General features: G+C 60.7%; 53 protein-coding genes (1 of these 53 cut by a window edge). 23 read left to right on the top strand and 30 right to left on the bottom strand.

What is annotated here, in order from left to right; all coding sequences use genetic code 11:
• The 4 genes from H7A77_RS06160 to ychF form a co-directional block, all read right to left on the bottom strand.
• A protein-coding gene (locus H7A77_RS06160) for an efflux RND transporter permease subunit (protein WP_182073947.1) crosses the window boundary here: on the bottom strand, window positions 1-2,175 show its 5' portion. Its footprint begins 1,152 nt before the window's first position; only the first 2,175 of its 3,327 coding nucleotides appear in the window; it begins with the start codon at window positions 2,173-2,175; its stop codon lies off the left edge, out of view.
• A gap of 10 nt (window positions 2,176-2,185) precedes the next feature.
• On the bottom strand, window positions 2,186-3,352 hold the full coding sequence (locus H7A77_RS06155) for an efflux RND transporter periplasmic adaptor subunit (RefSeq protein ID WP_223523977.1): 1,167 nt from the start codon (window positions 3,350-3,352) through the stop codon (window positions 2,186-2,188).
• Between the two features lie 917 nt (window positions 3,353-4,269).
• Window positions 4,270-4,854 carry a TetR/AcrR family transcriptional regulator gene (locus H7A77_RS06150; RefSeq protein ID WP_033642752.1) on the bottom strand — a complete coding sequence of 195 codons (585 nt, stop codon included), beginning with the start codon at window positions 4,852-4,854 and terminating at the stop codon, window positions 4,270-4,272.
• Window positions 4,855-5,152: 298 nt separating this feature from the next.
• On the bottom strand, window positions 5,153-6,244 hold the full coding sequence (gene ychF, locus H7A77_RS06145; RefSeq protein WP_182073946.1) for a redox-regulated ATPase YchF: 1,092 nt from the start codon (window positions 6,242-6,244) through the stop codon (window positions 5,153-5,155).
• A gap of 334 nt (window positions 6,245-6,578) precedes the next feature.
• Between ychF and H7A77_RS06140 the strand changes: the two genes are divergently transcribed.
• Complete coding sequence (locus tag H7A77_RS06140; RefSeq protein ID WP_147837910.1) at window positions 6,579-8,108, top strand: SulP family inorganic anion transporter; 1,530 nt, start codon at window positions 6,579-6,581, stop codon at window positions 8,106-8,108.
• Window positions 8,109-8,145: 37 nt separating this feature from the next.
• Here H7A77_RS06140 and pth read toward each other — a convergent pair whose 3' ends face one another.
• Window positions 8,146-8,736 (bottom strand): aminoacyl-tRNA hydrolase, encoded by a 591-nt coding sequence (gene pth, locus H7A77_RS06135; RefSeq protein WP_033652046.1) that lies wholly within the window; start codon window positions 8,734-8,736, stop codon window positions 8,146-8,148.
• Between the two features lie 301 nt (window positions 8,737-9,037).
• On the opposite strand from pth, the gene ychH reads away from it, so the two are divergent.
• Window positions 9,038-9,316 carry a stress-induced protein YchH gene (gene ychH, locus H7A77_RS06130; protein ID WP_033642754.1) on the top strand — a complete coding sequence of 93 codons (279 nt, stop codon included), beginning with the start codon at window positions 9,038-9,040 and terminating at the stop codon, window positions 9,314-9,316.
• A gap of 185 nt (window positions 9,317-9,501) precedes the next feature.
• Here ychH and prs read toward each other — a convergent pair whose 3' ends face one another.
• From prs to lolB, 3 genes are all read right to left on the bottom strand, one after another.
• The gene (gene prs / locus H7A77_RS06125; protein ID WP_004941061.1) at window positions 9,502-10,449 is read right to left on the bottom strand and encodes a ribose-phosphate diphosphokinase; all 948 of its coding nucleotides are present in this window, start codon (window positions 10,447-10,449) and stop codon (window positions 9,502-9,504) included.
• Window positions 10,450-10,623: 174 nt separating this feature from the next.
• Complete coding sequence (ispE, locus tag H7A77_RS06120) at window positions 10,624-11,490, bottom strand: 4-(cytidine 5'-diphospho)-2-C-methyl-D-erythritol kinase (protein ID WP_047026265.1); 867 nt, start codon at window positions 11,488-11,490, stop codon at window positions 10,624-10,626.
• Entirely contained in the window at window positions 11,487-12,110 is a 624-nt protein-coding gene (gene lolB, locus H7A77_RS06115; protein ID WP_025302493.1) for a lipoprotein insertase outer membrane protein LolB, read from the bottom strand. The genes ispE and lolB overlap by 4 nt, the downstream gene beginning before the upstream one ends.
• A 468-nt stretch (window positions 12,111-12,578) precedes the next feature.
• Here lolB and hemA point away from each other — a divergent pair, with 468 nt between their 5' ends.
• The 6 genes from hemA to kdsA are packed head-to-tail and all read left to right on the top strand — an operon-like array spanning window position 12,579 to window position 17,953.
• Entirely contained in the window at window positions 12,579-13,841 is a 1,263-nt protein-coding gene (gene hemA / locus H7A77_RS06110; RefSeq protein WP_019454778.1) for a glutamyl-tRNA reductase, read from the top strand.
• A 31-nt stretch (window positions 13,842-13,872) separates the two neighbouring features.
• A complete protein-coding gene (gene prfA, locus H7A77_RS06105; RefSeq protein WP_033652048.1) occupies window positions 13,873-14,958 on the top strand; it encodes a peptide chain release factor 1 in 1,086 nt (361 codons plus the stop codon).
• The gene (prmC, locus tag H7A77_RS06100) at window positions 14,958-15,791 is read left to right on the top strand and encodes a peptide chain release factor N(5)-glutamine methyltransferase (RefSeq protein WP_182073945.1); all 834 of its coding nucleotides are present in this window, start codon (window positions 14,958-14,960) and stop codon (window positions 15,789-15,791) included. The genes prfA and prmC overlap by 1 nt, the downstream gene beginning before the upstream one ends.
• Window positions 15,792-15,835: 44 nt before the next feature.
• Window positions 15,836-16,234, top strand: a complete 399-nt coding sequence (locus tag H7A77_RS06095) for a SirB2 family protein (RefSeq protein WP_033642758.1) — start codon at window positions 15,836-15,838, stop codon at window positions 16,232-16,234.
• A complete protein-coding gene (sirB1, locus tag H7A77_RS06090; RefSeq protein WP_033642759.1) occupies window positions 16,231-17,040 on the top strand; it encodes an invasion regulator SirB1 in 810 nt (269 codons plus the stop codon). Before H7A77_RS06095 ends, sirB1 begins: the two co-directional genes overlap by 4 nt.
• Window positions 17,041-17,098: 58 nt before the next feature.
• Window positions 17,099-17,953 carry a 3-deoxy-8-phosphooctulonate synthase gene (gene kdsA / locus H7A77_RS06085; protein ID WP_004941087.1) on the top strand — a complete coding sequence of 285 codons (855 nt, stop codon included), beginning with the start codon at window positions 17,099-17,101 and terminating at the stop codon, window positions 17,951-17,953.
• A 46-nt stretch (window positions 17,954-17,999) separates the two neighbouring features.
• Here kdsA and dauA read toward each other — a convergent pair whose 3' ends face one another.
• A complete protein-coding gene (gene dauA, locus H7A77_RS06080; protein WP_182073944.1) occupies window positions 18,000-19,688 on the bottom strand; it encodes a C4-dicarboxylic acid transporter DauA in 1,689 nt (562 codons plus the stop codon).
• A gap of 232 nt (window positions 19,689-19,920) precedes the next feature.
• The gene (locus H7A77_RS06075; RefSeq protein WP_033652049.1) at window positions 19,921-20,406 is read right to left on the bottom strand and encodes a heme-degrading domain-containing protein; all 486 of its coding nucleotides are present in this window, start codon (window positions 20,404-20,406) and stop codon (window positions 19,921-19,923) included.
• 201 nt (window positions 20,407-20,607) lie between these two features.
• Between H7A77_RS06075 and H7A77_RS06070 the strand changes: the two genes are divergently transcribed.
• Entirely contained in the window at window positions 20,608-21,708 is a 1,101-nt protein-coding gene (locus tag H7A77_RS06070) for a GGDEF domain-containing protein (protein WP_042784263.1), read from the top strand.
• Between the two features lie 32 nt (window positions 21,709-21,740).
• Here the strand turns inward: H7A77_RS06070 and mfd are convergent, their stop codons facing one another.
• Window positions 21,741-25,214: a transcription-repair coupling factor gene (gene mfd, locus H7A77_RS06065; protein ID WP_042784264.1), complete on the bottom strand. Its 3,474-nt coding sequence runs from the start codon at window positions 25,212-25,214 to the stop codon at window positions 21,741-21,743.
• A 192-nt stretch (window positions 25,215-25,406) separates the two neighbouring features.
• Window positions 25,407-26,012 carry a serine O-acetyltransferase gene (locus H7A77_RS06060; protein WP_025302502.1) on the bottom strand — a complete coding sequence of 202 codons (606 nt, stop codon included), beginning with the start codon at window positions 26,010-26,012 and terminating at the stop codon, window positions 25,407-25,409.
• Between the two features lie 136 nt (window positions 26,013-26,148).
• On the opposite strand from H7A77_RS06060, the gene H7A77_RS06055 reads away from it, so the two are divergent.
• The 6 genes from H7A77_RS06055 (at window position 26,149) to cobB (ending at window position 31,479) form a co-directional block, all read left to right on the top strand.
• Window positions 26,149-26,346 carry a hypothetical protein gene (locus H7A77_RS06055; RefSeq protein ID WP_182073943.1) on the top strand — a complete coding sequence of 66 codons (198 nt, stop codon included), beginning with the start codon at window positions 26,149-26,151 and terminating at the stop codon, window positions 26,344-26,346.
• A gap of 87 nt (window positions 26,347-26,433) precedes the next feature.
• Window positions 26,434-27,636 (top strand): lipoprotein-releasing ABC transporter permease subunit LolC, encoded by a 1,203-nt coding sequence (gene lolC / locus H7A77_RS06050; protein WP_004941116.1) that lies wholly within the window; start codon window positions 26,434-26,436, stop codon window positions 27,634-27,636.
• On the top strand, window positions 27,629-28,333 hold the full coding sequence (gene lolD / locus H7A77_RS06045) for a lipoprotein-releasing ABC transporter ATP-binding protein LolD (protein WP_004941120.1): 705 nt from the start codon (window positions 27,629-27,631) through the stop codon (window positions 28,331-28,333). Before lolC ends, lolD begins: the two co-directional genes overlap by 8 nt.
• Window positions 28,333-29,580: a lipoprotein-releasing ABC transporter permease subunit LolE gene (gene lolE / locus H7A77_RS06040; RefSeq protein WP_033642765.1), complete on the top strand. Its 1,248-nt coding sequence runs from the start codon at window positions 28,333-28,335 to the stop codon at window positions 29,578-29,580. The genes lolD and lolE overlap by 1 nt, the downstream gene beginning before the upstream one ends.
• A 53-nt stretch (window positions 29,581-29,633) precedes the next feature.
• Complete coding sequence (nagK, locus tag H7A77_RS06035; RefSeq protein WP_182073942.1) at window positions 29,634-30,551, top strand: N-acetylglucosamine kinase; 918 nt, start codon at window positions 29,634-29,636, stop codon at window positions 30,549-30,551.
• A gap of 91 nt (window positions 30,552-30,642) precedes the next feature.
• The gene (gene cobB, locus H7A77_RS06030; RefSeq protein WP_047026258.1) at window positions 30,643-31,479 is read left to right on the top strand and encodes a Sir2 family NAD+-dependent deacetylase; all 837 of its coding nucleotides are present in this window, start codon (window positions 30,643-30,645) and stop codon (window positions 31,477-31,479) included.
• Window positions 31,480-31,523: 44 nt separating this feature from the next.
• On the opposite strand, the gene potD is transcribed toward cobB, so the two are convergent.
• The 5 genes from potD to H7A77_RS06005 form a co-directional block, all read right to left on the bottom strand.
• Window positions 31,524-32,567 (bottom strand): spermidine/putrescine ABC transporter substrate-binding protein PotD, encoded by a 1,044-nt coding sequence (gene potD / locus H7A77_RS06025; RefSeq protein WP_033642768.1) that lies wholly within the window; start codon window positions 32,565-32,567, stop codon window positions 31,524-31,526.
• 226 nt (window positions 32,568-32,793) lie between these two features.
• Window positions 32,794-33,576 carry a spermidine/putrescine ABC transporter permease PotC gene (gene potC, locus H7A77_RS06020; RefSeq protein ID WP_033642769.1) on the bottom strand — a complete coding sequence of 261 codons (783 nt, stop codon included), beginning with the start codon at window positions 33,574-33,576 and terminating at the stop codon, window positions 32,794-32,796.
• Window positions 33,573-34,433, bottom strand: coding sequence for a spermidine/putrescine ABC transporter permease PotB (gene potB / locus H7A77_RS06015; protein ID WP_033642771.1), 861 nt, complete (start codon window positions 34,431-34,433; stop codon window positions 33,573-33,575). The genes potC and potB overlap by 4 nt, the downstream gene beginning before the upstream one ends.
• Window positions 34,417-35,532: a spermidine/putrescine ABC transporter ATP-binding protein PotA gene (gene potA / locus H7A77_RS06010; RefSeq protein ID WP_033652054.1), complete on the bottom strand. Its 1,116-nt coding sequence runs from the start codon at window positions 35,530-35,532 to the stop codon at window positions 34,417-34,419. Before potA ends, potB begins: the two co-directional genes overlap by 17 nt.
• Window positions 35,533-35,540: 8 nt before the next feature.
• Window positions 35,541-35,831 (bottom strand): hypothetical protein, encoded by a 291-nt coding sequence (locus tag H7A77_RS06005; protein WP_127897190.1) that lies wholly within the window; start codon window positions 35,829-35,831, stop codon window positions 35,541-35,543.
• 57 nt (window positions 35,832-35,888) lie between these two features.
• Between H7A77_RS06005 and pepT the strand changes: the two genes are divergently transcribed.
• Together pepT and H7A77_RS05995 are read left to right on the top strand one after the other, a co-directional pair.
• Entirely contained in the window at window positions 35,889-37,118 is a 1,230-nt protein-coding gene (pepT, locus tag H7A77_RS06000) for a peptidase T (protein WP_033642773.1), read from the top strand.
• A 91-nt stretch (window positions 37,119-37,209) separates the two neighbouring features.
• Entirely contained in the window at window positions 37,210-38,298 is a 1,089-nt protein-coding gene (locus H7A77_RS05995; protein WP_147839165.1) for a malate/lactate/ureidoglycolate dehydrogenase, read from the top strand.
• Window positions 38,299-38,339: 41 nt separating this feature from the next.
• Here H7A77_RS05995 and H7A77_RS05990 read toward each other — a convergent pair whose 3' ends face one another.
• From H7A77_RS05990 to phoP, 3 genes are all read right to left on the bottom strand, one after another.
• A complete protein-coding gene (locus H7A77_RS05990; RefSeq protein WP_004941161.1) occupies window positions 38,340-39,461 on the bottom strand; it encodes a cupin domain-containing protein in 1,122 nt (373 codons plus the stop codon).
• 84 nt (window positions 39,462-39,545) lie between these two features.
• Entirely contained in the window at window positions 39,546-41,003 is a 1,458-nt protein-coding gene (phoQ, locus tag H7A77_RS05985; protein WP_033644257.1) for a two-component system sensor histidine kinase PhoQ, read from the bottom strand.
• Between the two features lie 5 nt (window positions 41,004-41,008).
• Entirely contained in the window at window positions 41,009-41,680 is a 672-nt protein-coding gene (gene phoP, locus H7A77_RS05980) for a two-component system response regulator PhoP (protein WP_004941169.1), read from the bottom strand.
• Window positions 41,681-42,058: 378 nt separating this feature from the next.
• Between phoP and H7A77_RS05975 the strand changes: the two genes are divergently transcribed.
• Window positions 42,059-43,078, top strand: coding sequence for an ADP-ribosylglycohydrolase family protein (locus H7A77_RS05975; RefSeq protein ID WP_072627764.1), 1,020 nt, complete (start codon window positions 42,059-42,061; stop codon window positions 43,076-43,078).
• A 4-nt stretch (window positions 43,079-43,082) separates the two neighbouring features.
• On the opposite strand, the gene H7A77_RS05970 is transcribed toward H7A77_RS05975, so the two are convergent.
• Window positions 43,083-43,847 carry a GntR family transcriptional regulator gene (locus H7A77_RS05970; RefSeq protein ID WP_182073941.1) on the bottom strand — a complete coding sequence of 255 codons (765 nt, stop codon included), beginning with the start codon at window positions 43,845-43,847 and terminating at the stop codon, window positions 43,083-43,085.
• A gap of 139 nt (window positions 43,848-43,986) precedes the next feature.
• On the opposite strand from H7A77_RS05970, the gene H7A77_RS05965 reads away from it, so the two are divergent.
• From H7A77_RS05965 to H7A77_RS05955, 3 genes are all read left to right on the top strand, one after another.
• Entirely contained in the window at window positions 43,987-45,501 is a 1,515-nt protein-coding gene (locus H7A77_RS05965) for a PLP-dependent aminotransferase family protein (protein WP_182073940.1), read from the top strand.
• Window positions 45,502-45,617: 116 nt separating this feature from the next.
• The gene (locus tag H7A77_RS05960; protein ID WP_033652064.1) at window positions 45,618-46,070 is read left to right on the top strand and encodes a GNAT family N-acetyltransferase; all 453 of its coding nucleotides are present in this window, start codon (window positions 45,618-45,620) and stop codon (window positions 46,068-46,070) included.
• Between the two features lie 15 nt (window positions 46,071-46,085).
• Window positions 46,086-46,790 (top strand): GNAT family N-acetyltransferase, encoded by a 705-nt coding sequence (locus tag H7A77_RS05955; RefSeq protein WP_072627762.1) that lies wholly within the window; start codon window positions 46,086-46,088, stop codon window positions 46,788-46,790.
• Between the two features lie 51 nt (window positions 46,791-46,841).
• Here H7A77_RS05955 and purB read toward each other — a convergent pair whose 3' ends face one another.
• Window positions 46,842-48,212 carry an adenylosuccinate lyase gene (purB, locus tag H7A77_RS05950; RefSeq protein ID WP_033652066.1) on the bottom strand — a complete coding sequence of 457 codons (1,371 nt, stop codon included), beginning with the start codon at window positions 48,210-48,212 and terminating at the stop codon, window positions 46,842-46,844.
• Between the two features lie 22 nt (window positions 48,213-48,234).
• On the bottom strand, window positions 48,235-48,861 hold the full coding sequence (hflD, locus tag H7A77_RS05945) for a high frequency lysogenization protein HflD (RefSeq protein WP_033642780.1): 627 nt from the start codon (window positions 48,859-48,861) through the stop codon (window positions 48,235-48,237).
• A gap of 331 nt (window positions 48,862-49,192) precedes the next feature.
• Here hflD and kup point away from each other — a divergent pair, with 331 nt between their 5' ends.
• Window positions 49,193-51,061 (top strand): low affinity potassium transporter Kup, encoded by a 1,869-nt coding sequence (kup, locus tag H7A77_RS05940; RefSeq protein WP_182073939.1) that lies wholly within the window; start codon window positions 49,193-49,195, stop codon window positions 51,059-51,061.
• Between the two features lie 51 nt (window positions 51,062-51,112).
• Here kup and mnmA read toward each other — a convergent pair whose 3' ends face one another.
• From mnmA to rluE, 4 genes are all read right to left on the bottom strand, one after another.
• Window positions 51,113-52,213 (bottom strand): tRNA 2-thiouridine(34) synthase MnmA, encoded by a 1,101-nt coding sequence (gene mnmA, locus H7A77_RS05935; RefSeq protein WP_072627760.1) that lies wholly within the window; start codon window positions 52,211-52,213, stop codon window positions 51,113-51,115.
• Between the two features lie 106 nt (window positions 52,214-52,319).
• Complete coding sequence (locus H7A77_RS05930) at window positions 52,320-52,766, bottom strand: NUDIX hydrolase (RefSeq protein WP_182073938.1); 447 nt, start codon at window positions 52,764-52,766, stop codon at window positions 52,320-52,322.
• Window positions 52,767-52,775: 9 nt separating this feature from the next.
• On the bottom strand, window positions 52,776-53,114 hold the full coding sequence (locus H7A77_RS05925; RefSeq protein ID WP_033652068.1) for a lysozyme inhibitor LprI family protein: 339 nt from the start codon (window positions 53,112-53,114) through the stop codon (window positions 52,776-52,778).
• Window positions 53,115-53,136: 22 nt separating this feature from the next.
• Window positions 53,137-53,763, bottom strand: coding sequence for a 23S rRNA pseudouridine(2457) synthase RluE (gene rluE / locus H7A77_RS05920; RefSeq protein WP_046686908.1), 627 nt, complete (start codon window positions 53,761-53,763; stop codon window positions 53,137-53,139).
• Between the two features lie 131 nt (window positions 53,764-53,894).
• Between rluE and icd the strand changes: the two genes are divergently transcribed.
• Window positions 53,895-55,148 (top strand): NADP-dependent isocitrate dehydrogenase, encoded by a 1,254-nt coding sequence (gene icd, locus H7A77_RS05915; RefSeq protein ID WP_015377612.1) that lies wholly within the window; start codon window positions 53,895-53,897, stop codon window positions 55,146-55,148.
• A gap of 74 nt (window positions 55,149-55,222) precedes the next feature.
• Here the strand turns inward: icd and uspF are convergent, their stop codons facing one another.
• The 3 genes from uspF to H7A77_RS05900 form a co-directional block, all read right to left on the bottom strand.
• Window positions 55,223-55,672 carry a universal stress protein UspF gene (uspF, locus tag H7A77_RS05910; protein WP_042784284.1) on the bottom strand — a complete coding sequence of 150 codons (450 nt, stop codon included), beginning with the start codon at window positions 55,670-55,672 and terminating at the stop codon, window positions 55,223-55,225.
• A gap of 217 nt (window positions 55,673-55,889) precedes the next feature.
• Window positions 55,890-56,117: a YgdI/YgdR family lipoprotein gene (locus tag H7A77_RS05905; RefSeq protein ID WP_019454813.1), complete on the bottom strand. Its 228-nt coding sequence runs from the start codon at window positions 56,115-56,117 to the stop codon at window positions 55,890-55,892.
• A 12-nt stretch (window positions 56,118-56,129) separates the two neighbouring features.
• Complete coding sequence (locus H7A77_RS05900; protein ID WP_033642785.1) at window positions 56,130-56,363, bottom strand: YgdI/YgdR family lipoprotein; 234 nt, start codon at window positions 56,361-56,363, stop codon at window positions 56,130-56,132.
• Window positions 56,364-56,643: the final 280 nt, after the last annotated feature.

Here is a 56,643-nt window from a genome sequence, read left to right as displayed (position 1 = left end):
TACGGTTGCAATACGCAAAGTATCGGCAATCGCGACGCCCGATACCCCCAGATCGGCCGCTTTGGCGAAATTGGGTTGCAGGAGGATTTCGCTGCGCGCCAGCCCGGCACTGGAGGTAATGTTACCGAGGCCGGGGAGCTGCCGCAGGTCACTTAATACGGCATCGGCCGCCTTAGCCAGCAGCTGAGGATCATCACCGGCCAACACCAATTGGTATTTTTCACCTGAGCCGCCAAACCCCACTTTGCTGCGAACCCCCGGAAGTGCTGCCATTGCCGTGCGTATCTCGCCTTCGATGACCTGCTTCTTCGGGCGCGCTTTACGCGCATCCAACAACACCGTCAGCGTTGCCATGCGAACGTCGGTTTTCCCATCGGAAGCCATGACATCGCCGCCCGTTGCACCGCCACCGATGGTGGTATAGATGTTACGGATATGCGGTATGGGCGCCAGGCGATGCCGAGCGAGTTCTGCCATGGCCTGGGTTTGTTCCAGCGTGCTCCCTGGCGGCAGCTCCAACGTCACCTGCGTCTGGGAGTTGTCATCTGCAGGGAAAAAGCCCTGGGGCAGCAGAGGGATAAGCATCAGAGAGCCAATAAAGAACCCGCCGGCCAGCGCCAGGGTGAGCCCGCGGTGCCGCAGCGTCCACCGGCAGGCGCGCAGGTAGATCGCCATCCAGAAAGGATCGCGCTGAGGGCGCACATGCGGTTTCATCAGGTAGGCGGCCATCATCGGCGTCAGCAAACGCGCCACAACCAGCGAGGCAAACACCGCCAGCGCCGCCGTCCATCCAAACTGCGTGAAGAATCTTCCGGCAACGCCGGACATGAAGGCCGTCGGCAGGAAAACGGCGATCAAGGCAAATGTCGTGGCGACGACGGCCAGGCCGATTTCCGATGCGGCATCCATCGCGGCCTGGTACGGCGTTTTACCCATGCCGATGTGGCGTTCGATGTTCTCCACTTCGACGATGGCGTCATCCACCAACAGGCCAATCACCAGCGACAGCGCCAGCAGCGTGACGATACTGAGCGAAAAGCCCATCATGTCCATACCGATGAAGGCCGGTAAAATCGACAGAGGCAACGCCGCCGCCGAGATCAACGTCGCCCGGATATCGCGCAGAAACATGAAGACCACCAGGATGGCGAGAATGGCGCCTTCATAGATCATGTGCATGGAGGCGTCGAACTCCTCTTGCACAGGCCGTACAAAGTCGAAGACCTGCGTGATGTGCAAATCAGGCCGCTCCGTGCGCAATTGCGCCAGAACTTTTTCAACCTTGTTGCCGACCTCGACTTCACCGGCGCCTTTGGCGCGCGTGATCTCAAAGCCAACCACCTTCTTGCCGTTGAGGAGCGCAAGTGCACTGCGTTCCGCAATGGTGTCTTTCAGCGTCGCCACGTCGTCCAGGCGAAAACGTTGCCCGCCGGGCAACGACAGTTCCACCGCGGCTAGTTCATCCACGTTCTTGACGCGGGCGACCAAACGCAGCGGTTGTTTTCCCCGCCCCAGATCGACTCGCCCGCCCGTCGCGTCCATCTGTATATCGCGCAACTGACGGGAAACTTCGGCGGCGGTGGCGCCAATCGCCTCCAGTTTGACCGGATCGAGTTCGACTTGAACCTCACGGTTCACGCCGCCCACACGGGTGACCGACCCTACGCCGGCGACGCCTCTCAGACGCCGCGACAGGGTATTGTCCACGAACCAGGACAGTTCATTCTCATCCATCTTGCTGGCGCTGATGGAAAAGGCCAGGATAGGTTTGCCCGTGATGTTGAGCTTGCGAACGATAGGATCACGTAAATCCGTCGGCAACTCGGTGCGAATGCTTTGCACGGCTGACCGGACTTCATCCACCGCTTCCTGAACGGGTTTTTCCAGACGAAACTCTGCTGAGATATCGACCAGCCCATCCTGGATCGTGGTGCGCAGGTTCTTCAACCCCTGTACCGAAGAGACGGTGTCCTCCAGCTTGCGCGCCACCTCCGTTTCGAGCTGGGGCGGCGCAGCGCCCGGAAGCGAAGCGGACACGGTAACCGTAGGCACATCCATGTCCGGGAAGCTCTGGATCTTCATCAACTTGAAAGAATAAAAGCCGGCAACGCTCAAGATGACAAAGAGCAAGATAGACGGAATGGGGTTGCGAATGGACCAGGTAGAGATATTCATGATGGGCCTCTTAGCGCGGTTCCGATGAATGGGAAGCATCGGTGGTGTTGGCCAACTGGACTTTATCGCCCTCATTGAGGAATACGCCGCCGCTGGCGACGATGCGTTCCGCGCCTTGAAGACCGGACAGGATCTCCTGCTGGTCATTCACCAGACGGCCTATCGCGACTTTAAGCGGATGTGCACGCAGCTCGTCATCTACGGTGAACACCAGGTGAAAACCGTCGCGCGCCACGACGGCGGATTGCGGCACGGTCAGCCCTTGCCGATCGCCGACCGTAATCAGGCCGCTGGCATACGTGCCGGGCCGAATGGGAGAGGCGTTCTTCGCTGTCGATGGGAGGATGTCCACATAGGCAATCCCGCGGCGCGAGGTCGAATTGACCGTCGGTGCGGCCAGGCGCACGACGCCTTCCCAGGTGTTACCGCCAGGTGAGGCGATCTGCGCTTTTTGCCCCGGTTGGATTTGTTCCAGCTGCTGCGCTGACAATTCCGCTCGCCATTCAAATTTTCCCTGGCGGATCAGACGGAACATCTCGGTGCTTTGCATAGGAACTGAACCGATCGTGGCCGATCGCGCGGAGATGATGCCGTCATCGGGGGCGCGCAATATCGTCTGGTCCAGTCGCAACTGCTGGGCCGACATGCGTGCTTTCGCCGATTCCAGACGCGCCTGCGCCGTCTTTTCCTGGGTTAACAGTTTTTGGATATCCTGTTCACTCAGGCTGCCGACACCGCGCAGCAATCGCGCGCGTTTTCCATCCGCTTGCGCATTCAGAGTGACCGCTTTCGCTTCGTTGAGATCGGCTTTCGCCAGCAGCCAGTCATTCATCACGGAGTCGCGTGTAAATTCCGCCAGCGGTTGGCCCTGGCGCACCACATCCCCTTCCTGCACCAACAGTTTTTGCACGCGCAGCCCATTGGCTTCCGGGCTGATGATCGCCTCTTGCCAGGCCGCAACAGCGCCATTGGCCGTGACGGTGCGGGAAAGGGACTGTCTTGCTGGCGTTGTCAGGGTCACTGTCAGCGTCGGTTTATCTGCCGGTGGGGCAACCTTGTCCGCCGGCGTATCGCAGGCCGATAAGGCGGCGGCAATCGGCATCGCCAGCACGGCTGCATGCAGGCTCCGCAAAGACCAAAAGCGGGGACGCGTGTTTTTAGCTATCAGTTGTGTCATCGGGAGAACCCATAAGGTGAATGATTTGTCGAACCTGTCGCCAGCGGTGCGGCGATGTATTGCTCTGTATTGAATTTCAAACGAATACGGCGCTGTCCTGCAGCGGTTCAGCCTGGCGTTGAATCCTTGTTCGCTCTGACGCAGTGAACAGACGCCGTATCCACTTCCGCACTGTCGATCGCACGCGGCTATGATGCTCAGGCGGTTCAGCCTGCCAATCCGCCGCGCTTTCGCCGGGGTCGGTATCCACGCTCGATAGATCCAACGTCCAGGGAACAGAATGCTTGGTTGTGTGGCGGTTGCTCCCGCTTCCATCGGCAGCGGTCTTGCCACGCTCGGCGACTTCCTTCTGAGCAGATTGAGACGCCCGGCGAGGGGGCGTTTGTATCGCCCGTTCGAAGGATTCAGGCAATGGCGCGCTTTGGGTAGAGAACGCGTGTTGTCGCCGGCAGGTACGCGATGCGTAATAGAGGGCCGCAGCCTCTGTCGCAACCAGTTTGCGGGCGTCATTCCATAACGCTTGAACGCACTCCAAATTTGCGCGCGCAACCGACGTTTGTGCTCCGCGCTCATTCTCCAAGTGACTGGGCTTGCCGGCCGGAGCGCGCAAGCGCCGGGCGCCGGATTCATTTCGGGCGGGGGGCCATGCATTCCACACAGACACATGCGCCGAGCCAGGCAGGGAGGCCCGCCATTTTGTTGGAACATGCTGGGTTCCTGACAAACGGTCTGATGCAGGTGCGGTTGCGCAAGCGCAGAGGATCAAAGACACGCTGAGAATAAGAGAAACGAATATGAGTCGGCGGAGCCTTGGATAGGGCCGTGTTCGCAGCATTTTTAGTTTTGAAACGGGTGGCATGATTGTCGTGTCTTTTTAATGCGTGAGTACGCACTCATTATATAATTAAAAAAAGAAGCTAGATGGCTGTATGAGCGTCAGGAAGCTCAATGGCTCGCATCATGGCTTCATAACCTGCGCGTTTGTAAATATCCAGCAGGTGAGGTTTTTGAACGGCCATATCGATAACGCCATTGGCCATTACCGTGCAAATCATGCCCTGAAACTCGCTCGACTGCGGTAAATCCAGCCCCTGGACCAACGGAATACCCAGTTGGGAAATATCACCGAACCGTACGCTTCTTTCCCTCTGTGCGCTGGATAACTTGCCGGAGACCATCAATTTGTTTCCTGTCGCATACGCGGCGGGATTGGCGAGCGCCCAGTCAATGTAGGCATCCCAGGCGGCCTGCATGTTATCTTTACCAGGCGAAACGTCCTGCAAGCTTTGCGTCAGCAGGCACTCCATTTCATCAAGCAGGTAATCGCAGACTGCGCTCAGCAGTACGTCCTTATTTTCAAAGTAGCGGAACAGCGTACCCTCCGAGACGCCAGCCTTCCTGGCGATGGCCGATGTGGGCGCCGCTAATCCTTGTTCGGCAAAAATGTCGGTGGCGGCCTGCAAGAGCGCCTGCTGCTTTTCTTCACTGCGGGGACGGGCCACTTTGCGGCTCCTTTAATAAGTGAGTAAACACTCATTATAAGACTGCAACGGAAGATGACAAGCTTTTTCCTGTAGGACAAAGTATCAACACGAGAGCCATTTTTCGTGCAGCGATGCGGATAATGCCGTCATGAAGGGCGTAATAAAACGTACGGCGAAGATCGTTCAGTGGGAAAGAACCGGGAGGGTGAGACGGCGTCCTGGTTGCCAAAACGCAGGCCCTGGAGACAAAAAAATCCACGCCGAAGCGTGGATTTTTCCGTTTCCGGCAGCGCAGAAAAGCGCTGCGGAGAGAGGCTTAGACGTTGAACAAGAAGTTCATTATGTCGCCGTCTTTGACGATGTAGTCTTTACCTTCGGAGCGCATTTTGCCGGCTTCTTTGGCGCCTTGCTCACCTTTGTAGGTGATGAAGTCGTCATAGGAGATGGTTTGGGCGCGGATAAAGCCTTTCTCGAAGTCGGTGTGGATCTTGCCGGCCGCCTGCGGGGCGGTGGCACCTACCGGGATGGTCCAGGCGCGCACTTCTTTCACGCCGGCGGTGAAGTAGGTTTGCAGGTTCAGCAGTTCATAACCGGCGCGGATCACGCGGTTCAGGCCCGGCTCTTCCAGGCCCAGTTCGGCCATGAACTCGTCGCGCTCTTCATCTTCCAGCTCGGCGATGTCGGATTCCACGGCGGCGCACACGGCAACCACCACGGAGCCTTCGGCGTCGGCGATTTTACGCACGGTGTCCAGGTACGGGTTGTTCTCGAAGCCGTCTTCGTTGACGTTGGCGATGTACATGGTCGGCTTCAGCGTCAGGAAGCTCAGGTATTTGATCGCCGCCTTGTCTTCATCGGTCAGATCCAGTGCGCGCAGCATGCCGGCGTTTTCCAGGTGCGGCAGGCATTTCTCCAGCGCCGCCAGCTCGGCTTTAGCGTCTTTGTCGCCGCCTTTGGCTTTCTTCTGCACGCGGTGGATGGCGCGCTCGCAGGTGTCCAGGTCGGACAGCGCCAGCTCGGTGTTGATCACGTCGATGTCTTCGGCCGGATCGACCTTGTTGTTGACGTGGATGATGTTGTCGTTTTCGAAGCAGCGCACTACGTGGCCGATGGCTTCGGTTTCGCGAATGTTGGTCAGGAACTGGTTGCCCAGGCCTTCACCTTTGGACGCGCCTTTCACCAGGCCGGCGATGTCGACGAATTCCATGGTGGTCGGCAGAATGCGCTGCGGCTTGACGATCTCGGCCAGCTTATCCAGACGCGGATCGGGCATCGGCACCACACCGGTGTTCGGTTCAATGGTGCAGAACGGGAAGTTGGCTGCTTCAATGCCCGCTTTGGTCAACGCGTTGAACAGGGTGGATTTGCCTACGTTAGGCAGGCCGACGATACCGCATTTGAATCCCATGTTGTAATCACCTTAAATATCTTAACTATCAGCTGGTTAGGTTTAACCGACTGCATAAATGGCAAAATAATGCCGCCATTATACACGTAATGGGCGTTTATCTCGATCAGACTTGCTTGGCCGGGGCGAGCGCAACGCGGGCGACCGGTTTTTGATTGAGATTTGGATCACATTTACCCATACTGGCCGTTCCGATTAACCGACAGGAAACGCGCCGGATGTATTTCTTGCCTACGCCACCCTGAGCTGTGCCCGCCTGCAGTCTGCCGCCCCTTGCGGTACCCCATACCCGCTACGCGGGGAGATGATGTCATCTGTCATAAGTGAATAATGCATGTTTAACCTGAGTAACGTCAGGATCGCGGACGTTAAAAATGAAGTCCTGGCGGGCTTTGTGGTGGCGGTTTCGATGATCCCCGAAGCGGTCGGCTTTTCGCTGGTCGCCGGTCTTTCGCCGATCGTCGGTTTGCATACCGCGTTTATTATCGGCCTGGTCACGGCGCTGTTCGGCGGCAAACCGGGCATGGTTTCCGGCGCCGCCGGCTCCATTGTGGTGGTGCTGATGAGCCTGGCGGCGCAGTACGGTATGGGTTACGTGCTGTGGGCCACGCTGTTTGCCGGGGGGATCCAAATCCTGATCGGCGCCTTCCGGCTGGGCAAGTTCATTCGTCTGGTGCCGCTGCCGGCGATCCACGGCTTCGTCAACGGCCTGGCGATCGTCATCATGCTGGCGCAGCTGAAGATGATCGCCGGGCAGGGGCCGCTGATGTACGGCCTGGTGGCGCTGGCGATTGCGGTGGTGGTGGTGTTCCCGCGCCTGACCAAAGCCATTCCGTCTTCGCTGGCGGCGCTGCTGGTGGTCTCGGCGTTGGCGATCGGCCTCAATCTGCATACGCTGCGGGTGGGCGATCTGGCGGACATTTCCGGCGCGCTGCCGCACTTCAGCCTGCCGACGGCGCCGTTTACCCTGGAGATGGTGCGGGTGGTGCTGCCCTATGCGGTGGTGATCGCCTTGGTCGGTTTGATCGAATCGCTGCTGACCATGACGGTGCTGGATGAAATGGGCGGCAAGAAGGGGAACGGTAACCGTGAAAGCATCGCGCAGGGCGCCGGTAACGCGGTATGCGGCCTGTTCGGCTGCTTCGCCGGCTGCGCGATGATCGGCCAGTCGATCATCAACTTCACCTCGGGCGGGCGCGGGCGCCTCTCCGGCACGGTGGGCGCCATCCTGCTGATTTTGTTCGTGGTCAGCCTGTCGCGCTATATCGGTCTGCTGCCGGTGGCGGCGTTGGCCGGGGTGATGCTGGTGGTGTGTTACAACACCTTCGAATGGAGCTCGCTGCGCCGTTTGCGCCGTATGCCGAAGGCAGACGCGCTGGTGATGGTCGCCGTCACGTTGATCACCATCTTTACCGATCTGGCGGTGGCGGTGATCAGCGGGGTGATTATCTCGGCGCTGGTGTTCGCCTGGCAGCAGGCGCGCATCCGCGTGCGCCAGCGGCAGGTGACGGGCGACGTGGCGGTGTATCAGCTCGATGGCCCGCTGTTCTTCGGCTCTGCCGCGGCTTTCGCCGAGCTGTTCGAGCCGCAAAGCGATCCGCAGAACGTGGTGCTGGATTTTGCCGGCACCCGGGTGATGGATTCCAGCGGCGTAGAGGCGATCGATAAGCTGACGGCGCGTTACCTGGCGGCGGGGAAAAGCATTCGGCTGCGCCACCTGAGCGGTGACTGCGTGCGCCTGCTCAAGCGCGCCGGGCCGTTTTGCAGCCATGAGCTGGACGATCCGCAGTATTACGTGGCGGAAGAGGGATTCGCCGCCGATGACCGCCGCGTGGGCGAGGAGACCTTCCACCCGCGTGGCTAAAAGCCGGCAGCGGGCAGGGCGCCCGCTGCGGCAAGGTTCAGGCTTGCGCCTTGAAGCTGTGCAGGCGCTGAACGGTTTTTTCCAGCCCGTCCTTCATCAGCATCTCGGTGCAGCGCAGCGATTCGTCGATCGCTTCGTCGATCATCTTCTGCTCGCCGGCCGGCGGCTTGCCGAGCACGAAGCCCACCACCTTGTTCTTGTCGCCCGGATGGCCGATGCCGATGCGCAGACGATAGAAGTTCGGGTTGTTGCCGAACTTGTTTTGGATGTCTTTCAGGCCGTTGTGGCCGCCGTTGCCGCCGCCGAGCTTGATTTTGGCTACGCCGGGCGGCAGATCCAGCTCGTCGTGCGCCACCAGGATCTCGCTTGGTTCGATGCGGTAGAAGTTGGCCATCGCCAGCACCGCTTTACCGCTCAGGTTCATGAAGGTGGTCGGCACCAGCAGGCGCACGTCGTTGCCCGCCAGGTTCAAACGGGCGGTATAACCGAAGAACTTGCTCTCTTCTTTCAGCTGCTGATTGTGGCGCTGGGCCAGCAGATCGACGTACCAGGCGCCGGCGTTGTGGCGCGTCTGGGCGTATTCCGCGCCCGGGTTAGCCAGGCCGACTATCAATTTAATACTGCTCACTGAGTGATTCGCTATGATCAGGGTAATGGAAAGGGAGTTAGTCTACCTGTCGGGGCGGCGAATGACAAAATCCGATCTCCGCCGCCGTCGCAGGTAACAAAGACGAATGATTCATTAGCTGAATAATTCAATTTGTCCGCTAATTTTCAGCCGTGTGTTAAGAAGTGTCAATAATTCTTTACCATTTGTGATCGCCTCCGCAATCCCCTTGCCGCAGCAAGGGCTATACTTAACTTATCAAAGTGGGTTAACAAGTTGCAGCGTTATCCCGGTTGGCACATGGCAATCATGGAGGTGGCATATGAAACGTAGAAACGCGGACAGAATGGGCAACTTTTTTATGGGGCTGGGCCTGGTCGTGATGATCGGCGGCGTCGGATACTCCATTCTTGCTGAAGTATCGCAGTTCAATTTACCGCAATTTTTCGCCCACGGCGCCATCATGAGCATCTTCGTCGGCGCGCTGTTGTGGCTGGTGGGCGCGCGTATCGGCGGCCGCGAGCAGGTAGCGGATCGCTACTGGTGGGTAAAACACTTTGATAAACGGTGCCGCAACGATCAACATCGTTCGTCGCATTGATTAAAAAAGCAGAAGGGAAGCAAGAGCGGGGCAAGGGAACATCTGCCGTGCATTAAGGTTTGAGGTCATGTCGGACTACAAGTAGAAAACCCGTTGTTGCTCGAGCACCAACGGGTTTTTCTTTTTCTGCTGTCGGGCTCGCTATCTTTCCGGCACGGTGGGCGCCACACCGGGAAGACGACGAATCAATGCTCGAACATCGCAGAGATCGACTCTTCGTTGCTGATGCGGCGGATGGCTTCAGCCAGCATGCCGGACAGGGTCAGAGTGCGAACGTTTTTCAGTGCCTTGATTTCCGGCGACAGCGGAATGGTGTCGCAGACGATCACTTCATCAATCACCGAGTTCTTGATGTTGTCCACGGCGTTGCCGGAGAAGATCGGGTGCGTCGCATAGGCGAATACGCGCTTGGCACCGCGTTCTTTCAACGCTTCAGCCGCTTTACACAAGGTGCCGCCGGTGTCGATCATGTCGTCGACCAGCACGCAATCGCGGCCTGCCACGTCACCGATGATGTGCATCACCTGAGAAACGTTCGCGCGCGGGCGACGTTTGTCGATGATGGCCATGTCGGTGTCGTTCAGCAGTTTGGCGATAGCGCGGGCACGCACCACGCCGCCGATATCCGGAGAAACCACGATCGGGTTTTCCAGATTTTGCTGCAGCATGTCTTCCAGCAGGATCGGGCTGCCGAACACGTTGTCTACCGGTACGTCGAAGAAGCCTTGAATCTGCTCAGCATGCAGATCCACCGTCAGAACGCGGTCAACCCCTACGCTGGAGAGGAAATCGGCGACAACCTTGGCGGTGATTGGCACACGCGCGGAACGCACGCGGCGATCCTGGCGGGCATAGCCGAAGTAAGGGATAACGGCGGTAATACGACCTGCGGAGGCGCGACGCAGGGCGTCGACCATCACAACCAGTTCCATCAGGTTGTCGTTGGTCGGGGCACAGGTGGACTGGATGATGAAAATATCACCGCCGCGTACATTTTCGTTGATTTGCACGCTCACTTCGCCGTCGCTAAAACGACCTACAGCGGCGTCACCAAGGCTGGTGTACAAACGGTTGGCAATACGTTGTGCTAGTTCCGGGGTGGCGTTACCAGCAAAAAGCTTCATATCAGGCACGAGAAGAACCTCAGGCTTGCGTCCAGAGAAGATATTGTCATGCGACATCGCCAAGGGGCAGTCGGCGACGCCGGCGCAATATACATACGGGTATGTAAAACTAAAATTGAGACCGCAGGCAGCGCAGGGATAACAGGGCCAGGTGTGCATGACCCTGCGCAGCGAAACGTTGAGCTACGACTCAAACCGCCCGGAACGGATGCGATGTAGTGGGGAGACGTTAACGCCGCGCGCTACAAAACCACACAACCACTCCGGGGCTTGATTTAACACCTGACGGGCGGCGATTTCTGTGTCGAATTCAGCAAACACACAAGCACCTGTGCCAGTCAGGCGTGACGGGGCGTATTCTAACAGCCATGAAAGAAGCTGTTCAACCTCGCGAAAACGTTTTCTTGCGATCGGTTCGCAATCATTTGCGTACGGCGCCTGCAACAGCTCACTTAAGGAGCGAACCGGGGTGTTTCTTTTCAATTCGGCGTCGCCGAAGATAACCGGCGTCGGGATGCCGACGCCGGGATGCGCCACCAGATACCATTTTTCCTGCGGCTCGGCCGGCTGCAGGCGCTCGCCGATGCCTTCGGCGAAGGCGGCGTGGCCGCGCACGAACACCGGCACGTCAGCGCCGAGGCTGAGCCCCAGCTCTGCCAGTTGGTCGTCGCCAAGACCGCAGCGCCACAATTCGTTCAGCGCCACCAGCACGGTGGCGGCGTTGGAGGAGCCGCCGCCCAAACCGCCGCCCATCGGCAGGCGTTTGTCGATGCTGATATCGGCGCCGCGCGGCGCGGTTTGCAGGCCGCGTTCATCGCAATAGCGTTGCAGCAGGCGGGCGGCGCGCACGATCAGGTTCTGCTCGTCCGGCACGCCCTCAACCGGCGTCAGCAGGTGAATGCGGTCGTCCTGGCGTGGGTCGATGGTCAGGGTGTCGCCGTAGTCCAAAAACTGGAACAGCGTCTGCAGCAGGTGATAGCCGTCTTCACGACGGCCGGTGATGTACAGAAACAGGTTGAGTTTCGCGGGGGAGGGCCACTGGCGGATCATTTGAGTGTCCAGTTATCCATCTTCAGCTTGATGCGCTGGTCGCCCTGCTGCAGCTCCAGACGGTTCGGCAGCGTCGGCTGCACCTCGTTGCTGTAGCCCTGGTAATCCACTTTCCAGGTCTGGCCGCCTTGCTGGTAGGTCAGTTTGCTCAGACGATATTGGTCATCCAGCGCAAAATCGCTGGCTTCGCCCGGCAGGCCGAGCATCCACTGGCGCAGGTTGTTCAGCGGGATCGCCATGCCGGTCAGCTTGCGGATCATCTCTTCCGGGTTGTCGCTGACGTAACGTTTGCCCTGGTTGTCGGTCAGCTGCACCACGTTTTTCTGCACGTTGAGATCCATTTCCGTGCTGCCCAGTGGGTTGGTCAGCAGCAGGCGGTAGCGCTCCGGCGAGAACTGCTGCCAGAAGAAGCGGGCGTAGACTTTTTTCTGATCAGACAAGTAGGCGAAGGAGCCGCGGGTCTGATAGGTGCTGAGCTGTTGCACCGCCTGCTCATGGGCGCGCCACTGCGGTGAGGTTGGGCTGGTGGCCGGGCCGGTCGGCTTGGTGGTGGTACAGGCGGCCAGCACCAGGCTGGCCAGCGGGATCAGACGGAGCAAACTAACTTTGCGTATTGGCATAACTTTCTCTTGTCCTTTTGTCCTTGCGGGCATGCGCGACGAAACCCGGATTCAGCGCTCACGCTAACGGGGCGGCGGCGACGCGTCAATTTTTTGCTGCATCGCGTTGAATCTTGCCGCTTTTGCCGGCGCAATGCCAACCCGGCGCGCGCGTCGGGGTCGCCATTAAGATTAACACAATCGGCCGAAGGCGGGGGAGGCGCGCCCGATAAGCGGTGCCGGAGTTGCGCAAACGCCGCCGCTGCGTACGCCGAATAGCGTGCGCGTTATCGCAAACTGCGCTAAAATTTAAGCAATTAACCTACCCTATGACTATTTATCCTGCTGTATTTATTGCTTATTCATTAATTGATGTCATCTATGACAGCGATTGAACGGAAGATGCGGTTGTTACTTTTATTGATCCCGCGCATCAAGTAGAATGCCGTTCAACGAGAACCCGTACCAAGATAAGTATTACTCGAAGCAATGACCCTGCTGGCGTTAGGTATAAATCACAAAACCGCTCCGGTTTCTCTGCGTGAAAGGGTGACCTTCTCGCCAGAGTCCATCGATGAGGCGCTAACCAGCTTGCTCCAACAACCGTTGGTGCAGGGCGGCGTCGTGTTGTCCACCTGCAACCGCACCGAGCTGTACCTCAGCGTAGAGCAACAGGAACACATGCACGAGCAGCTGGTCGCCTGGCTGTGCGCGTACCACAACCTGCGCCCGGAAGAGGTGAAGAAAAGCCTGTACTGGCATCAGGGCAACGACGCGGTCAGCCATCTGATGCGGGTGGCCAGCGGGTTGGACTCACTGGTGCTGGGCGAACCGCAGATCCTCGGCCAGGTGAAAAAGGCCTTCGCCGAGTCGCAACGCGGCCAGTCGCTGTCCGGCGAGCTGGAGCGGCTGTTCCAGAAATCCTTCTCCGTCGCCAAGCGCGTGCGCACCGAAACCGAAATCGGCGCCAGCGCGGTCTCCGTGGCTTTCGCCGCCTGTACACTGGCGCGGCAGATCTTCGAATCGCTGGCCGATCTCAACGTATTGCTGGTGGGCGCCGGTGAAACCATCGAGCTGGTGGCGCGCCACCTGCGCGAACACAAAGTGCGGCACATGATCATCGCCAACCGCACCCGCGAGCGCGCGCAGCTGCTGGCGGACGAGGTCGGCGCTGAGGTGATCACCCTGCCGGAGATCGACGAACGCCTGGCGGACGCCGACATCATCATCAGTTCCACCGCCAGCCCGCTGCCGATCATCGGCAAGGGGATGGTGGAGCGCGCGCTGAAGGCGCGCCGCAACCAGCCGATGCTGCTTGTGGATATCGCCGTACCGCGCGATATCGAGCCGGAGGTCGGCAAACTGGCCAACGCCTATCTGTACAGCGTGGACGATCTGCACGCCATCATCCAAAGCAACCTGGCGCAGCGCAAAGCGGCGGCGGTGCAGGCGGAGTCGATCGTGCAGCAGGAAAGCACCAACTTCATGGCCTGGCTGCGTTCGCAGGGCGCGGTGGAAACCATCCGCGACTACCGTTCGCAGGCCGACCAGATCCGCGCAGAAATGGAGGCCAAAGCGCTGGCCGCCATCGCGCAGGGCGCCAACGTGGAGCAGGTTATTCACGAGCTGGCCCATAAACTGACCAATCGTCTTATTCATGCCCCCACCAAATCCCTCCAGCAGGCCGCCGGCGACGGCGACGTGGAGCGGTTGCAGTTATTACGCGACAGCCTCGGGCTGGATCAGCATTAGTTTTCTCTATTAACAGGGTTTATTACCACGCATGAAGCCTTCTATTGTTGCCAAACTGGAAGCGTTACAAGAGCGCCATGAAGAAGTGCAGGCGCTGCTCGGCGATGCCGGCGTCATCGCCGACCAAGACCGGTTCCGCGCGCTGTCGCGAGAATACGCGCAGCTGACCGATGTCAGCCGCTGCTTCCTGGAATGGCGTCAGGTGCAGGAGGATCTGGAGACGGCGGAAATGATGCTGGACGATCCGGAGATGCGCGAGATGGCGCAGGAAGAGCTGAAACAGGCGCGGGCGAGCAGCGAAGAGCTGGAACAGCAGCTGCAGGTGTTGCTGCTGCCGAAAGATCCGGATGATGAGCGCAGCTGCTTCCTCGAAGTGCGCGCTGGCACCGGCGGCGATGAGGCGGCGATCTTCGCCGGCGATCTGTTCCGCATGTACAGCCGTTACGCCGAAGGCCGCCGCTGGCGCGTCGAGGTGATGAGCGCCAACGAAGGCGAGCACGGCGGCTTCAAAGAAGTGATCGCCAAAGTTTCCGGCGACGGCGTGTACGGCCAGCTGAAGTTTGAATCCGGCGGCCATCGCGTGCAGCGCGTGCCGGAAACCGAATCCCAGGGGCGCATCCACACCTCCGCCTGCACCGTGGCGGTGATGCCGGAAGTGCCGGAAGCCGAGCTGCCGGACATCAACCCGGGCGATCTGAAAATCGACACCTTCCGCTCCTCCGGCGCCGGCGGCCAGCACGTTAACACCACCGACTCGGCGATCCGCATTACCCACCTGCCGACCGGCATCGTGGTGGAGTGCCAGGACGAACGTTCACAGCACAAAAACAAAGCCAAGGCGATGTCGGTGCTGGGCGCGCGCATTCGCGCCGCCGAGATGGCCAAGCGCCAGCAGGCCGAGGCGTCCACTCGCCGCAACCTGCTGGGCAGCGGCGATCGTTCCGATCGCAACCGCACCTACAACTTCCCGCAGGGGCGGGTGACCGACCACCGCATCAACCTGACGCTTTACCGCCTGGACGAAGTGATGGAAGGCAAACTGGACATGCTGATCCAGCCGATCGTGCAGGAGTATCAGGCCGATCAGCTGGCTGCGCTGTCCGCCGAGCAAGAGTGATGGATTATCAACACTGGCTGAAAGCCGCCGCCGCGCGTTTGCCCCACAGCGACAGCGCCCGGCGCGACGCGGAAATCCTGTTGGGTTTCGTGACCGGCAAGGCCAGAACCTTCCTGATGGCGTTCGGGGAAACCCTGCTGACGCCGCCGCAGCAACAGCAGCTGGAGACGCTGCTGGCGCGCCGCGAACGCGGTGAGCCGGTGGCCTATCTGGTGGGCGAGCGCGAGTTTTGGTCGCTGCCGCTGTCGGTCTCGCCCGCGACGCTGATCCCGCGCCCGGATACCGAATGCCTGGTGGAACTGGCGCTGGCGCGCCTGCCGCCGCAACCCTGCCACTCCCTCGATCTCGGCACCGGCACCGGCGCCATCGCGCTGGCGCTGGCCAGCGAGCGCCCGGATTGTTCGGCAATCGGCGTCGATGTGCAGCCGGACGCGGTCGCGCTGGCGCAGCACAATGCGCGCAAGCTGAAGATCGACAACGTTCGATTTTTACAGGGCAGCTGGTTTGCGCCCGTGGCCGGGCAACGCTTTGCGCTGATCGCCAGCAATCCGCCCTATATCGACGCCGCCGATCCGCATTTGTCGCAGGGCGACGTGCGCTTCGAGCCGGGCAGCGCGCTGGTGGCCGCCGAGCACGGGCTGGCCGATCTGGCCGCCATCGTGCGCCAGGCGCCGCATTATCTGCAGCCACAGGGCTGGCTGCTGTTGGAACATGGCTGGCAGCAGGGTGAGAGCGTGCGCGCGCTGCTGCAGGCCGCCGGATTTTCCGCTGTCGCCACCCACCGTGATTACGGCGACAACGATCGTGTGACGCTCGGCCAATGGCCGGGATAAGCGCCCCTCATAATAACGACGCCCGGGCCATCTAAGGGAGCATCATGACTGCATACACCGCGTTGAAACATTTCCATTTGCTGACGGTCGCCATCAGTATTACCTTGTTTGTGCTGCGTTTTTACTGGCAGTGGCGCCGCTCGCCGATCGTGGGGCGCCGCTGGGTCAAGATAGCGCCCCACCTGAACGACACGCTGCTGTTCGTCAGCGGCATCGCGCTGGTGGTGACGTTCGGGTTTTATCCGCTGCTGGGTATGGACTCATGGCTGACCGAGAAGCTGTTTGGCGTTATTATCTATATCCTGCTTGGCTACGTCGCATTGGGCAAGAAGACCAAAAGTCAGCGGCTGCGAACCGTGGCGTTCGTGCTGGCGTTGGGCTGTCTGTATCTGATAATTAAACTTGCCACGACGAAAATACCGTTTCTGATGGGATACCTATGAGTAGCATTGCTGATTTTGAATTTAACACCTCGCCGCTGAGCGAAGGGGTGATCCTGGTATCGCAGTCGGTAAGGCGTGATTTCCCCGCCGCCGACGTGGAGCGCAAGCTGCAACAGCTGGTGGACGAAGCGCGCGCGGCGGTGCCGGCCGACATCACACAGGAGCAGCAACTGGATGCGCTCATCGAACTGTTCTACAAGACCTGGGGATTCGGCGGCGCCAGCGGCGTCTATCGCCTGTCGGACGCCATCTGGCTGGATAAGGTGCTGGAGGGGCGGCAGGGCACGCCGGTTTCGCTCGGCACCATCTTCCTGCATATCGCCAACGCGCTGGATTTGCCGCTGCTGCCGGTGATTTTCCCCACTCAGCTGATCCTGCGCGCCGATTGGCTGGATGAAGAGCTGTGGCTGATCAACCCGCTGAACGGCGAAACCCTGAGCGAACACCAGCTGGAAGTGTGGATCAAGGGCAACCTGGGGCTGGGCGCCGAGCTGGAAGACGACGATCTCGACGAATCCGAGAACATCATGGTGGTGCGCAAGATGCTGGATACGCTGAAGGCCGCCCTGATGGAAGAAAAGCAGCTGGAAATGGCGCTGCGCACCAGCGAAACGGTGCTGTGCTTCGATCCGGAAGATCCGTACGAGATCCGCGATCGCGGGCTGATTTACGCCCAGCTGGAGTGCAACCATATCGCGATTTCCGATCTCAACTATTTTGTCGAGCAGTGTCCTGAAGACCCGGTCAGCGAAGTGATCAAAGTGCAGATCCATTCGATTGAGCCGAAACAGGTGACGCTGCATTAATTCAATGACTCCGTGCAGTTTGCAAGGCGACGGTTACAACCTTAACAAAGGCGAAAGCATGAAACAGAAAGTGGTTAGCATTGGCGACATCGACGTAGCAAACGACCTGCCGTTTGTGCTGTTTGGCGGTATGAACGTGCTGGAATCGCGCGATCTGGCGATGAGCATCTGCGAGCACTACGTCACCGTGACGCAAAAACTGGGCATTCCTTACGTTTTCAAAGCCTCTTTCGACAAAGCCAACCGTTCTTCCATCCACTCGTACCGCGGTCCGGGCCTGGAAGAAGGGATGAAGATCTTCGAAGAGCTGAAGAAAACCTTCGGCGTGAAAATCATCACCGACGTTCACGAAGCGGCGCAGGCGCAGCCGGTTTCCGAAGTGGTTGACGTGATCCAACTGCCGGCCTTCCTGGCGCGTCAGACCGATCTGGTGGAAGCGATGGCGAAAACCGGCGCGGTAATCAACGTCAAGAAGCCACAGTTCGTCAGCCCGGGGCAGATGGGCAACATCGTCGACAAATTCAAAGAAGGCGGCAACGACCAGGTGATCCTGTGCGATCGCGGCAGCAACTTTGGTTATGACAACCTGGTGGTCGACATGCTGGGCATCAACGTGATGAAGAACGTGACCGGCGGCCATCCGGTAATCTTCGACGTGACCCACGCGCTGCAGACCCGCGATCCGTTCGGCGCCGCGTCCGGCGGCCGTCGCGCTCAGGTGGCCGAGCTGGCGCGTGCCGGCATGGCGGTTGGCTTGGCAGGGCTGTTCCTCGAAGCGCACCCGGATCCGAACAACGCCAAGTGCGACGGCCCGTCCGCGCTGCCGCTGGACAAGCTGGAGCCGTTCCTGGCGCAGATGAAAGCCATCGACGACCTGGTGAAGAGCTTCCCGGAGCTGGATACCAGCAACTAAGCGCTCATCGCCAAAAAAAAGCCCGACTTGTCGGGCTTTTTTACGTTTAGGCGCCGGTGTCCGCCAGCGCTTCCGGCAGCGTCGGGTAGAACTGCAGCCGGCCCTCGATCGGCTGCACCCGCGCGCGCGCCAGGGTTTTCAGCGGCTGGAACGGCACGTCGGTGATCACCAGCTTTTTATCCGCCGGCAGCGCGTCGATAAAGCGACGCAGGGCGCTCAGGCCGCCGGCGTCGAGCACCGGCACCGCATCCCATTGCAGCACGATCGTCCGATAGCCCTCGCTGCGCGCCAGCAGTTCGGTAAAGATGCGCTCGGCGGCGGCGAAGAACAGCGGGCCGTTCACTCGCAGCACCAGGCGGCCATCGTCGGCGCTCAGTTCGCTTAGCCGCGTCATGCGGGCGATACGGCGCATAAACAGCAGCGACGCCAGCACGATGCCTACGGTAATGGCGATCACCATGTCGAACAGCACCGTCAGCGACATGCACAGCAGCAGCACCAAAATATCGTCCTTTGGCGCCCGGCGCAGCAGGTAAACCACCTTGTGGGCCTCACTCATGTTCCAGGCGACCATCAACAGCAGCGCCGCCATCGCCGCCAGCGGCAGATAAGAGAGCCACGGCGCCAGGACCAGCAGCGCCAGCAGCACCAGCAGCGCGTGGATGATGGCGGATACCGGCGAGGTGGCGCCAGCGCGCACGTTGGCGGCCGAACGGGCAATCGCGGCGGTCGCGGTGATGCCGCCGAAGAACGGCGCGATGATGTTGCCCGCGCCCTGGCCGATCAGTTCGCTGTTCGAGTTATGCTTCTTGCCGGTCATGCCGTCGAGCACCACCGCGCACAGCAGCGATTCAATCGCCCCGAGCATCGCCATCGAAAACGCCGCCGGCAGCAGGGCGGAGACGGTTTGCCAACTGAGGCTGAACGGTTGCCCGCCGCCGCCCGGCAGATCCCAGGGCAGCAGCAGCTGCGGCAAGATAGGCGGGATGCCCTGGCCGCTGCTGCCGTCGGCCAGCAGGTAGCTGAAACGGGAGCCGATGGTCGCCACCGGGTGGTCAAACAGCGTCAGCAGCCCCATCAGCGCAGTGCCTGCCAGCAGCGCCGGCAGGTGGCCGGGCACGCGCAGGCCGAGTTTGGGCCAGAAGATCAGGATCAAGAGCGTCACCGCGCCGATCAGGGTATCGCCGAGATCCAACGTCGGCAGCGCCTGCAGCAGGGCGTACAGCTTGCCGACGTAGTTTTCCGGCGTGTGCGTCAGCTGCAGACCGAAAAAGTCCTTAATCTGCATGGTGGCGATGGTGATGGCGATACCGGAGGTAAAACCGAGCGTCACCGGCAGCGGAATGTACTCGATCAGCCGGCCAAAGCGCGCCAGCCCCATCAGCAGCAGAAATACCCCGGAGATCAACGTGGCGACCAGCAGGCCGGCCAGGCCGAACTGCTGCGAGACCGGATAGAGGATCACCACGAAGGCGGCGGTGGGGCCGGAGACGCTGTAGCGCGAACCGCCGCTGACGGCGATGACGATGCCGGCGATGGCGGCGGTATACAGGCCATACTGCGGCGGCACGCCGCTGGCGATCGCCAGCGCCATCGCCAGCGGAATGGCGATAATGCCGACCGTCACCCCGGCGATGGCGTCTTTCAGCAACCGCGCCAGGCTATAAGGTTCCCGCCAGCAGGCGTCTATCAGCGCGCTGAAGGGGCGAATTTTGTTTATTTCATGGGTTTTCATCTACGGTGCGTACCAAATCTTCAAAAGTGAAAGGAATGGCGGGCCCGATGAGGTCCGTCTTGTCACGTGACAGATACCATACGCCTTTTGCTCAGCGGATTACCAGACCTGTATCAATTTGGCGCAGGAAATCAGAGAGTCGCCGTTTTATCCGGCGCTAAATGCCGCTGATGAGTAAGTCAGCCGCAGAATCTGCGGCTGAAAAGGAAGTGAACAATCAAGATTTTGACGGTTAACGCGGGGTGGGCAGGGATAAGCCGAGAAAATGGGCTAAAGTGCTCACCAGCAGCTGATGATCTTCTTTCTGCGGCGCGCCGGAAATGCTGATGCTGCCGACGCAGCCGAGGCCGGTCAGGGTGAGCGGGAAGGCGCCGCCGTGCACCGAATAATCGCGCACGCTCAGCCCGTAACGCTCCTCCAGCGACGTTTGGCGCTGCTGCAGGCGCAGGCCGATAGCGTAAGAGCTTTTGTGAAAATGGTTCACCAGGTTGCGCTTGCGCCGCACCCAGTCGGCGATATCCGGCGTGGCGCCCGGCATGGCGTAATAAAACAGCGTTTGCCCGGCCAGCTGGATCTCGATGGCGATGCTCAGGCCGCGCCGCTCGGCGGCGGTTTTTAGCGCCGCACCCAGTTCCCAGGCGGTCGCGGCGTCAAAATGCGCAAACGCCAGCGTCGCTTCCTGTTCGCTGAGTGCGTGCAGTTCATCGTCGATATTCATGCGGTTCTCCCCAGATAACCCAAAGCACAGAGTAGCCTGAAGCGTTCGCGATGAGATAGACGGCTTAGCGATAAGATAGAACTGCTACTCTATTAATAGACCGTGTAAAATGGCCGCCGCCGAAGCGGAGACGACAGGGATGCGTTATTCAACGTCTGCATATTACCCCCCTGGCGACACCGAGGAGCGCGCTGACTATTTATGACTTACATTGCGTCCATTTCTACCCTTTACAGCGACGCCTGCATCACTTACGCCACGCTGTCGATAAGCTATTTCCTGCTCAGCAAGAATGCCCCTTTTTCTTATCAATCCGCACGGTGGAAGCGCGTCGTCTTCGGCCTGCTGGCCGGCGTGGCGGTGCTGTACTTAAGCCAGGACCGCCTGGAGCTGACCGATAAGGTTCACTACAGCTTTGCGATGATCCCGATGATTTTGGTGACGTTCTTCGGCGGCGGCGTCAGCGGGCTGGTAAGCTTTCTGTTCGCTATGGCACTGACCGGCGGCTTCACTGTCGATAACCTGTTCATCGCCTCGATTGTCGCGCCGCTGCTGCTGTCGCGGGTGTGGCTGAAGAAATCCCATCGGGTGTTTTACCTGACGATCGGCGTCATCGCGCTGTATCGCATCGTTGTGGTGTGGCTGTTGGTGGACCTGAGCGGGCTGTGGCCGGATGTGTTGCTGTACCAGGCGGCTTCGGCGCTCTGTCTGGCGATTTGCTATCATGCGCTGAATTTCAAAGAGCGCCACATCTACGCCTATTTCGCGATGCGCGCGCGCGCCACGACCGACAGCGTGACCCACATCAACAACCGCGCCAGCGTCGATTATCACCTGATGCTGCAGCGCGCCGAACGTCGCCCGTGCGGGCTGATGATCCTCGATTTGGATAACTTCAAAAACATCAACGACACTTACGGTCACCCGGCCGGTGACGTGCTGCTGGCGAGCGTGGGGCGGCTGTTGCAAAACAGCGTGCGCAATGAGGACTTCGTCGGGCGCTACGGCGGCGAGGAGTTTATGGTGATCACCGCCAGCTACGATCCGCAGGTGATCGGCGGGGTGGCTGAGCGCATTCGCAGCGCGGTGGAAAGCTCGACGTTCTTGCTGAATGCGCACGACGAAGCGCACATCACAATGTCCATCGGCGTGTCGCTGTATCTGCCTGGCATGATGCTGGACAAGGCGATCGCCATGACCGACGAGGCCTTGTATGAGGCGAAGCGCAGCGGCAAAAACCGGGTGGTGACCAGCCGCGTGATGCAGCTGGCGCCGTTGGGCGCCGGATTCCCGCGCGAGTAAGCCGCCCCCGCCGCCACGGCGGGGGCGTTGGCTCAGGCCGCCAGCGTGTGTTCGCGGAACGCGTTCAGCAGCTCTTCGGTGAACGTCAGGCGTTTCTGGCGATCGGCCAGATCGAGCGTGAACTTCAGCTTGCTCGGGCCATCCAGGCGGTAAACCTGCGGATTGCCCTGCAACAGGCCGATCAGATAACCCGGGTCGACGCGGTTATTGTCGCCGAACTCGATAAAGCCGCCGCGCTCGTTGCTCTCGATGCGTTTGATCCCCAGCTTCTGCGCATGCAGCCGCAGCGCTGCGCACTGCAACAGGTTACGCGCCGCGTCCGGCAGTTGACCGAAGCGGTCGATCAGCTCGACCTTCAGCTCATCCAACTCACCGTCGTTCTTCGCGCTGGCGATGCGCTTATACAGCGACAGGCGGGTATTGACGTCGGGAATGAAATCTTCCGGCAGCAGCGCCGGCATGCGCAGCTCCACCTCGGTCTGGCTGTTGGTGAGATCTTCCAGCGACGGTTCGCGGCCGTTTTTCAACGCGTCGACGGCGCTTTCCAGCAGCTCCATGTAGAGCGAGAAGCCGACGGTGGTCATCTGGCCGCTCTGGTCTTCGCCCAGCAGCTCACCGGCGCCGCGGATCTCCAGATCGTGGGTCGCCAGCGCAAAACCGGCGCCGAGGTCTTCCAGCGAGGCGATGGCCTCGAGCCGTTTATGGGCGTCGGTGCCCATGGCTTTCGGGTTTGGCGTCAGCAGATAGGCGTAAGCCTGGTGGTGCGAACGCCCGACGCGGCCGCGCAATTGATGCAGCTGCGCCAGGCCGAAGCGATCGGCCCGCTCGATGATGATGGTGTTGGCGCTGGGAATATCGATGCCGGTTTCAATGATGGTGGTGCACACCAGCACGTTGAAGCGCTGGTGGTGGAAATCGTTCATCACCCGCTCCAGATCGCGTTCACGCATCTGGCCGTGGCCGATGGCGATGCGCGCTTCCGGCACCAGCTCAGCCAGGCGCTGCGCCGCTTTCTCGATGTTTTCCACGTCGTTGTAGAGGTAGTAAACCTGGCCGCCACGCAGCACTTCGCGCAGGATCGCCTCGCGCACCACCAGGCTGTCATATTCGCGCACGAAGGTCTTCACCGCCAGGCGTCGCGCTGGTGGGGTGGCAATGATCGACAGATCGCGCATGCCGCTCATCGCCATGTTCAACGTCCGCGGGATCGGCGTGGCGGTCAGCGTCAGGATATCGACATCGGCGCGCATCGCCTTGATGCGCTCCTTGTGGCGCACGCCAAAGCGGTGCTCTTCATCGACGATCAGCAGCCCCAAATCCTTCCAGCGCAGATCGCTCTGCAGCAGTTTGTGGGTGCCGATGATGATGTCCACTTTGCCTTCGGCCGCGTCGTCCAGCACCTGTTGCTGCTCTTTGGCGCTGCGGAAGCGCGACATCATCTCGATGCGGATCGGCCAGGTGGCGAAGCGATCGCGGAAGTTGTCGAAGTGCTGCTGCGCCAGCAGCGTCGTCGGCACCAGCACCGCCACCTGCTTGCCGTTTTCCACCGCCAGGAAGGCGGCGCGCATCGCCACTTCGGTTTTGCCGAAGCCGACGTCGCCGCACACCAGGCGGTCCATCGCCAGCGGCTGGCACATGTCGCTCAGCACCGCGTTGATCGCCTGTTCCTGATCCGGCGTGGTTTCGAACGGGAAGCTCTGGCAGAACAGCTGGTACTGCTCGCGGTTGTGTTTGAAGGCGAAACCGGCCTTGGCGGCGCGCTGGGCGTAAATATCCAGCAGCTCGGCCGCCACGTCGCGCACCCGCTCGGCGGCTTTCTGCCGCGCGCGCGTCCAGGCGTCGCCGCCCAGTTTGTGCAGCGGGGCGTTTTCGTCCGCGCCGCCGGCGTAGCGGCTGATCAGATGCAGCGATGACACCGGCACGTACAGCTTGTCCTCACCGGCGTAGGAGAGGATCAGGTACTCGGCCTTGATGCCGCCGGCCTCCAGCGTGGTCAGGCCGACATAGCGGCCAACGCCGTGCTCCAGGTGCACCACCGGCTGGCCGGGATGCAGCTCCGCCAGGTTGCGGATCAGGGTATCGGTGTTGATGGTGCGCCGGTTGTCCTGCCGGCGACGGCTGACGCGCTCGCCGAGCAGATCGCTTTCGCAGATCAGCGCCCGCCGGCGCAGGCCGTCGAGGAAGCCGTGTTCGGCGGCGCCGACCATCATGTAACGGCCCGCGGTTTCCGCCTGATCGAGTCGTTGGATCAAGGCAGGCGCCAGCTTGATGCGGCCGAGCAGATCCTGCAGCGTTTCACGCCGCCCCTCGCTCTCGACGGAGAAGATCACGCTGCCGTCAAAACTTTCAATAAAGCGGCGCAGATTATCCAGCGGGGATTTATGCTGCGCCTGCACCGCCAGATCGGGCAGGGCATGGTAATCCAGATTGGTATTGCCCGCTTTGGCCGGCAGCTCATCGGTTTTCAGCGCGATGCGCGGCCAGGCTTTCAGCTCGCCGAACAGCGCATCAACGCGCAGCCACAGCGTATCCGGCGCCAGCAGCGGGCGCATCGGATCGACGCGGCGGCTTTCGAAACGCTGGTTGACGTCCTGCCAGAAGCGCTCGGCGGCGCTCTCCAGATCGCCGGTGTTGACGATCAGCGTATTGGCCGGCAGGTAGCTGAACAGCGACGGCAGCGGCTGGCTGAAGAACAGCGGCTGCCAGTATTCGATGCCGGCGGGCCAGGCGCTTTTGCTGACCTGCTGATAGATGTGCTCGGCGTCGCGACGCACCTCAAACTGCTCGCGCCACTGGCTGCGGAACAGCTCGATGGCGTTTTTGTCGGTAGGGAACTCGTGGGCCGGCAATAGATTGATGGCCTCGACTTCGCTCAGCGTGCGCTGGGTGTCGACGTCGAAGATGCGCAGGCTGTCTATCTCGTCATCGAAGAAGTCGATGCGGTAAGGCTCATCGCTGCCCATTGGATACAGGTCGAGCAGCGCGCCGCGGGTGGCGAATTCGCCGTGCTCCATTACCTGATCGACGCTGCGGTAGCCGGCCTGTTCCAGCTGCGCGCGCAGCTTGTCGCGCGACAGGCGCTGGCCTTTTTTCATCACCAGCGCATGGCCGTGCAGGAATTCGTGCGGGCAGACGCGTTGCATCAGGGTATTGACCGGCAGAATGATCACGCCGCGCGCCATGGTCGGCAGGTGATACAGGCTCGACAAACGGTCGGAGATGATTTCCTGGTGCGGCGAGAAGCTGTCGTACGGCAGGGTTTCCCAGTCGGACAGGGTGGTCACCATCTGATCGGTGAACTGTTGGATCTCGTCGCGCAGCCGCAGGGCGTTTTGCATGTCCGGCGCGATCAGCATCACCGGGCCAGGGTGACGCTCGACGATCTCTGCGCACTCCACGGCGCAGGCCGCGCCGGTCAGTTGCCCCAGCTGGCGCAGATCGCCCGCGCGATCGGGCAGAGAGTAACGGGGGGATGAGGAACGGTTACGGCTATCGGAAGTGCTCATTCAGGTATCTTTAATCAATGTGTTGGATGGCGTCCCGGCACGGATAACCCAGCGCCTTTATGCTGTTTATAGTAGCCCAGCGGCCGGCAAACTGACACCGATAAAAGTGCCCTGTCTCGCAAGTTATTGGGTTGGCATTGCATGCAAGCGCGACGCCAAACAGGCGTCGCGAGGGGCGGAAACAGCGCAAGATTAGCGCTTCTGATATTCGTCAAACGACAGGTAATCCGTATTCAGGACAATCGACGCTTTGCGCGAAATGATTTTAGCCGGTATGCCTGCCACGATGCAGTTGGGCTCGATATCGCTGGTGACTACGGAGTTGGCGCCAATCGTCACATTGTCACCGATGGTGACCGGGCCAACGATTTTTGCTCCGGCGGCAATGGTGACGTTATCGCCGATAGTGGCGACGTCGTCCCGGCTTTTGAAGAGGTTGTTGCCGATGGTCACCCCTTGCAGGATGGTACAATTTTTACCAATTTTGACGTTGGGATGGATGACGATGCCACCGAAATGCGGGATAACCAGACCTTCACCGATGCTGGCCTGATGGGGAATTTCGATGCCATATTTTATTTGCAGGCGCTTCAGATTCTTTACCAGCAGGCGGAAGCAAATTCTCTCAACGATATTGCGTTTCCTGGAATGAAAATCACTGTGCAGCCTCAGCGTGAAAATATAGTTAAAGCCGATGTAGTTCTGTTGGAAAAGGGACTTGATTAGTCTTGCGACGCCGGACTTTCTGCTGGCGCGAAAGAAGTCGGCATAAATTTTATATTTTGTTTCCGTTCTCATTGATTGCCCTTGGGTTTAACCGATAACTATCATCAACTTCGTCAATATTGGCAGATAGTAACATAGGCCGAAATCGCTGGCGATCCTGTGCGGGAGTCCCAGACTGAAACCCGTCGGATAACGGCATGTGCCAATAATGATGGAAAACGATGGCGCGGCGGGTGCCCTGCGAGCGACAGGGGCAAATGCGATTTCGCAGGCGACACTGTCATTTTCAGAAGAAACTGAGGCGGGCCGGCAAAAACATTTTCGGCGACTCACCAAAACAGTCAAGGGTAAACAAGGGGTTATCCGCGATGGAAATGCCACATGCACATCGATGCAAGAATCGTAAAAATCTTTATTTTTCATTTAATTGTTTTCACGGCGACGATATAATCCGTGATCACTTTGCTTAAGCCACGGCTATCAAACGGATTTCATGTATCAACCTGTCGCGTTATTCATTGGCCTGCGCTACATGCGCGGGCGAGCCTCAGACCGCTTCGGGCGGTTTGTTTCCTGGCTTTCCACCATCGGCATTACGCTGGGGGTGATGGCGTTGGTCACCGTGCTGTCGGTGATGAACGGTTTCGAAAAGGATCTGGAGAACAACATTCTCGGCCTGATGCCGCAGGCGTTGGTCACCAGTCCGCAAGGATCGGTCAACCCGCAGCAGCTGCCGGCCTCCGAGGTGCAGAAGCTGCAGGGTGTCACGCGCGTTGCGCCGCTGACCACCGGTGACGTGGTGCTGCAAAGCGCTCGCAGCGTGGCGGTCGGGGTGATGCTCGGCGTGAATCCCGACGAGGCCGATCCGCTGACCCCGTATCTGGTCAACGTCAAGCAGCAACAGCTGCAGCCGGGCCAATACAACATCATCATCGGCGAACAGCTGGCGGGGCAACTCGGCGTCAAGCGCGGCGATTCGCTGCGCGTGATGGTGCCGAGCGCCAGCCAGTTCACGCCGATGGGCCGCATTCCCAGCCAGCGTTTGTTCACTCTCATCGGCACCTTCCACGCCAACAGCGAGGTGGACGGCTATCAGCTGCTGGTCAACCAACAGGATGCTTCGCGCCTGATGCGCTACCCGGCCGGCAACATCACCGGCTGGCGTCTGTTCCTGCAACAGCCGCTGACGGTCGATACCCTCAGCCAGCAGGCGTTGCCGGCGGGCACCGTCTGGAAAGACTGGCGCGATCGCAAGGGCGAGCTGTTCCAGGCGGTGCGCATGGAGAAGAACATGATGGGGCTGCTGCTCAGCCTGATCGTGGCGGTGGCGGCGTTTAACATCATTACCTCGCTCGGTCTGCTGGTGATGGAGAAGCAGGGCGAGGTCGCCATTCTGCAGACTCAAGGGCTGACCCGCCGCCAGATCATGTCGGTATTTATGGTGCAGGGCGCCAGTGCCGGCATCATCGGTTCGCTGCTCGGCACGCTGCTCGGCGTGCTGCTGGCCACCAATCTGAACAACCTGATGCCGATCCTCGGCGCATTGATCGACGGCGCTTCGCTGCCGGTGGCGGTCGATCCGCTGCAGGTGACGATCATCGCCGTGGTGGCGATGGCGGTTTCCCTGTTGTCCACGCTCTATCCTTCATGGCGCGCTGCCGCCGTACAACCCGCTGAGGCTTTACGTTATGAGTAACCATCTTTTGCTGCAGTGTGACAACCTGTGCAAGACCTATCAGGAAGGCAACCTGCACACCGACGTGCTGCGCAACGTCAGCTTTGCCATGCAGCAGGGCGAGATGATGGCGATCGTCGGCAGCTCGGGTTCCGGCAAGAGCACCCTGTTGCACCTGCTGGGCGGGCTGGACTCGCCGACCTCCGGCGAAGTGATCTTCAAGGGCGAATCGCTCAACGCCATGTCTTCGGCGGCCAAGGCCGAGCTGCGCAACCGCCAGTTGGGCTTCATCTATCAGTTCCACCATCTGTTGCCGGACTTCACCGCGCTGGAAAACGCCGCCATGCCGCTCTTGATCGGTGGCGCCAAACCGGCGCAGGCGCAGGAGAAAGCGCGGGAGATGCTGGCGGCGGTCGGGCTGGAAAAGCGCAGCAAACACCGTCCGTCCGAGCTTTCCGGCGGCGAGCGTCAGCGCGTGGCGATCGCGCGCGCGCTGGTCAATAACCCGGCGCTGGTGCTGGCGGACGAACCGACCGGCAACCTCGACAAGCGCACCGCGGACAGCATCTTCGATCTGCTCGGTGAGCTGAACGTGCGTCAGGGCACCGCTTTCCTGGTGGTAACGCACGATCTGCAGCTGGCCAAGCGCTTGAGCCGCCAGTTGGAAATGGCCGACGGTCACCTGCAGGCGCAGCTGACCCTGATGGGGGCCGAGTAATGGCGGGAGCCTCACTGTCCTTCCTGACGGCCCTGCGTTTCAGCCGCGGCCGTAAACGCGGCGGCATGGTGTCGCTGATCTCGGTCATCTCCACCATTGGCATCGCGCTGGGGGTGGCGGTGCTGATCGTCGGTCTGAGCGCGATGAACGGCTTTGAGCGCGAGCTGAAGAACCGCATTCTGGCGGTGGTGCCGCACGGCGAGCTCGAGCCGGTCAATCAGCCGTTCAGCGGCTGGCCGTCGATTCTGCAGCGGGTGGAAAAGGTGCCGGGCATTGTGGCCGCCGCGCCGTACATCAACTTTACCGGCCTGATGGAAAACGGTGCTCAGCTGCGCGCGGTGGAAGTCAAAGGTGTAGATCCGCAGCAGGAGAGCCGACTGAGCGCGTTGCCGCAGTATGTGCAGGGCGACGCCTGGGCCAACTTCAAGCCCGGCGAGCAGCAGGTGATCCTCGGCAAGGGCGTGGCCGACGCGCTGGGCGTCAAGCAGGGCGCCTATGTCACGGTGATGATCCCCAACAGCGACCCTGAGATGAAGCTGCTGCAGCCGAAGCGTATTCGCCTGCACGTGACCGGCATTTTGCAGCTCAGCGGCCAGCTCGATCACAGCCTGGCGCTGGTGCCGTTGGCCGATGCGCAGCAGTATCTCGACATGGGTGACAGCGTCACGGGCATTGCTCTCAAGATGAACGACGTGTTCGCCGCCAACAAGCTGGTGCGCGACGCCGGCGAAGTGACCAACGCTTACATCTATATCAAGAGCTGGATCGGCAAGTACGGCTACATGTACCGCGACATCCAGATGATCCGCGCCATCATGTACCTGGCGATGGTGCTGGTGATCGGCGTGGCCTGCTTCAACATCGTTTCCACGTTGGTGATGGCGGTGAAAGACAAAAGCGCCGACATCGCGGTGCTGCGCACCCTGGGCGCCAAAGACGGCTTTATCCGCGCCATTTTCATCTGGTATGGGCTGCTGGCCGGGCTGCTGGGCAGCCTGAGCGGCGTGGTGATCGGGGTGATCGCCTCGCTGCAGCTGACCAACATCATCCGGGGCATCGAGAAACTGGTCGGCCACTCCTTCCTGTCGGGCGATATCTACTTCATCGACTTCCTGCCTTCCGAGCTGCACTGGCTGGACGTGCTGATCGTGCTGGCGACCGCCATCGTGCTGAGCCTGTTGGCCAGTTGGTATCCGGCGAGGCGCGCCAGCCGCATCGATCCGGCGCGGGTGCTGAGCGGACAATAAAACCCACGGGGAGGCAGCGATGCCGCCCCGTTTTTTTAGCCTGGGGATGGGTTATGTACTACGGTTTCGATATGGGCGGCACCAAGATTGAGCTGGGGGTGTTCGACGACAGCCTGCAGCGCATTTGGCAAAAGCGGGTGCCGACGCCGCGCGACGATTATCGGCAACTGCTGGCTACGCTGTGCGAGCTGACCCTTGAGGCGGATGCGTTTTGCGGCCGGCGCGGCAGCGTCGGCATCGGCATTCCGGGCCTGCCCAACGACGATGATGGCACGCTGTTTACCGCCAATGTGCCGGCGGCGATGGGGCGGCCGCTGCCGCGCGATCTGGCGGCGCTGATCGGGCGCGAGGTGCGGGTCGATAACGACGCCAACTGCTTTGCGCTGTCGGAGGCCTGGGACGACGAGTTCCGCCGCTACCCGACGGTGCTGGGCATCATCCTCGGCACCGGCGTAGGCGGCGGCCTGATCGTCGAGGGCAAGACGGTGCCCGGGCGCAACTATATCGCCGGCGAGTTCGGCCATTTGCGCCTGCCGGTGGACGCGCTCGAGGTGCTGGGGCGTGATGTGCCTCGCGTCGCCTGCGGGTGCGGCCATCAGGGTTGCATTGAAAATTACATATCGGGCCGCGGTTTCGAATGGATGTACGCCCATTTTTATGACCGGCGCTTGCCCGCCACCGAGATCATTGCGCATTATCAGGCGGGTGAGCCGCAGGCCGTGGCGCATGTCGATCGCTTTATGGACGTGCTGGCGATCTGCCTGGGTAACCTGCTGACGGTGCTGGATCCGCACCTGGTGGTGATCGGCGGCGGGCTGTCGAACTTCGACGCCATTTACCAGGCGTTGCCGCAGCGGCTGCCGGCGCACCTGCTGCGGGTGGCTCGGCTGCCGCGCATCGAGAAGGCGCGCTATGGCGACGCCGGCGGCGTGCGCGGCGCAGCGTTCCTCAATTTGGCTCGCCCAACGTAATGGGCGTTGCGGCCAGGCGTGAATGTATACAGCCAACAACGCTGCAACGTCCAGTAAGAAGGGTAAACAGGGAAAAGTAAGGAGAGAGTTAATGCACACTCGCCATCGGCTGTGTCAGTTTCGCAAGAGTAAGCATGTGCTGCATCAGCGCTTTCGTTCACGCATTTTTCACCGTGACACCATGGCGGCGGCCGAGCTGAAAAAGCCGTTTGTGGTGGTGTTGACCGGGGCCGGCATTTCGGCCGAGTCGGGCATTCGCACCTTCCGCGCTGCGGATGGGCTGTGGGAAGAGCACCGGGTGGAAGACGTCGCCACGCCGGAAGGTTTTCAGCGCGATCCGGCGCTGGTGCAGGCGTTTTACAATGAACGTCGCCACCAGCTGCAGACCGAGGACATCGCCCCGAACGCCGCGCACCGCGCGCTGGCGGATCTGGAAGAGTGGCTGGGGGACAACTTCCTGCTGGTCACGCAAAACATCGATAACCTGCATGAGCGCGCCGGCAGCAAGCGGGTGCTGCACATGCACGGCGAATTGCTGAAGGTGCGCTGCACCCAGTCGGGGCAGGTGTTCGAGTGGCCCGGCGATCTCAGCGTCGACGAGCGTTGCCACTGCTGCCAGTTCCCGGCGCCGCTGCGGCCGCACGTGGTATGGTTCGGCGAGATGCCGCTGGGCATGGACGACATCTACCAGGCGCTGAGCAAGGCCGATTTCTTCGTCGCCATTGGCACCTCCGGCCACGTCTATCCGGCGGCCGGGTTCGTGCATGAGGCGCGGCTGGGCGGCGCCTACGCGATGGAGCTGAACCTGGAGCCGAGTCAGGTGGAAAGCCAGTTCGACGAGAAACACTACGGCCTGGCCAGCGAAGTGGTGCCGCGTTTTGTGCACAAATTCCTGGTGGGCAAGGTGGCGCGGGCCGATAAGCCCTAAAGACATCAGGGCGCAATGCGCGCCCTGATGGGATGGCGGGCGTGTTAGCGCCCGGCTTTCAGCTTTTGGAAGTAGCTTTCGTACAGCGTGCTGGCGTCGCCGACGTCGTTTTGCCACTCGCCGTGCTCAATCACCGTCTTATCCGGGTAGAGAGACGGATCGTTGGCGATCTCCGGCGACAGTAGCTTCTTCGCCGCCAGGTTCGGCGTCGGGTAACCGATGGTTTCCGCCACCTGCACCGCGATTTCCGGCCGCAGCAGGAAGTCGATCAGCTTCAGCGCCCCCTCGACGTTGCGCGCGTTGGCCGGAATGGCCAGGCTGTCCATCCAGAAGATCCCGCCTTCCTTCGGCCAGACGATCTCCAGCGGCGTGCCGGCCTGGCGCGCCACGAAGGCCGAACCGTTCCACACCATGCCGACGTTGACTTCCCCTTCCATAAACGGGTTGCCCGGGTTGTCGGAGTTGAAGGCCAGCACGTTCGGCATCAATTTCTGTAGTTCGCGGTAGGCGGCTTCAATCTCTTTCGGATCGGTGGTGTTGCCCGAATAACCCAGCTTGAGCAGCGCCATCTGGAACACTTCACGCGCATCGTCGGTCAGCAGCAGGCGGCCTTTGTACTGCGGCTGCCACAGATCGGCCCAGGAGGTGACGGTGGACGGATCCTGCGCGTCGCTGTTAACGCCGATGGCGGTGGCGCCCCAGATGTAAGGGATGGAGTAGTCGTTGTTGGGATCGAACGGCTTGTTCAGCAGGGTAGGATCGAGATCCTTGAAGTGGCTGAGCTTGCTCTTGTCGATTTTTTGCAGCATGCCTTCCTTGCTCATCTTGGCGATGAAGTAAGTGGAAGGCACCACCAGATCGTACGCGCCGTCCTTGTAGGTCTTCAGCTTGGCGTACATGCTTTCGTTGGATTCATAGGTGGAATAAATCACCTTGATGCCGGTTTCCTTGGTGAACTGCTCCAGCAGCCCCGGCGGGACGTATTCAGTCCAGTTATAGAAATACAGCGTTTTGCCGTCAGAGGCGTTTGCAGAGCAGAAACTCAGCGCCATCATCCCGGCTGCGAGCAGATGTGACCACTTTTTCATGCAGCGTATCCTTCAGCAGTAGTGAGCCGAACCCGTATGAGCCGCCGTTTTCGGCCGCGCCATACCCCAGAAAGGGGCCATTATAGGGGCCGGGGCGGGGTGGGTAAAGGCGGTTATCCCAGCGGCAAATCAGCGGGTTAACCGAGTCAGGGCCATCACCAAAGGCCGCTTTCATATCATTGTGGTCAATGAAAGAGACGGGCGCCGCAGCGCCCGGCGGGAAGGATTACTCGGCCTTGGGCGAGCGATCGCGCATCACCCACTGGCTGGCGATCACCAGCGTCAGCGACAGCAGCAGCAAAATGGTGGCCAGCGCGTTAACCTCAGGCGAGACGCCGACTTTCACCATCGAATAGATCTTCAGCGGCAAAATCTCGTAGCTCGGCCCGGTGACGAAGGAGGAGACGACCACGTCGTCCATCGACAGGGTGAAGCTCAGCAGCCAACCGGCCGCCACCGCCGGCATCGCCAGCGGCAGAATGATTTTGCGCAGGATGGTGAACTCGCTTGCGCCGAGATCGCGCGCGGCTTCCAGCATCTTCACGTCGAAGCCTTTCAGGCGCGCGTAGACGGTCACGACCACGAACGGCAGGCAGAAAGTGATGTGCGAGAACAGCAGCGACCAGAAGCCGAGCGAAATGCCCAGCAACATGAACAGCACCAGCAGCGAGATGGCCATCACGATGTCCGGCGACATCATCACCACAAACAGCATGCCGCCGACGAACGGTTTGCCGCGGAAGCGGTAGCGGTACAGCGCCACCGCGGTCAGCGAGCCGATCAGCGTGGCGAAGGTGGCGGAGAGCACCGCCATGGTCAGCGAGTGGCCCGCCGCCTGCAACAGGCTGTCGTTGTTGAGCAGCGTGCTGTACCACTTGGTGGTGAACCCTTGCCAGTTGATGCCAAAGCGCGAGGCATTGAAGGAGTTGACGATCAGGATGACGATCGGGATATACAGATAGGCGTATACCAGCGTCATAAAGCCGCCGCGCAGCAGACGTCCGATCATGCCAGATCCTCCTTCTTGTTCAGCAGGCGGGCGGCCCGGTAATAGACCAGCAGCAACAGCCCCATCACCAGCGTCAGGCAGATGCTGGTGGCCGCGCCGAACGGCCAGTCGCGGATATTGAGGAACTGGCTTTTAATCACGTTGCCGATCAGCAGGTTTTTGGCGCCGCCCATCAGATCGGCGACGAAGAACAGCCCCATCGCCGGCAGCACCACCAGCAGGCAGCCGGCGATAATGCCCGGCATGGTCAGCGGCACAATGATGCGGATAAAGGTTTGGAGCTTGCTGGCGCCGAGATCGCGCGCCGCCTCCAGGCAGGATTTATCGAGCTTTTCGATGCTGGAATAGAGCGGCATCACCATAAACGGCAGCAGGATATACACCAGGCCGAGGATCACCGCTTCCGAGGTGTACATGATGCGCAGCGGCTTGTCGATGACGCCGATCCACAGCAGCGCGTCGTTGAGGTAGCCGCGGGTGCTGAGAAACAACTTCAGGCCGTAGATGCGGATCAGCGAGTTGGTCCAGAAGGGCACGATCAGCAGAAACAGCAGCAGCGGCCGCACCTTCTGCGGCAAGCGCGCCAGAATAAAGGCGAACGGATAGCCGATCACCAGGCAGCACAGGGTGGCGATCAGCGCCATGTTCAGCGAGTGCAGCAGCACCTGGGCATACAGCGGATCGAACAAGCGCCGGTAGTTATCCAGCGTGAACACCATCTGTACCAGGTTGGCGTCATCACGGGTCAGGAAGCTGGCGCCGATGATCATCAGGTTCGGCATGAACACGAACAGCAACAGCCAGGCGACGACGCCGACGATCACCACATTCTGGAAGACTTTACGCGATTTCTTCATCGGCCAGCACCACCTCCCAGCTTTCGACCCAGGTCACCGCCATCTTCTGATTGAGCGAGTGATCGACGTCCGGATCGTCTTCGTTGAAGAACTCGCTGACCATCACCGTTTTGCCGTTCTCCAGCTCGACCACCGATTCCAGCGTCATGCCTTTGTAGTTGCGCTCACGCACGTAACCGATCAGCCCGTCGTGCTGCGCGCTGTCGTTCACTTCTTCCACCCGCAGATCCTCCGGGCGCAGCAGCACCTTCAGCTTTTGGCCCGGTTCTACCGGCAGATCGGCATAGATGTCGCACTCGCGGCCTTCCACGTTGGCGCGCACCCGCTGCGGATCGAGGCGTTGCAGGACCACCGCGTCGAAAATGTTGATCTCGCCGATGAAGCTGGCGACGAACAGGTTTTTCGGCTCTTCATAGATCTCACGCGGCGTGCCGTCTTGCTCGATGCGGCCTTCGCGCATCACCACGATGCGATCCGACATGGTCAACGCTTCTTCCTGATCGTGGGTGACGAACACGAAGGTGATGCCCAGCTTGCGCTGCAGCGCTTTCAGTTCGTTCTGCATCTGCTTGCGCAGCTTGTAGTCCAGCGCCGACAGCGATTCGTCCAGCAGCAGCACTTTCGGCTTGTTGACCACCGCGCGGGCGATGGCCACACGCTGCTGTTGGCCACCGGAGAGCTGGCCCGGCCGCCGCTTGGCGAAGTCGTCCAACTGCACCATGCGCAGCGCCTCTTCGACGCGCGGCGTCAGTTCGGCCGCCGGCACCTTTTGCATGCGCAGGCCGAAGGCGACGTTGTCGAACACCGACATGTGCGGAAACAGGGCATAACTCTGAAACACGGTGTTGACGTGGCGATGCTCGGCCGCAATGGCGGTGATGTCCTGGCCGTCGAGCGCGATGCGGCCCCGATCGGCGTCTTCCAGACCGGCAATCAGGCGCAGCACCGTGGTTTTGCCACAGCCGGAGGGGCCAAGAATGGTGAGGAATTCGCCGTGATTAATCGTCAGGTCCAGATCGGCAATGATGGTTTTGCCATCGAACGCTTTGCTCAGGGCATGCAGTTCAACAAGGGGGGCTCGAGAGGATGTCTCAGTCATTTATCGTCTTACTCTATCCCGTGGGCTAATGCAGATAGAACCGCAACTGGAAAAGACTGCCGGAGCTTGCGGGCATGCCCGCGATTCAAAAGAAGCTCAAACCAGTTGCGCCAATGGAAATTTTTCGAGCGCGCATGATAGACGCTGAATGCCGGAATTGAAAGCCGATCCGGCCCAGATGCCGCGTTTTTCATCATGATAGCGACAAATGACCCTGTGATGACAGCGTTATTTCCCTCTGAAATCATCACAAAGATTAATGATATTGGCGAATTCTGGTTAAAAATGACCTGACGCAATATTTGATCCTGATCGGTTCAGCATAATGAAACGCGATATTCTGAGGGGCCGCTACCATGGATAAATTACTTGACCGCTTTTTCAACTACGTCTCTTTCGACACCCAGTCCAAAGCGAACGTAAAGCATGTGCCGAGCACCGACGGGCAGTTGAAGCTGGCGCGTGCGTTGCAGCAGGAAATGATCGCGCTCGGCTTCGAGCGGGTGTCGCTCAGCGAGCACGGCTGCGTGATGGGCACCTGGCCGGGCAACGTCGCCTGGCCGGTGCCGGCGGTCGGTTTTATCGCCCATCTGGATACTTCGCCGGATTTCAGCGGCAAACACGTCAATCCGCAGATCGTCGAGAACTATCGCGGCGGCGACATTGCGCTTGGCATTGGCGATGAAGTGCTGTCGCCGGTGATGTTCCCGATCCTGCACCAGATGTTGGGGCAGACCCTGATCACCACCGACGGCAAAACGCTGCTGGGCGCCGACGACAAGGCCGGCATTGCCGAGATCCTCACCGCCATGGCGCGCCTGCGCGCGCGCAAAATCCCGCACGGCGACATCCGCGTGGCCTTCACCCCGGATGAAGAGGTGGGCAAGGGGGCACAGCTGTTCGACGTGGCGGCCTTCAATGCCGAATGGGCTTACACGGTGGACGGCGGCGGCGTCGGTGAGCTGGAGTGCGAAAACTTCAATGCCGCCTCGGTGACGATCAAAATCCTCGGCAACAGCGTGCACCCCGGCAGCGCCAAGGGCGTGATGGTCAACGCGCTGTCGCTGGCTACCCGCATTCATCAGGCGCTGCCGGCGGACGAAACGCCGGAGACCACCGAGGGTTACCAGGGCTTTTACCACCTCAGCAGCATCAAGGGCAGCGTGGAACGCGCCGAAATGCACTACATCCTGCGCGACTTCGAGCGCGAGGGATTCGAGGCGCGCAAACGCAAGATGGTGGAGATCGCCCGCGAGGTCGGCAAAGGCCTGCCGCGCGATTGTTATATTGAAGTCAGCATCGAAGACAGTTATTACAACATGCGCGAACAGGTGGCGGAGCATCCGCACGCGATCGCGCTGGCGCAGCAGGCGATGCGCGACTGCGACATCGAACCGGTGATGAAACCGATCCGCGGCGGCACCGACGGCGCGCAGCTGTCGTTCCGCGGCCTGCCGTGCCCGAACCTGTTCACCGGCGGCTACAACTACCACGGCAAGCACGAATTCGTGACGCTGGAAGGCATGGAGCAAGCGGTGGCGGTAATTATGCGCATCGCGGCGCTGGCCGCCGAGCGGGCGCGGTAAAACAGGACGCTTGCGATTATCATAATCGCTTGCCGCAACAAGGCGTTGCTCATAGTGTGGAAGCCCATTCCCCACGCATAAGGACCGCATGATGAGCACCGAATACCGCATTGCTGGCTCGCATTTGACGCAGTTCGTTCAGGCGATTTGGCGACAGGCCGGCAGCACGGCGCGCGAAGCCGAGCTGGTGGCCGATCACCTGGTGCAGGCTAATCTGGCCGGGCACGATTCGCATGGCGTCGGCATGATCCCCAGTTACATGGCATCGTTGGCGCAGGGGCAATTGCAGCTTAATCAACATGCCGAGGTGGTGCGCGACGCCGGCGCGGTGCTGACGCTCGACGGTGCGCGCGGCTTCGGCCAGGTGGTGGCCAGCGAAGCGATGGCGCTGGGCATTGAGCGCGCCGGCAAACTGGGCCTGGCGGCGGTGGCGCTGCACAACGCGCACCATATCGGCCGCATCGGCCATTGGGCGGAACAGTGCGCCCGCGCCGGTTTTATCTCGATTCACTTCGTCAACGTGGTGGGCGATCCGATGGTGGCGCCGTTCGGCGGCAGCGATCGCCGCTTCGGCACCAACCCGTTCTGCGCCATTTTCCCGCGGCCGGGCCGCACGCCGCTGCTGTTGGATTTCGCCACCAGCGGCATCGCCTTCGGCAAGACTCGGGTGGCCTATAACAAAGGCTTGTCGGTGGCGCCGGGCTATCTGATCGACGAACACGGGCAACCCACCACCGAACCGAAGGTGATGCACGAAGCGCCGTTTGGGTCACTGTTGCCGTTCGGCTTGCACAAAGGCTATGCGCTGGCGGCGATGTGCGAGATCCTCGGCGGCGCGCTCTCCGGCGGCCGCACCACCCACGACGCCACGCTGAAAGCCGACAGCGACGCCATCTTCAACTGCATGACGACCCTGATCCTCGATCCTCAGGCCTTCGACGCCCCGCAAATGCAGGCCGAGGCCGAAGCGTTTATCGGCTGGGTGAAGGCGTCGCCGCCGAGCGGCGAACAGCCGATCGCCGTTCCAGGAGAATGGGAAGAGGCCAACCGCGCGGCGCGGCTGCAGCAGGGCATACCGATAGACGCCAATACCTGGCGGCAGATTTGCGCGGCGGCGGAGCAGGCGGGCATGGCGAATGAAGCGCTGGCCGGTTTTCGCGCGCAGGCGCGGCAGGCATAAAAAAAGCCACCCGATAGGGTGGCTTGTTCGCGTACTCGCAATCAGTCGTTAAAGTACCAATAGCCGCTGTTGACCAGCGCGGTCAGCAGCGCCAGGAATGACGGATCGTCCACCGCGTCGCCGAGCAGGGCAGCGTCGACGCTGAAGTGCTGGCACAGGGCGTCTGCGGCCTGCAGCTGGTCGGTGTCGATCAGTTCGCCGTTGACGAAGCAGCGATCGCCGACGCGCAGCACGCGCAACCCGCCCAGGCGCTGCAGCGCTTCACCCTGTTGCAGCAGTTCGTAGATTTCCCCAGCCTGATACGGCGGCTCCGGCGGCGCCAGATCCAGCTCGTGGCGCGATTGGGAGATAAACTCGCCGAACCAGTGCTGGAAGTGTTCCGGCTGTTGCACCAGATCCAGCATCATCTGCCGTAAGGCGTCCACTTCCTGCGGCAGGATCTCCGCCGGGTGTTCGCGCAGTTTAACGTCCGGATCGCCGTAGCGTTTGCTGCCCAGCTCGCGCGCCAGCACGTAATCGGCGAAGCCGCTCACCAGCTCGCGGCCGTTCGGCGCGCGGAAGCCCACCGAATAATTGAGCGCGTTTTCCAGCGCGTAGCCTTCATGCGGGAAGCCCGGCGGAATGTAGAGAATGTCGCCCGGCTCCATCTCTTCGTCGATGATGGCGTCGAACGGCTCTACCTGCAGCAGATCCGGATGCGGGCAGTGCTGTTTCAGCGGCGTTTTTTCCCCGACTCGCCAGCGGCGGCGGCCAGTGCCCTGAATGATGAACACGTCGTACTGATCGAGGTGCGGGCCGACGCCGCCGCCCGGCACCGAGAAGGAGATCATCAGGTCATCCATCCGCCAGTCCGGCAGTTGGCGGAACGGGCGCATCAGCGCTGCGGAAGGCTCATGCCAGTGGTCCACCGCCTGCACCAGCAGCGACCAGTTGTTTTCGCTCAGGTGATCGAAGCTCTCGAAGGGGCCGTGCGCGACCTGCCAACGGCCGTCCTGGTGGCTGACCAGGCGGCTGTCCACTTCGTTTTCCATCGCCAGCCCGGCCAGCTCATCCGGGGAGATCGGATCGATAAAGTTTTTGAAGCCGCGCTTCAGAATCACCGGACGTTTTTGCCAATAACGTTGCAAAAAATCGTTCCAGTCCAGGTCTAATTGATAATCCATGTTCTATTCCAGGAGAGAGGAGTGAGCCTGAGTGCGATTATAACGGAAGTTTGGCCCCGTGGATCGGGGCCGCAGAGGCATAATTTACTCGTTGTGGTGGGTATCGTGCTGGCGGGCGAAGGTGACCTGCATGCGCGCGCCGCCGAGCGGGCTGTCGCTGATGACGATTTCGCCGTCGTATTGCTCGATGATCTCCGCCGCCACCGACAGGCCAAGGCCCTGACCGGGACGCAGGGTATCCACCCGCTGGCCGCGCTGGAAGATCAGCTGGCGCTTGCTTTCCGGGATGCCCGGGCCGTCGTCGTCGATGACGAGGATGAGGTTTTTATCGGAGTGCAGCGAGGTGATTTCCACGAACTCGAGGCAGTATTTGCAGGCGTTTTCCAACACGTTGCCCATCACTTCCATAAAGTCGTTCTTCTCGCCCATAAAGGTCACTTCCGGCGAGATGTCCAGCGTGATCACCACCCCTTTGCGCTGATAAACCTTGTTCAGCGCCACCACCAGGCTGTCGAGCAGCGCCGGCACCGAGTGGATCTCGCGCGTCAGCACCGTCTGGCCGGAGTTGATGCTGGCCCGATGCAGGTAGTAACCGATCTGCTGAGAGATGCGCCCGATCTGATCCAGCATGATCGGCTCGGCTTCTTCGATGGTGGTCTGCTTGCCGCTGCGCAGCGAGCGTAGGGTGCTTTGCAGCACCGCCAGCGGCGTTTTCAGGCTGTGGGTCAGATCCGACAGGGTGGTGCGGTATTTGGTGTAGCGCTGGCGTTCGTTGCGCACCAGAATGTTCAAATTGCGCACCAGGCCGCGCAGTTCGCTGGGCGGGTTCTCATCCAACTGATCGCGTTCGCCGTTCTCCAGCTCGCCCACCTGATTGACCAGCGCCTTGATCGGCCGCAGGCTCCAGTAGGCCGCCAGCCACAGCAGCGGCACCACCAGCAGCAGGTTGGCCAGCAGCACGTAGCTGAACCACTCCCACACCACGTCGGAGCGCTGCAGCTCCTGCGGAATGCTGTCGACCACCACGATGGTCAACGCCGGCAGCCGCGCCGTGGCGGCATAGGTATTGACCGCCACCGAGTGCGTCAGCGCGTTCTGATCGGTATCGTCATAATTCTTCAGCTGATCCTGCGCTTTGGGGTTGTCCCCCAGCACTTCGCTACTGATGCGGGTATCGGTGTCAATTTCGTAGAAGCCGGACTCCTCCAGCCATTCCTTATTGATCAGCTTCTCCAGCTCCGGCACCTTGCGCTGGCTCCACAGCAGGTTGCCTTTATCGTCGTAGATAAACACCAGCGTGGGAAAATTGAGATCGATATCGGGAGGAATGGCGATGGTGAGCTTGTTGTCTTTCCACTGCGCCAGGCTGAAGAACAGGTTGCTTTCGCCGCGCAGCAGGCGGAAGGCGGTCTTGTCGAAGCTGACGATGTAGCCGACGACCGCCACCAAACCGTAAGAAAGCGACAGCGCCAGGATCACCCCGGCGGTCGCCATCAGGAAGCGGGCGCGCAGCGAAAACGGTTTTTTATTCTTGTTGAACATCATGTTCACTTCGCGTCAAAACGATAGCCCTGGCCACGTACCGTGGTGATCACTTCATGCGGGTATTCCGCCTGCACCTTCTTGCGCAAGCGGCCCATCAGCACGTCGATGGTGTGGCTTTCGCGCAGTTCGGCGTCCGGGTAAAGCTGCAGCATCAACGAATCCTTGCTCACCACCTTGCCGGCGTTGCGGATCAGGGTCTCGATGATGGTGTATTCAAAGGCGGTCAACTTGATCTGTTGATCGTTGACGCTCAGTTCGCGGCGCGACAGATCGATCTGGAACGGCGGCAGCACGATCACCTGCGATGCCAGGCCGCTGTTGCGGCGCATCAGCGCCTGCATGCGGGCGATCACTTCTTCCAGGTGGAACGGCTTGGTGACATAGTCGTCGGCGCCGGCTTCCAGCACCGCCACTTTGTCCTGCCAGCTTTCGCGGGCGGTCAGCACCAGGATCGGCAGCTTGGTCTGGTGCGCGCGCCAACGGCGGATCAGGCTCAGGCCGTCTTCGCCCGGCAGGCCGAGATCGACGATGGCGATATCCGGCGCATGCTCCTGCAGGAAATAATCGGCTTCCTTGGCGTCTTCAGCCGCATCGACCTGATGGCCCATCTCGCGCATCTGAACGGAAAGGTGGTGGCGCAGCAAACCATTATCTTCAACAACCAGTACTCGCATGGCGAACTCCTGTGACTGTGCGGGTGAATGTCCTGTCACCCACGCGATAAAAGGGAACACGCTCTGCGGCGTGTCAGGGGATAACGCGGCCACCTGAACCATTTTGGCAAAAAATGCTGAGGTTATGGTAGGTATAACCCGCCCGGCCCGCAAGAGAGCCGAAGCAATGTATTAAAATAAGCGTTATCAATTTGTTCGCCGACATTATCGACAAGCTCTGATAAACGTCGGATAAACAGCGGCGGGGCAACGTTAAACGCAACTTAAACGCGTCGGGCATTGCCGCGAAAGGAAAGTGTGAACCGGAGCGCTTGATAAGCTTTAAAGGTACTAATAAGGTATTATTGAGGTATCGGCATATTTTCTCAGGAGCGATGGATGAAGCAATTAACCCAGGCAGAACGCATAGCGGGCGCATTTTACGGACAGATGTTGGGCGACGCGCTCGGCATGCCTTCCGAGCTGTGGCCGCGCGAGCGGGTTAAGCGCCACTTCGGCTGGATAAACGGCTTCCTCGATGGGCCGGCGGAGAACTCGGCCGCCTGTTACTTCAAGGCCGGGCAATATACCGACGATACCTCGATGGCGTTGGCGCTGGCCGATGCGCTGCTGGAAGCGGAAGGCGAGGTGGTGCCAGAACTGATCGCCCGCAACGTGATCCGCTGGGTGGACAGTTTTGACGCCTTCAACAAGAACATTCTCGGCCCCAGTTCCAAACTGGCGTTGAGCGAGCAGAAAGCGGGCACGCCGATCGCCGCGTTGGAAAACAACGGCATCACCAACGGCGCGGCGATGCGCATTTCGCCTTTGGGTTGCGTGCTGCCGTCTGCGCCGCTGGAGGGGTTCTGTCAGCAGGTGTGGCTGGCCTCCAGCCCGACGCACAAATCCGACATCGCCGTCGCCGGTGCCGTGGCGATCGCCTGGGCGGTTTCGCGTGCGGTGGAGGGGGCGGACTGGGCCTCGATTCGTCTGGCGTTGCCGGGCGTGGCGGAGTATGCCCAGCGCCGTCAGGTGACGACGTTCAGCCCTTCGCTGGCGGCGCGCATCGAGTTGGCGTTTCAGGTGGTGGATGAGGCGGCCGATCCCGAACAGGCATCCGAGCGGATATATCAACTGATTGGCGCCGGGGTGAGCACCATCGAGTCGGTGCCGGCGGCGTTGGCGATGGTGCAGTTGGCGCAAACCGATCCTACCCGTTGCGCCGTGCTGTGCGCCAACCTGGGGGGCGATACCGACACCATCGGCGCGATGGCCACCGCTGTCTGCGGCGCGCTGCACGGCGCCGAAGCGATGGATCCTGCGCTGCTGGCGCAGTTGCAGCGGGTGAATCCACTGGACGTCGAGGCGTATGCCCAGGCGTTCGTGCGTTTTCGCCGCCGTCGGCAGGGCGAGGCGTAACGGATCAGCTTTCGCTGGTAAATTCGTACATGTCGCTGCGGCAGAAGCTTTCGCTGTATTCGATAGGCTTCTTGCGGTGGTCGAACAGCGTCTGGCGCACGATCAGCAGCGGCATCGGTTCTGATAATTGCAGCGCCCGGCGGATGTCGTCATCGGCCATGGCCGCGCTGACCTGGCTGCGCAGCGATCCCATCTCCACGTTACTTCGGCGGAAGTAGTCATAGAGCGAGATGCCAATCTCGTCGACGTTGGCAATCGCCGCCGCCACCACGTAGGACACCGCCACCGACATCGGCTGCCGATCGAGAAAGTGGATACGTTTGAGTTGATAGATCGGCGTTCCGGTCGCCAGCTGGAGCTTTTCCGCCAGTTCGGCGCTGGCCGGTACCCGTTCACGGCTGAGCCATTGCGTGTCCGGCCGGCGCCCTTGTTGCATCACCTCGCGCGAGAACCCTTTGACGTCCGCTAATGAATAGCGCAGCTTCGGCGAGGGCCGTTGCGCCTGGATGAAAGTGCCGTAACCGCGTGAACGGCCGATGATGCCGTCTTGCTCGAGACAGGCCAGCGCTTTGCGCACCGTGATGCGCGAGATGCCGAGCCGTTCGGTAAACAGACGCTCGCTGGGCAGGAAATCCCCCGCGTTCAGCAATCCTTGCTCGATGGCCTGGCGCACCGAGGCGTTAAAGCGCAGATACAGCGGCATCGCGCCCGCGCTGGCCAGATCCTGCAGCAGTTTTTCCAGCAGACGCTGGTTGGTCTCCTTGCTCATAGCCGACGGAAATCCTGTAGCCTCAATGCAATGGCTTATTTAAGGGGATTTCGCCGGGCAGCGCAACTGCCGCCGCCGAGAGGATGAAATAAGGTAGAGTAGTGTGCAATCGCCCCGAGTTTGGAGAAACAGACAGCCCATGAGTGACCACCCATCCTGCGCGGACGACGCGGCAATCCTGGCGGCCTTCACCCAGCAGCGTCAGCAGGGGCTGACCCGACGTTCGGCGCTGCATCAGGCCCTGTTGCGGCTCATCACCGCCGGGGAACTGCCGTGGCGGGCGAAGCTGCCGCCAAGCCGCGCATTGGCGCCCCGGCAGGGAGTGGCGCGCGATACGGTGGAGCAGACCTACGCGCGGCTGGAGGCGGAGGGATACATCAGCCGGGCGGTGGGGCGCGGCAGCTATGTTCGCTATCGCTGCGATACGCTGCTCGGCCGTGAACTGCTGGCGACGCAGGCAGGCCAGGAGGCGCGGCTGGCGGAACGTGAGCTAAGCGATCGCGGCCGAGCGTTGCTGGCGGTCAGCCATACGCCGCACACCAGCCGTCAGGCGTCGCTGACGCCCTCGCTGGCGGATCTGCGGGCGTTTCCCATCGATTCGTGGCTGCAGTGGGAAAAGCAGGCGCTGCGGCGGCACGGCGAGCGGCTGTTGGGGTATGCCGATCCGCAGGGCTTGCCGGAGCTGCGTGCGGAGATCGCGCACTATTTGCAGCGGGAGCGGGGCGTCAAGGCGACGGCGGAGCAGGTGATCGTGGTCACCAGCTCTCAGCAGGCGCTGGCGCTGTGCACGCAGGTGCTGTTCGATCCCGGCGATGCGGTATTCGTCGAAGAGCCGGGTTACCAGGGGGCGAAAAAACTGGTGCAGTCGGCGGGGCTGCAGGCACGGCCGATCGGCATCGATGAGCAGGGGCTGGACGTCGGGCAACTGATGCAGGCTTCGGGCGGCGGGCGGGGCGTGTACATCACGCCGTCCCATCATTACCCGCTGGGATACTCGCTGAGCCTCGAGCGGCGCCTGGCGCTGTTGCAGTGGGCCCAGCGCCGGCGGGCCTGGATCATCGAAGACGATTACGACGCCGAGTTCAACTACGATCGACAAACCAAGGCGGCGCTGCAGGGGCTGGACAGCGGCGGGCGCACGCTGTACATCGGCACCTTCAGCAAGACGCTGTTTCCGGGGCTGCGCATCGGTTTCATGATCGCGCCGCCGCAGCTGGTGCGGCCATTAGTCGCCGCCAGGCAGTTTCAGGACGGCTACACGTCGGCACTGGCGCAGATGACGCTGTTCCACTGCCTGCACGAGGGCGGCTACGCCGAGCATCTGCGCAATATGCGCACGCTGTACAAGGCGAGGCTGGACGTCCTGTATGACGCGGTACATCGCCATCTCGCGCCCTGGACGCGCCCGGCCTTGCCGCAGGGTGGCCTGCAGCTGGTTTGCCCGCTGGCGGATGCGGCGACGGAGCGGCGGCTGGTGACGGCGGCGGCCGAGCGGGGAATACGATTGTACGGCCTGGCGGATTTCTACACCGGCGCGCCGCAGCGCGGGGCGCTGGTGCTCGGTTTCTCGGCCTATGCGCCGGACGAGATCGTGCGCTTTATCGCCACGCTGGCGCAGGTGTTCAACGCGCTGCCGCGGGAAAACGGCGGTTAAAATTGGTCTGCTCGGCGTTTTGAATTGGTCCGTATTACACCGTCGCTGCGCGGTGTATCCTGCCGCTATTCGGTTATTTCCCTAATGGAAATAATATCTTAACCCCGTGAGGCGCTATGAACCCATCAAATCGTGAAGTGACTATCCGCAGAATCAATGGCGACGACAGAGCGCAATGGCTGGCGTTGTGGCAGGGCTATCTCGACTTCTACCGCGCCGACGTGGCGCCGCAGGTGACCGATCGCACCTTCGAACGGTTGGGGCAGGATGAACAGGTGTACGGGCTGGTGGCGGAGGATGCCGACGGCCGGCTGCTGGGGCTGATGAACCTGGTATTCCATCCGTCCACCTGGAGCGCGGTGGGCTATTGTTATATCGAAGATCTTTATGTGTCGCCGCAGGCGCGCGGCCATAAAGTGTCGGAAAAACTGTTCGAACAGGCGTATCGGCTGGCGGAGGCGCGCGGCAGCGATCGGGTCTATTGGATGACTCAGGAGTACAACGCGCCAGCGCGTTCGCTGTACGACAAAATCGGCAGAAGAAGCTCGTTTATCGTTTATACCCGTTAACCGCAGGAGGCGCGTATGGCAATGAATCGTTATGGTCAGCCGATTGGCGAACCGATGCCGGATTGGCAGCCGGCTCGCCGCCCGGGCGGCGCAACGCTCGGCGGGCGTTTCTGTTCACTGGCGCCGCTCGAGCCGCAGCGGGATTACGCCGCGCTGTACGATGCTTTCCAGCTGGCGCCGGACGGCCGCGACTGGACCTATCTGTCTATCGAACGGCCCGATACGCCGGCGGCGATGCTGCAGCATCTGGAGACGCTGCAGGCCAACCCGGGGCTGGTCAATCTGACGGTGTTCGACGCCGCCAGCGACGCGCCGGTGGGGACGGTGGCGCTGATGCGCATCGACGAGGCCAATGGCGTGCTGGAGATTGGCCACGTCAGCTGGTCGCCGTTGATGAAACAGCGCTCCAGCGCCACCGAAGCCATCGCGCTGCTGCTGCGCTACGCCTTTGATACGCTGGGCTACCGCCGCTGCGAATGGAAGTGCGACAGCCACAACGCGCCGTCGCGCCAGGCCGCGCTGCGCTTTGGTTTCCGTTACGAGGGCAACTTCCGCTTTGCGGTGATCGTCAAGGGGCGCAGCCGGGATACCGACTGGTTCGCCATCACCGCCGACCGTTGGCCGATGGTGCGGCAGGCTCTGGAGCGTTGGCTGAGTGCCGAGAACTTCGATGCGCAGGGGCGGCAGATAGCCCGGCTGCAGGTGTTGCGCGGCGAATAATAAGCAACAAGGCGGCCCGCGGGCCGCCTTGTCGTTGTGGGTCTAACGCGCTTACTTCAGCTCGTCGACCAGGGTGGTGGCGCGGCCGATGTAGTTGGCCGGGGTCATCGCCTTCAGACGGGTTTTCTCTTCTTCCGGCAGCGCCAGACCGTCGATGAACGCCTGCATGCCGGCGGCGTCCACGCGCTTGCCGCGGGTCAGCTCTTTCAGCTTCTCGTAAGGCTTCTCGATGCCGTAACGGCGCATCACGGTCTGGATCGGTTCGGCCAGCACTTCCCAGTTGTGATCCAGTTCGTCCAGCAGGTGCGCCTGGTTCACTTCCAGCTTGCTGATGCCCTTCAGGGTGGCCTGATAGGCGATCAGCGCATAGCCCAGGCCCACGCCCAGGTTACGCAGCACGGTGGAATCGGTCAGGTCGCGCTGCCAGCGGGAGACCGGCAGTTTGCCCGCCAGGTGGCCCAGCACGGCGTTGGCCAGGCCCAGGTTGCCTTCGGAGTTTTCGAAGTCGATCGGGTTGACCTTGTGCGGCATGGTGGAGGAGCCGATTTCGCCGGCGATGGTCTTCTGCTTGAAGTGGTTCAGGGCGATGTAGCCCCAGATGTCGCGGTCGAAGTCGATCAGAATGGTGTTGAAACGCGCTACGCAGTCGAACAGCTCGGCGATGTAGTCATGCGGTTCGATCTGGGTGGTGTACGGGTTCCAGGTGATGCCGAGCGAGGTCACGAACGCTTCGCTGAACTGATGCCAGTCCACTTCCGGGTAGGCGACGATGTGGGCGTTGTAGTTGCCGACCGCGCCGTTGATTTTACCCATGATCTCCACGCGCTCCAGCTGGCGGTACTGGCGCTCCATGCGGTAAGCCACGTTGGCGAACTCTTTGCCGACGGTCGACGGCGTAGCCGGCTGGCCGTGGGTGCGCGACAGCAGCGGGATATCGCGGTATTCCAGCGCCAGCCCTTTCAGCGCATCGATGATTTTACGCCAGTAAGGCAGCACCACGTCCTGACGAGCGCTTTGCAGCATCAGCGCGTGCGACAGGTTGTTAATGTCTTCGGAGGTGCAGGCGAAGTGGATGAACTCGGACACCGCGTGCAGCGCAGGCACCGCCGCCACTTTTTCCTTCAGGAAATACTCGACCGCTTTCACGTCGTGGTTGGTGGTGCGCTCGATGGTTTTGATGCGCTGAGCGTCTTCTTCGTTGAATTCAGCGACGATTTTGTCGAGGAAAGCGTTTGCGTCGGCGTCAAAAGCGGGAACTTCCTTGATTTCTGCGCAGGCGGCCAGTTTTTGCAGCCAACGTACTTCAACCTGTACGCGGAATTTCAGCAGACCGTATTCGCTGAAAATGGGGCGCAGTGCGCTGACTTTATCACCGTAGCGTCCATCAACGGGGGAAACGGCGGTCAGTGAGGATAATTCCATCGGTAGCAACTCCTGGGATCGATTAACAATGAGCAACGATATTTTGCGCCTGCTTGAACAGACGATTACGGGAAAACATTAACTGCAGGCGGCTGCCGCCGACCTGTTGCCACAGCACGGCGGCGCGAATGCCGGCCAGCAGCGTGGCGCGAACTTTGGCCTGCACCTGCGGGTTCTGCAAGATCGCCGGTGAGCCGGTCACCTGGATGCGCGGCCCTAGCGGGCTGACCACGTCGACATAAATGCCGGCCAGCGCGCTGATGATGGTGTCCGACTCAAGATCGAAGTGCGCCAGCTGGCGTTCGAGCTGGCCGAGGCGTTCGCCGAGCGTGTTCATCGCCTGTTTGTTGGCGTTGAGCTTGCGCTCCAGCACCATCAGGCTGATGGTGTAGCGGGTCAGTTCCGCGCCCGGCCCTTTGTTGTTGGCGTTAAGCACGCCCATCAGGGTTTCGAGGCCGACCATCAAATTGCGCTCCTCGCCGCCGAACACCGCCAGCGTAGAGGGTGGGTCCATCTGCAGCAGGCTTTTCAGCGAGGTGTGAAACGCTTCGCGGTCGCATTGCCCTTCATGGGCCAATTGCTGAACCAAACGCGCCGACTGGCTGATACCCGCCATGGCCAGCGTGATGTCATAATAATTCTTCGCCACGATGACTCCTGTAAACGCGGTGAACGGTACATGGCTTACTGTATAAGGTTGTGCGTATCGCCAGGGTAACGGCGGCGGCCGCGAACGGTAACGATCGGGCGTGGCTGTAACAACGATGACAACGAATGCCGCGGATCATGCCATAAAATTGAGGGTAAACCCAGCGTCTAATACGCCTGTGGCGAGGCGGATGCGCCGTGCGGCGCAGAACTGCGCAAATAGGCGGCGAAAATCGCCGGCGGCGCGGCACGAACTTATTGTTGCGGCGGCAAATAAAGTGCGGCGGCTGCATCTATACTGCCAACGTGACCCCTCAAATAAAGACCTTTATATGCACGTAAAAAACAAGCAGCCGTTGCCGGCGGTGACGCTGGCGGCCATCGGCGTGGTGTACGGCGATATCGGCACCAGCCCACTGTATACCCTGCGCGAATGCCTGACGGCAGAGGAGGGCATCACCATGACGCCGACGTCGATCTACGGCTTTCTGTCGTTGATTTTCTGGCTGTTGACGCTGGTGGTGTCGATTAAATACATCTGTTTCGTGATGCGCGCCGACAACGACGGTGAAGGGGGAATTCTGACGCTGATGTCGCTGGCGATCCGCAAGCTGGATGCGCGCTGGGTGCCGGCGGCGGTGCTGGTCGGGCTGGTGGGCGGCAGCTTCTTTTACGGCGATGGGGTCATCACCCCGGCCATTTCGGTGCTCTCAGCCATCGAAGGGCTACAGATTATCGCCCCCGAGCTGGACAGCTTCATCGTGCCGCTGTCGCTGCTGGTGCTGACCGCGCTGTTCGCGATCCAGAAACACGGCACCGGCAGCGTCGGCAAACTGTTCGCCCCGGCGATGGTCATCTGGTTCCTGACGCTGGCGCTGCTGGGCATCGGCGGCATTTTGCATCACCCCGGCGTGCTGCGGGCGCTGAACCCTTACTGGGCGGTGAATTTCTTCCTCGAGTACAAGGCCGTGTCGTTCTTCGCGCTGGGCATGGTGGTGCTGTCGGTCACCGGCGCCGAAGCGCTGTACGCCGACATGGGCCACTTCGGCAAAAAACCGATCCGCCTGGCGTGGTTTACGCTGGTGGCGCCGGCGCTGGTGCTGAACTACTTCGGCCAGGGGGCGCTGCTGTTGGCCAACCCGGCGGCGATCAACAACCCGTTCTTCCTGCTGGCGCCGACCTGGGCGCTGATCCCGCTGTTGGTGATCGCCACGCTGGCGACGGTGATCGCCTCGCAGGCGGTGATCTCCGGCGTCTTCTCGCTGACGCGCCAGGCGGTGCGGCTGGGCTATCTACCGCCGATGCGCATCATCTATACCTCCGATCAGGAGTCCGGGCAGATCTACATCCCGGTGGTGAACTGGCTGCTGTTCGCGGCGGTGTTGATCGTGATTATCAGCTTCAAACACTCCAGCAACCTGGCCTCGGCTTACGGCATCGTGGTGACCGGCACCATGCTGCTGTCGTCGATTTTGCTGAGCATCGTGGCGGTGAAAAACTGGGGCTGGCCGCGCTATCTGGGTGGGCTGATGCTGCTTGCCATGCTGTGCATCGACGTGCCGCTGTTCGGCGCCAACCTGATCAAGCTGGCGACCGGCGGCTGGCTGCCGGTGGCGCTGGGGCTGACCATTTTGCTGATCATGCTGACCTGGAAGACCGAGCGTTCGCGCCTGATCCGCCGGCTGCGCGACAATCAGGAAGGGCTGACCGCGCTGATTGAGTCGCTGGAGAAGGCGCCGCCGAAGCGGGTGCCGGGCACCGCGGTGTTTATGGAGCGCACGCCGCATGCGGTGCCGCTGGTGTTGCTGCATAACCTGAAGCACAACAAGGTGTTGCATGAGCGCGTGGTGCTGCTGACCATCGTGACTACCGACATGCCGTATGTGCACAACGTGCAGCGGGTGGCGATCGAACAGCTGTCGACGAGCTTTTGGCGGGTGGTGGCGAGCTACGGCTGGCGCGAAACGCCCAACGTGACGGATATCCTTTATCGCTGCGGCCTGGAGGGGATGAGTTTCACCATGAACGAGACCTCGTTCTTCATGTCGCGCGATACGCTAGTATTGGGCAAGCGCCCCTGGTATCTGCGCGTACGCGGCAAGGTGTTCCAGCTGTTGCAGCGCAACGCGCTGCGGGCGCCGGATCTGTTCGAAATCCCGCCAAACCGGGTGATCGAACTGGGGGCGCAGGTGGAATTTTGAATAAAAAAAACGCTGCGGTAAACGCAGCGTTTTTCTTGGGCGGCAGGCGAACTACGCCAGGCGCTGTTCGATGATGCCGCCGCCGAGGCAGATTTCGCCCTGGTAGAACACCGCCGACTGGCCGGGGGTGACGGCAGAGACCGGCTCGTCGAAACGCACTTCGATGCGTTCGTCGTCGAGCGGGGTCACGGTGCAAGGGATGTCCTGCTGGCGATAGCGGGTCTTCACCGTACAACGGAACGGGCCGGTCAGCGGCTGGCGATCCACCCAGTGCAGCTGCTGCGCGATAAGGCCGACGGACATCAGGCGCGGGTGATCGTGCCCTTGCGCGACCACCAGCACGTTATTGGCCACGTCTTTATCCACCACGTACCACGGATCTTCGCTGCTGTCTTTCAGGCCGCCGATGCCTAACCCTTTGCGCTGGCCCAGGGTGTGATACATCAGGCCCTGGTGTTCGCCGACGGTCTGGCCGTCGACGCTGACGATCGGGCCCGGCTGCGCCGGCAGGTAGCGGCCGAGGAAGTCGCGGAATTTGCGCTCGCCGATAAAGCAGATGCCGGTGGAGTCTTTCTTCTTGGCGGTGACCAGCTCCAGTTGCTCGGCGATGCGGCGCACCTCCGGCTTCTCCAGTTCCCCAACCGGGAACAGGCTTTGCGCCACCTGCTCGTGGCTCAGGGTATAGAGGAAGTAGCTCTGATCTTTGTTGCCGTCGACGCCGCGCAGCAGGCGGCTTTTGCCGTCCACGTCCTGGCGGCGCACGTAATGGCCGGTGGCGATGAAATCGGCCCCCAGGTCTTCGGCGGCGAACTCCAGGAAGGCTTTGAATTTGATTTCTTTATTGCACAGGATGTCCGGGTTCGGCGTGCGGCCGGCCTTGTACTCTTCCAGGAACAGCTCAAACACGTTGTCCCAGTATTCCGCCGCAAAGTTCACCGTGTGCAGTTCGATGCCCAGCTTGTCGCAGACCGCTTGCGCGTCGGCCAGATCGGTCGCGGCGGAGCAGTACTCTTCGTCGTCGTCTTCTTCCCAGTTTTTCATGAACAGCCCAGCGACCTGATAGCCCTGTTGCTGTAACAGATAGGCGGTAACGGAAGAGTCGACGCCGCCGGACATACCGACGATTACTTTTTTCTGGCTGTTGTCTGACATGGGGATCTCACGAACTTGAACACGAACCGTGCTGATAAAAACAAGCGCAGGATTTTACCACGTTGCCCGCGCCGGCGCACTGTTCATCTTGTGCTGCACGGTGCCCTCAATGCGGCCAGGCGAAGCTGCCGACCAGCGACAGCGGGTAACGCTCCGGCTGCTGATAGCTGCGAATGCTCTCGGCCACCAGCGCGGAACGCAGGTTGGGCGCCTGCAAAATCTCGTCGGCGCTCAACCACAGGCAGCGATCGATGTCGCTGTCGTGCGGCTCGGTCGGCAGCGGCTGTTCCAGCTCGATGACGAAGCAAAACCGCAGGAACGGCGTGCGATCCGGCGCAATCCATTGGTGCAGACGTAAAAACACCTGCGGCGTGGCGCGGATGCCGGTCTCTTCCCACAGCTCGCGCTCGGCGGCCTGCACCAGCGTCTCGTCGGCCTCCAGGTGGCCGGCCGGCTGGTTCCACAGCGCTTTGCCGTTGATGGTCTCTTCGACGACCAAAAATTTGCCGGCGGCGTGCACTACGCAGGCCACGGTGACGTGCGGTTTGAACATGCGGTCTCCTTACAGCGGTTTGTCGATGCGCCGATAGATATCGTCCAGCTCGGCGATGCGGGTGCGGTAGCTTTTGAGCAGACAGGCGGTGTCGCCACCGCACCGCTGGCGTTTTGCCAGCCAGGCCTGCTGGCTGTCCTGCATCGCGCCGCGCGCGCCCATGGCGAACAGGCCGCGCAGCAATTGGTATTGGGTGGCCATTTGCACATCCAAATCGTTCAGCGTGCGGTTGGCGCAGATGGCTTGCTCATCGCGGCTTGCCGCCTTGGCGCAGTCGAAGCTGGCGGCCTGGGCGGCGAACGGGGCCGCCAGAGCGGCGAGCAGCAGCGCGATCGGCGTGGATTTCATGGCGCCTCCATCAGTTATCGGTCTACAGAGAATCGATGCTTTTCCATTCACCAGGCTGCAGTGAGCCCAGCGAAAGATTACCCATACTGTAGCGAATCAGGCGCAGGGTAGGGAACCCGATATGCGCCGTCATGCGACGCACCTGGCGGTTTCGCCCTTCGAACAGGGTGATTTTCAGCCAACTGGTGGGGATGGATTTACGCTCGCGGATCGGCGGGTTGCGCGGCCATAGCCACTGAGGCTCGGCCACCAACTCAACACCGGCGGGTAGCGTCGGGCCGTCTTTCAGCGTAACGCCGCAGCGCAATGGCGCCAGATCGCTCTCCTGCGGCGCGCCCTCGACCTGCACATAGTAGATTTTGCCGGTGCGCTTGCCCGGCTGGGTGAGCTGCGCCTGCAGCTGGCCGTCGTTGGTCAGCACCAGCAGCCCTTCGCTGTCGCGATCCAGGCGCCCGGCGGCGTAAACGTCGGGGAAGGGGATGTACTCTTTCAGCGTGGCGCGGCCGGCTTCGTCGGTGAACTGCGGCAACACGTCGAAGGGCTTGTTGAATAACACAATTCGACGCGGCCCCTTCGGCGCGGCGGGTTTGGCGGCATTCGGCTTGCTGAATCGTTTAACGTTGTGATTTCTAACAGAGAATTTTTTCATAACAGTTGAGATTACGGATGATAAGCGCATTATAACCGAATCCGTTTCGGATTGGCGCGGACCGAATATTCAAGTAGTATCTACACGCATCTTACAAAGCATTAACAAAATTGCGCTTGAAGGAGAGGTTGATGGAAAGCAAAGTAGTTGTTCCGGCAGAAGGTAAAAAAATCACGGTTGACGCCCAGGGTAAACTGGTTGTTCCTCATAACCCGATCATCCCGTTCATCGAAGGCGACGGTATCGGCGTTGACGTGACTCCTGCCATGATCCACGTGGTTGATGCGGCCGTTAAAAAGGCTTACCACGGCGAACGTAAAATCTCCTGGATGGAAATCTACACCGGCGAAAAATCTACCCACGTTTACGGTAAAGACGTGTGGCTGCCGGACGAAACTCTGGACCTGATCCGCGACTACCGCGTCGCCATCAAAGGCCCCCTGACCACCCCGGTCGGCGGCGGCATCCGTTCTCTGAACGTGGCCCTGCGCCAGCAGCTGGACCTGTACGTGTGCCTGCGCCCGGTGCGTTACTACCAGGGCACTCCAAGCCCGGTGAAACAGCCTGAGCTGACCGACATGGTGATCTTCCGCGAAAACGCCGAAGACATCTACGCCGGCATCGAGTGGAAAGCCGGCTCCGCCGAAGCGGACAAAGTGATCAAATTCCTGCGTGACGAAATGGGCGTGAAGAAAATCCGCTTCCCGGAGCAGTGCGGTATCGGCGTGAAGCCATGCTCTGAAGAAGGGACCAAGCGTCTGGTGCGCGCGGCGATCGAATACGCCATCACCAACGACCGTGACTCCGTGACCCTGGTTCACAAAGGCAACATCATGAAGTTCACCGAAGGTGCCTTCAAGGATTGGGGCTATGAGCTGGCGCGCGAAGAGTTCGGCGGCGAGCTGATCGACGGCGGCCCATGGCTGAAGATCAAGAACCCGAACACCGGCAAAGAGATCGTGGTTAAAGACGTGATCGCCGACGCCTTCCTGCAGCAAATCCTGCTGCGCCCGGCGGAATACGACGTGATCGCCTGTATGAACCTGAACGGCGACTACATCTCCGACGCCCTGGCGGCCCAGGTAGGCGGCATCGGCATCGCGCCGGGCGCCAACATCGGCTCTGACTGCGCGCTGTTCGAAGCGACTCACGGCACCGCGCCGAAGTACGCCGGCCAGGACAAAGTGAACCCAGGCTCCATCATCCTGTCCGCAGAGATGATGCTGCGTCACATGGGCTGGTTCGAAGCGGCTGACCTGATTGTTAAGGGCATGGAAGGCGCTATCGCCGCCAAGACCGTGACCTATGACTTCGAACGCCTGATGGAAGGCGCTAAACTGCTGAAATGTTCAGAGTTTGGCGATGCTATCGTTAAACACATGTAAGTGTGTTCAGCGCTTGAATGAGAGCGGGAGCCTAAGGGCTCCCGTTTTTTTATTGTTCAAATGAGCAAGCGATTTTAAGCGTTAGCCGATTCACGCACGACCAGCACCGGGCAATTGGCGTGGCGCACCACCGCGGTGGCATTCGAGCCGAGAAGGTAAGTCATTGCAGAAGGGCGGTTGGAACCCATCACAATAATCTCCGCGTTAAGCGCATCGGCGAGTTCCAGGATCTGATCTTTGGGATCGCCGACGGCGACATGCGTGGTCACTCGATCCTCGGGTACGCTGAATTGTTTTGCCGCTTTCGCCAGCCCCTCGGTCGCTATCGCAATGGTTTCATCTTTGGTTTCCACCGCCGCCGTGGCGGCAAAGCCGAAGGCCGCGTAGGTGGCGCGCGACGGGATCACCGCCAGGAAATGGACGTGGGAGTCTTCGAGCCTGGCGAGCGCGTTGACATGCGGGATGACCTGCTGTGTTAATTCCGGCTCGGTAATATCCACGGGAACCAAAATAGTTTTGTACATACTCCCTCCTTATCGTTTTAAAAAACTCCACTTACCGGATTATAGCCGTTCGACGCCGGGAAAGGGGAGATCCGTATGGCAAACCTGGCAACGTTGTCTGCTGAAATGTCAGGCGTTTATCGACGTTATCGTTAAACGCCAATGGGCGCGCTTACTGTTTGAATAGAAAGGGAGCCATCGGCTCCCTTGGTTTTAGCAGGCTCAGATTATCGGAACCTTAATGAGGGATTTCCGACACCTCTTTGACTTCCGTCTTGTTGATTTGCTGTTTGACGCCATTGGCGTCGGTATACCCGATCAACCCGGCAGAAGTCTCTTTCGGTTTGCCGTCACTGATGATCGTTCGGCCATCGTGGGTATGAATAGCGTAGCTGGTGCGTGTGCAGCCTGACAGTGCGGCGATGGCAACCAGGGCGATCGCGGGAAGAACAAGCGCTTTTTTCATTTGAAGCTCCTTTTAGTTATTCAACTCACTCATGTTTGCAATCTGGTCTCGATTGATCTGTTCCGTTTTGCCCGTTTCAGCATTTCGATAGGAGACCAATCCGGTATCTTTATCGATCTGGGGCTTGCCGTCGGTAACAATGGTTTTGCCGTCCGTCGTTTTGATCGCCTGATTGGAAGCGCAGCCCACCAGGGACATCAATGCTGTTGCCGCCAGCAGCGCGGCAAAGGGGCGTTTGCTTTTCATACCTACCATCCTGGTTACTTAAACGAATTTAATATCAGGAAAGTAAGTATAGGCAGATTTTCCAGATTGCCAGGGTTGAAAGTGCTTCTAATGGGATAAAAAATTAAGAATAACTTAATTTATTGATGGAGTGATTGCTCGTTCGGATAACAAGGTTATCGATAGGTCAGGGTGTTCAGCTGTACGCCCCGCCTGGGGCGCTATGGCTTCATGTCATCATCGGCCCACGATTCTCCGCATGCCGATGCTTGATACTCGCAATGTCTCTGGCGGTTTGGCG

Origin of the sequence: Serratia sp. ME47 (genome assembly GCF_903970925.1) — a bacterium.
Taxonomy (GTDB): Bacteria; Pseudomonadota; Gammaproteobacteria; order Enterobacterales; family Enterobacteriaceae; genus Serratia; species Serratia ureilytica.
This window is presented reverse-complemented; position numbering and strand designations above follow the sequence as displayed.

Bases quoted from the DNA above. Each gene is read 5' to 3' on its own strand.
- prmC (WP_182073945.1), top strand. From the start codon at position 14,958: ATGGATTATCAACACTGGCTGAAAGCCGCCGCCGCGCGTTTGCCCCAC.
- kup (WP_182073939.1), top strand. From the start codon at position 49,193: ATGCACGTAAAAAACAAGCAGCCGTTGCCGGCGGTGACGCTGGCGGCC.
- potA (WP_033652054.1), bottom strand. From the start codon at position 35,532: ATGACTGAGACATCCTCTCGAGCCCCCCTTGTTGAACTGCATGCCCTG.
- uspF (WP_042784284.1), bottom strand. From the start codon at position 55,672: ATGTACAAAACTATTTTGGTTCCCGTGGATATTACCGAGCCGGAATTA.
- ychF (WP_182073946.1), bottom strand. From the start codon at position 6,244: ATGGGATTCAAATGCGGTATCGTCGGCCTGCCTAACGTAGGCAAATCC.
- H7A77_RS05970 (WP_182073941.1), bottom strand. From the start codon at position 43,847: ATGAGCAAGGAGACCAACCAGCGTCTGCTGGAAAAACTGCTGCAGGAT.
- hemA (WP_019454778.1), top strand. From the start codon at position 12,579: ATGACCCTGCTGGCGTTAGGTATAAATCACAAAACCGCTCCGGTTTCT.
- H7A77_RS05925 (WP_033652068.1), bottom strand. From the start codon at position 53,114: ATGAAATCCACGCCGATCGCGCTGCTGCTCGCCGCTCTGGCGGCCCCG.
- H7A77_RS05905 (WP_019454813.1), bottom strand. From the start codon at position 56,117: ATGAAAAAAGCGCTTGTTCTTCCCGCGATCGCCCTGGTTGCCATCGCC.
- dauA (WP_182073944.1), bottom strand. From the start codon at position 19,688: ATGAAAACCCATGAAATAAACAAAATTCGCCCCTTCAGCGCGCTGATA.
- H7A77_RS05995 (WP_147839165.1), top strand. From the start codon at position 37,210: ATGAGCACCGAATACCGCATTGCTGGCTCGCATTTGACGCAGTTCGTT.
- H7A77_RS06075 (WP_033652049.1), bottom strand. From the start codon at position 20,406: ATGAATATCGACGATGAACTGCACGCACTCAGCGAACAGGAAGCGACG.
- H7A77_RS06070 (WP_042784263.1), top strand. From the start codon at position 20,608: ATGACTTACATTGCGTCCATTTCTACCCTTTACAGCGACGCCTGCATC.
- H7A77_RS05965 (WP_182073940.1), top strand. From the start codon at position 43,987: ATGAGTGACCACCCATCCTGCGCGGACGACGCGGCAATCCTGGCGGCC.
- ychH (WP_033642754.1), top strand. From the start codon at position 9,038: ATGAAACGTAGAAACGCGGACAGAATGGGCAACTTTTTTATGGGGCTG.
- cobB (WP_047026258.1), top strand. From the start codon at position 30,643: ATGCACACTCGCCATCGGCTGTGTCAGTTTCGCAAGAGTAAGCATGTG.
- H7A77_RS06140 (WP_147837910.1), top strand. From the start codon at position 6,579: ATGTTTAACCTGAGTAACGTCAGGATCGCGGACGTTAAAAATGAAGTC.
- H7A77_RS05900 (WP_033642785.1), bottom strand. From the start codon at position 56,363: ATGAAAAGCAAACGCCCCTTTGCCGCGCTGCTGGCGGCAACAGCATTG.
- purB (WP_033652066.1), bottom strand. From the start codon at position 48,212: ATGGAATTATCCTCACTGACCGCCGTTTCCCCCGTTGATGGACGCTAC.
- nagK (WP_182073942.1), top strand. From the start codon at position 29,634: ATGTACTACGGTTTCGATATGGGCGGCACCAAGATTGAGCTGGGGGTG.
- H7A77_RS05990 (WP_004941161.1), bottom strand. From the start codon at position 39,461: ATGGATTATCAATTAGACCTGGACTGGAACGATTTTTTGCAACGTTAT.
- H7A77_RS06060 (WP_025302502.1), bottom strand. From the start codon at position 26,012: ATGAGAACGGAAACAAAATATAAAATTTATGCCGACTTCTTTCGCGCC.
- mfd (WP_042784264.1), bottom strand. From the start codon at position 25,214: ATGAGCACTTCCGATAGCCGTAACCGTTCCTCATCCCCCCGTTACTCT.
- lolC (WP_004941116.1), top strand. From the start codon at position 26,434: ATGTATCAACCTGTCGCGTTATTCATTGGCCTGCGCTACATGCGCGGG.
- prfA (WP_033652048.1), top strand. From the start codon at position 13,873: ATGAAGCCTTCTATTGTTGCCAAACTGGAAGCGTTACAAGAGCGCCAT.
- phoQ (WP_033644257.1), bottom strand. From the start codon at position 41,003: ATGTTCAACAAGAATAAAAAACCGTTTTCGCTGCGCGCCCGCTTCCTG.
- potC (WP_033642769.1), bottom strand. From the start codon at position 33,576: ATGATCGGACGTCTGCTGCGCGGCGGCTTTATGACGCTGGTATACGCC.
- ispE (WP_047026265.1), bottom strand. From the start codon at position 11,490: ATGATCCGCCAGTGGCCCTCCCCCGCGAAACTCAACCTGTTTCTGTAC.
- H7A77_RS05930 (WP_182073938.1), bottom strand. From the start codon at position 52,766: ATGTTCAAACCGCACGTCACCGTGGCCTGCGTAGTGCACGCCGCCGGC.
- H7A77_RS06095 (WP_033642758.1), top strand. From the start codon at position 15,836: ATGACTGCATACACCGCGTTGAAACATTTCCATTTGCTGACGGTCGCC.
- H7A77_RS05955 (WP_072627762.1), top strand. From the start codon at position 46,086: ATGGCAATGAATCGTTATGGTCAGCCGATTGGCGAACCGATGCCGGAT.
- icd (WP_015377612.1), top strand. From the start codon at position 53,895: ATGGAAAGCAAAGTAGTTGTTCCGGCAGAAGGTAAAAAAATCACGGTT.
- H7A77_RS05960 (WP_033652064.1), top strand. From the start codon at position 45,618: ATGAACCCATCAAATCGTGAAGTGACTATCCGCAGAATCAATGGCGAC.
- H7A77_RS05975 (WP_072627764.1), top strand. From the start codon at position 42,059: ATGAAGCAATTAACCCAGGCAGAACGCATAGCGGGCGCATTTTACGGA.
- rluE (WP_046686908.1), bottom strand. From the start codon at position 53,763: ATGAAAAAATTCTCTGTTAGAAATCACAACGTTAAACGATTCAGCAAG.
- lolE (WP_033642765.1), top strand. From the start codon at position 28,333: ATGGCGGGAGCCTCACTGTCCTTCCTGACGGCCCTGCGTTTCAGCCGC.
- H7A77_RS06155 (WP_223523977.1), bottom strand. From the start codon at position 3,352: ATGACACAACTGATAGCTAAAAACACGCGTCCCCGCTTTTGGTCTTTG.
- lolD (WP_004941120.1), top strand. From the start codon at position 27,629: ATGAGTAACCATCTTTTGCTGCAGTGTGACAACCTGTGCAAGACCTAT.
- H7A77_RS06055 (WP_182073943.1), top strand. From the start codon at position 26,149: ATGATGGAAAACGATGGCGCGGCGGGTGCCCTGCGAGCGACAGGGGCA.
- lolB (WP_025302493.1), bottom strand. From the start codon at position 12,110: ATGCCAATACGCAAAGTTAGTTTGCTCCGTCTGATCCCGCTGGCCAGC.
- phoP (WP_004941169.1), bottom strand. From the start codon at position 41,680: ATGCGAGTACTGGTTGTTGAAGATAATGGTTTGCTGCGCCACCACCTT.
- potB (WP_033642771.1), bottom strand. From the start codon at position 34,433: ATGAAGAAATCGCGTAAAGTCTTCCAGAATGTGGTGATCGTCGGCGTC.
- sirB1 (WP_033642759.1), top strand. From the start codon at position 16,231: ATGAGTAGCATTGCTGATTTTGAATTTAACACCTCGCCGCTGAGCGAA.
- mnmA (WP_072627760.1), bottom strand. From the start codon at position 52,213: ATGTCAGACAACAGCCAGAAAAAAGTAATCGTCGGTATGTCCGGCGGC.
- kdsA (WP_004941087.1), top strand. From the start codon at position 17,099: ATGAAACAGAAAGTGGTTAGCATTGGCGACATCGACGTAGCAAACGAC.
- potD (WP_033642768.1), bottom strand. From the start codon at position 32,567: ATGAAAAAGTGGTCACATCTGCTCGCAGCCGGGATGATGGCGCTGAGT.
- pepT (WP_033642773.1), top strand. From the start codon at position 35,889: ATGGATAAATTACTTGACCGCTTTTTCAACTACGTCTCTTTCGACACC.